This window comes from Nocardia sp. NPDC050710, from assembly GCF_040654375.1.
Classification (GTDB): domain Bacteria; phylum Actinomycetota; class Actinomycetes; order Mycobacteriales; family Mycobacteriaceae; genus Nocardia.
Window position 1 is genome coordinate 1 of record NZ_JBFAHV010000029.1, and the last position, 54,743, is coordinate 54,743.

61 protein-coding genes (1 of these 61 running past the window's edge) are annotated in these 54,743 nt (G+C 66.5%); 25 read left to right on the forward strand and 36 right to left on the reverse strand.

Annotated elements, in window-relative coordinates:
• Nucleotides 1-312 precede the first annotated feature (312 nt).
• Entirely contained in the window at nt 313-1,053 is a 741-nt protein-coding gene (locus AB0H61_RS33595; protein ID WP_357311880.1) for a helix-turn-helix domain-containing protein, read from the forward strand.
• Nucleotides 1,054-1,115: 62 nt separating this feature from the next.
• Here AB0H61_RS33595 and AB0H61_RS33600 read toward each other — a convergent pair whose 3' ends face one another.
• The gene (locus AB0H61_RS33600; protein WP_357311783.1) at nt 1,116-1,778 is read right to left on the reverse strand and encodes a DJ-1/PfpI family protein; all 663 of its coding nucleotides are present in this window, start codon (nt 1,776-1,778) and stop codon (nt 1,116-1,118) included.
• Between the two features lie 174 nt (nt 1,779-1,952).
• On the opposite strand from AB0H61_RS33600, the gene AB0H61_RS33605 reads away from it, so the two are divergent.
• Nucleotides 1,953-2,948, forward strand: a complete 996-nt coding sequence (locus AB0H61_RS33605) for a helix-turn-helix domain-containing protein (protein WP_357311784.1) — start codon at nt 1,953-1,955, stop codon at nt 2,946-2,948.
• 106 nt (nt 2,949-3,054) lie between these two features.
• On the opposite strand, the gene AB0H61_RS33610 is transcribed toward AB0H61_RS33605, so the two are convergent.
• The gene (locus AB0H61_RS33610) at nt 3,055-3,243 is read right to left on the reverse strand and encodes a hypothetical protein (protein WP_357311785.1); all 189 of its coding nucleotides are present in this window, start codon (nt 3,241-3,243) and stop codon (nt 3,055-3,057) included.
• A 32-nt stretch (nt 3,244-3,275) separates the two neighbouring features.
• On the reverse strand, nt 3,276-3,587 hold the full coding sequence (locus tag AB0H61_RS33615) for a hypothetical protein (protein ID WP_357311786.1): 312 nt from the start codon (nt 3,585-3,587) through the stop codon (nt 3,276-3,278).
• Between the two features lie 240 nt (nt 3,588-3,827).
• On the opposite strand from AB0H61_RS33615, the gene AB0H61_RS33620 reads away from it, so the two are divergent.
• The gene (locus AB0H61_RS33620) at nt 3,828-4,376 is read left to right on the forward strand and encodes a hypothetical protein (RefSeq protein WP_357311787.1); all 549 of its coding nucleotides are present in this window, start codon (nt 3,828-3,830) and stop codon (nt 4,374-4,376) included.
• Nucleotides 4,377-4,408: 32 nt separating this feature from the next.
• Here the strand turns inward: AB0H61_RS33620 and AB0H61_RS33625 are convergent, their stop codons facing one another.
• Nucleotides 4,409-6,718: an excinuclease ABC subunit UvrA gene (locus AB0H61_RS33625; protein WP_357311788.1), complete on the reverse strand. Its 2,310-nt coding sequence runs from the start codon at nt 6,716-6,718 to the stop codon at nt 4,409-4,411.
• Between the two features lie 151 nt (nt 6,719-6,869).
• Here AB0H61_RS33625 and AB0H61_RS33630 point away from each other — a divergent pair, with 151 nt between their 5' ends.
• Together AB0H61_RS33630 and AB0H61_RS33635 are read left to right on the forward strand one after the other, a co-directional pair.
• Nucleotides 6,870-7,454 (forward strand): class I SAM-dependent methyltransferase, encoded by a 585-nt coding sequence (locus AB0H61_RS33630; protein ID WP_357311789.1) that lies wholly within the window; start codon nt 6,870-6,872, stop codon nt 7,452-7,454.
• Between the two features lie 188 nt (nt 7,455-7,642).
• A complete protein-coding gene (locus tag AB0H61_RS33635) occupies nt 7,643-7,768 on the forward strand; it encodes a hypothetical protein (protein WP_357311790.1) in 126 nt (41 codons plus the stop codon).
• Nucleotides 7,769-9,475: 1,707 nt separating this feature from the next.
• On the opposite strand, the gene AB0H61_RS33640 is transcribed toward AB0H61_RS33635, so the two are convergent.
• The 3 genes from AB0H61_RS33640 to AB0H61_RS33650 form a co-directional block, all read right to left on the reverse strand.
• Nucleotides 9,476-9,715 (reverse strand): hypothetical protein, encoded by a 240-nt coding sequence (locus AB0H61_RS33640; protein WP_357311791.1) that lies wholly within the window; start codon nt 9,713-9,715, stop codon nt 9,476-9,478.
• Nucleotides 9,716-10,000: 285 nt separating this feature from the next.
• Nucleotides 10,001-10,462: a hypothetical protein gene (locus tag AB0H61_RS33645; RefSeq protein ID WP_357311792.1), complete on the reverse strand. Its 462-nt coding sequence runs from the start codon at nt 10,460-10,462 to the stop codon at nt 10,001-10,003.
• 55 nt (nt 10,463-10,517) lie between these two features.
• A complete protein-coding gene (locus AB0H61_RS33650) occupies nt 10,518-11,069 on the reverse strand; it encodes a MarR family transcriptional regulator (RefSeq protein ID WP_357311793.1) in 552 nt (183 codons plus the stop codon).
• A gap of 86 nt (nt 11,070-11,155) precedes the next feature.
• On the opposite strand from AB0H61_RS33650, the gene AB0H61_RS33655 reads away from it, so the two are divergent.
• Nucleotides 11,156-11,596, forward strand: a complete 441-nt coding sequence (locus AB0H61_RS33655) for a MarR family winged helix-turn-helix transcriptional regulator (RefSeq protein ID WP_357311794.1) — start codon at nt 11,156-11,158, stop codon at nt 11,594-11,596.
• Nucleotides 11,597-11,689: 93 nt separating this feature from the next.
• Here the strand turns inward: AB0H61_RS33655 and AB0H61_RS33660 are convergent, their stop codons facing one another.
• The 3 genes from AB0H61_RS33660 to AB0H61_RS33670 form a co-directional block, all read right to left on the reverse strand.
• Nucleotides 11,690-12,604 carry an LLM class F420-dependent oxidoreductase gene (locus tag AB0H61_RS33660; protein WP_357311795.1) on the reverse strand — a complete coding sequence of 305 codons (915 nt, stop codon included), beginning with the start codon at nt 12,602-12,604 and terminating at the stop codon, nt 11,690-11,692.
• Between the two features lie 116 nt (nt 12,605-12,720).
• Nucleotides 12,721-12,948 carry a hypothetical protein gene (locus tag AB0H61_RS33665; RefSeq protein WP_357311796.1) on the reverse strand — a complete coding sequence of 76 codons (228 nt, stop codon included), beginning with the start codon at nt 12,946-12,948 and terminating at the stop codon, nt 12,721-12,723.
• A 10-nt stretch (nt 12,949-12,958) separates the two neighbouring features.
• On the reverse strand, nt 12,959-14,041 hold the full coding sequence (locus AB0H61_RS33670) for an aldehyde reductase (RefSeq protein ID WP_357311797.1): 1,083 nt from the start codon (nt 14,039-14,041) through the stop codon (nt 12,959-12,961).
• Nucleotides 14,042-14,150: 109 nt separating this feature from the next.
• On the opposite strand from AB0H61_RS33670, the gene AB0H61_RS33675 reads away from it, so the two are divergent.
• The 4 genes from AB0H61_RS33675 to AB0H61_RS33690 all read left to right on the forward strand — a co-directional run bounded on the left by AB0H61_RS33675 (nt 14,151) and on the right by AB0H61_RS33690 (nt 16,828).
• On the forward strand, nt 14,151-14,771 hold the full coding sequence (locus AB0H61_RS33675; protein ID WP_357311798.1) for a TetR/AcrR family transcriptional regulator: 621 nt from the start codon (nt 14,151-14,153) through the stop codon (nt 14,769-14,771).
• 107 nt (nt 14,772-14,878) lie between these two features.
• Nucleotides 14,879-15,190 carry a nuclear transport factor 2 family protein gene (locus AB0H61_RS33680; RefSeq protein WP_357311799.1) on the forward strand — a complete coding sequence of 104 codons (312 nt, stop codon included), beginning with the start codon at nt 14,879-14,881 and terminating at the stop codon, nt 15,188-15,190.
• A 41-nt stretch (nt 15,191-15,231) separates the two neighbouring features.
• A complete protein-coding gene (locus tag AB0H61_RS33685) occupies nt 15,232-16,374 on the forward strand; it encodes an alkaline phosphatase family protein (RefSeq protein ID WP_357311800.1) in 1,143 nt (380 codons plus the stop codon).
• A 139-nt stretch (nt 16,375-16,513) separates the two neighbouring features.
• A complete protein-coding gene (locus AB0H61_RS33690) occupies nt 16,514-16,828 on the forward strand; it encodes a hypothetical protein (protein ID WP_357311801.1) in 315 nt (104 codons plus the stop codon).
• A gap of 59 nt (nt 16,829-16,887) precedes the next feature.
• Here AB0H61_RS33690 and AB0H61_RS33695 read toward each other — a convergent pair whose 3' ends face one another.
• Nucleotides 16,888-17,328 (reverse strand): hypothetical protein, encoded by a 441-nt coding sequence (locus tag AB0H61_RS33695; protein WP_357311802.1) that lies wholly within the window; start codon nt 17,326-17,328, stop codon nt 16,888-16,890.
• Nucleotides 17,329-17,526: 198 nt separating this feature from the next.
• On the opposite strand from AB0H61_RS33695, the gene AB0H61_RS33700 reads away from it, so the two are divergent.
• From AB0H61_RS33700 to AB0H61_RS33710, 3 genes are all read left to right on the forward strand, one after another.
• Nucleotides 17,527-18,747: a GAF domain-containing protein gene (locus AB0H61_RS33700; RefSeq protein ID WP_357311803.1), complete on the forward strand. Its 1,221-nt coding sequence runs from the start codon at nt 17,527-17,529 to the stop codon at nt 18,745-18,747.
• 83 nt (nt 18,748-18,830) lie between these two features.
• Complete coding sequence (locus AB0H61_RS33705) at nt 18,831-20,348, forward strand: aldehyde dehydrogenase family protein (protein ID WP_357311804.1); 1,518 nt, start codon at nt 18,831-18,833, stop codon at nt 20,346-20,348.
• 20 nt (nt 20,349-20,368) lie between these two features.
• A complete protein-coding gene (locus AB0H61_RS33710; RefSeq protein ID WP_357311805.1) occupies nt 20,369-20,773 on the forward strand; it encodes a DUF779 domain-containing protein in 405 nt (134 codons plus the stop codon).
• A gap of 162 nt (nt 20,774-20,935) precedes the next feature.
• Here AB0H61_RS33710 and AB0H61_RS33715 read toward each other — a convergent pair whose 3' ends face one another.
• The 4 genes from AB0H61_RS33715 to AB0H61_RS33730 all read right to left on the reverse strand — a co-directional run bounded on the left by AB0H61_RS33715 (nt 20,936) and on the right by AB0H61_RS33730 (nt 25,170).
• Nucleotides 20,936-22,489 (reverse strand): succinic semialdehyde dehydrogenase, encoded by a 1,554-nt coding sequence (locus AB0H61_RS33715; protein ID WP_357311806.1) that lies wholly within the window; start codon nt 22,487-22,489, stop codon nt 20,936-20,938.
• A gap of 337 nt (nt 22,490-22,826) precedes the next feature.
• Nucleotides 22,827-23,753 carry a sterol desaturase family protein gene (locus AB0H61_RS33720; RefSeq protein WP_357311807.1) on the reverse strand — a complete coding sequence of 309 codons (927 nt, stop codon included), beginning with the start codon at nt 23,751-23,753 and terminating at the stop codon, nt 22,827-22,829.
• A gap of 52 nt (nt 23,754-23,805) precedes the next feature.
• The gene (locus AB0H61_RS33725) at nt 23,806-24,546 is read right to left on the reverse strand and encodes an AraC family transcriptional regulator (protein WP_357311808.1); all 741 of its coding nucleotides are present in this window, start codon (nt 24,544-24,546) and stop codon (nt 23,806-23,808) included.
• A gap of 168 nt (nt 24,547-24,714) precedes the next feature.
• Entirely contained in the window at nt 24,715-25,170 is a 456-nt protein-coding gene (locus AB0H61_RS33730) for a hypothetical protein (RefSeq protein ID WP_357311809.1), read from the reverse strand.
• A gap of 336 nt (nt 25,171-25,506) precedes the next feature.
• Here AB0H61_RS33730 and AB0H61_RS33735 point away from each other — a divergent pair, with 336 nt between their 5' ends.
• Entirely contained in the window at nt 25,507-25,695 is a 189-nt protein-coding gene (locus AB0H61_RS33735) for a hypothetical protein (protein WP_357311881.1), read from the forward strand.
• Nucleotides 25,620-25,967 (forward strand): hypothetical protein, encoded by a 348-nt coding sequence (locus AB0H61_RS33740; RefSeq protein ID WP_357311810.1) that lies wholly within the window; start codon nt 25,620-25,622, stop codon nt 25,965-25,967. Before AB0H61_RS33735 ends, AB0H61_RS33740 begins: the two co-directional genes overlap by 76 nt.
• A 157-nt stretch (nt 25,968-26,124) precedes the next feature.
• Here the strand turns inward: AB0H61_RS33740 and AB0H61_RS33745 are convergent, their stop codons facing one another.
• Complete coding sequence (locus AB0H61_RS33745) at nt 26,125-26,754, reverse strand: LysE family translocator (RefSeq protein ID WP_357311811.1); 630 nt, start codon at nt 26,752-26,754, stop codon at nt 26,125-26,127.
• Nucleotides 26,755-26,869: 115 nt separating this feature from the next.
• On the opposite strand from AB0H61_RS33745, the gene AB0H61_RS33750 reads away from it, so the two are divergent.
• The 4 genes from AB0H61_RS33750 to AB0H61_RS33765 are packed head-to-tail and all read left to right on the forward strand — an operon-like array spanning nt 26,870 to nt 30,572.
• Nucleotides 26,870-29,233, forward strand: a complete 2,364-nt coding sequence (locus AB0H61_RS33750; protein ID WP_357311812.1) for a nitrate- and nitrite sensing domain-containing protein — start codon at nt 26,870-26,872, stop codon at nt 29,231-29,233.
• A complete protein-coding gene (locus tag AB0H61_RS33755) occupies nt 29,211-29,606 on the forward strand; it encodes a roadblock/LC7 domain-containing protein (RefSeq protein ID WP_357311813.1) in 396 nt (131 codons plus the stop codon). The genes AB0H61_RS33750 and AB0H61_RS33755 overlap by 23 nt, the downstream gene beginning before the upstream one ends.
• A complete protein-coding gene (locus AB0H61_RS33760; RefSeq protein ID WP_357311814.1) occupies nt 29,603-29,977 on the forward strand; it encodes a DUF742 domain-containing protein in 375 nt (124 codons plus the stop codon). Before AB0H61_RS33755 ends, AB0H61_RS33760 begins: the two co-directional genes overlap by 4 nt.
• Nucleotides 29,958-30,572 (forward strand): ATP/GTP-binding protein, encoded by a 615-nt coding sequence (locus AB0H61_RS33765; protein WP_357311815.1) that lies wholly within the window; start codon nt 29,958-29,960, stop codon nt 30,570-30,572. Before AB0H61_RS33760 ends, AB0H61_RS33765 begins: the two co-directional genes overlap by 20 nt.
• Before the next feature lie 7 nt (nt 30,573-30,579).
• Here the strand turns inward: AB0H61_RS33765 and AB0H61_RS33770 are convergent, their stop codons facing one another.
• The 4 genes from AB0H61_RS33770 to AB0H61_RS33785 form a co-directional block, all read right to left on the reverse strand.
• Nucleotides 30,580-30,951, reverse strand: coding sequence for a hypothetical protein (locus tag AB0H61_RS33770; RefSeq protein WP_357311816.1), 372 nt, complete (start codon nt 30,949-30,951; stop codon nt 30,580-30,582).
• 3 nt (nt 30,952-30,954) lie between these two features.
• Nucleotides 30,955-31,461 carry a hypothetical protein gene (locus tag AB0H61_RS33775; RefSeq protein WP_357311817.1) on the reverse strand — a complete coding sequence of 169 codons (507 nt, stop codon included), beginning with the start codon at nt 31,459-31,461 and terminating at the stop codon, nt 30,955-30,957.
• A 43-nt stretch (nt 31,462-31,504) separates the two neighbouring features.
• Nucleotides 31,505-33,535 carry a PEP/pyruvate-binding domain-containing protein gene (locus AB0H61_RS33780; protein WP_357311818.1) on the reverse strand — a complete coding sequence of 677 codons (2,031 nt, stop codon included), beginning with the start codon at nt 33,533-33,535 and terminating at the stop codon, nt 31,505-31,507.
• Nucleotides 33,536-34,437: 902 nt separating this feature from the next.
• Nucleotides 34,438-36,654, reverse strand: coding sequence for a glycoside hydrolase domain-containing protein (locus AB0H61_RS33785; protein ID WP_357311819.1), 2,217 nt, complete (start codon nt 36,652-36,654; stop codon nt 34,438-34,440).
• A gap of 273 nt (nt 36,655-36,927) precedes the next feature.
• Between AB0H61_RS33785 and AB0H61_RS33790 the strand changes: the two genes are divergently transcribed.
• A complete protein-coding gene (locus AB0H61_RS33790; RefSeq protein ID WP_357311820.1) occupies nt 36,928-38,103 on the forward strand; it encodes a LuxR C-terminal-related transcriptional regulator in 1,176 nt (391 codons plus the stop codon).
• Here AB0H61_RS33790 and AB0H61_RS33795 read toward each other — a convergent pair.
• The 6 genes from AB0H61_RS33795 to AB0H61_RS33820 form a co-directional block, all read right to left on the reverse strand.
• On the reverse strand, nt 38,021-38,653 hold the full coding sequence (locus tag AB0H61_RS33795) for a Tn3 family transposase (protein ID WP_357311882.1): 633 nt from the start codon (nt 38,651-38,653) through the stop codon (nt 38,021-38,023). The genes AB0H61_RS33790 and AB0H61_RS33795 overlap by 83 nt on opposite strands.
• A 95-nt stretch (nt 38,654-38,748) precedes the next feature.
• Complete coding sequence (locus AB0H61_RS33800; protein WP_357311821.1) at nt 38,749-39,564, reverse strand: DUF998 domain-containing protein; 816 nt, start codon at nt 39,562-39,564, stop codon at nt 38,749-38,751.
• Nucleotides 39,561-40,418, reverse strand: a complete 858-nt coding sequence (locus AB0H61_RS33805) for a helix-turn-helix domain-containing protein (protein ID WP_357311822.1) — start codon at nt 40,416-40,418, stop codon at nt 39,561-39,563. Before AB0H61_RS33805 ends, AB0H61_RS33800 begins: the two co-directional genes overlap by 4 nt.
• Before the next feature lie 161 nt (nt 40,419-40,579).
• Nucleotides 40,580-40,804, reverse strand: coding sequence for a TetR family transcriptional regulator C-terminal domain-containing protein (locus AB0H61_RS33810; protein WP_357311883.1), 225 nt, complete (start codon nt 40,802-40,804; stop codon nt 40,580-40,582).
• A complete protein-coding gene (locus AB0H61_RS33815; protein WP_357311823.1) occupies nt 40,738-40,950 on the reverse strand; it encodes a hypothetical protein in 213 nt (70 codons plus the stop codon). The genes AB0H61_RS33810 and AB0H61_RS33815 overlap by 67 nt, the downstream gene beginning before the upstream one ends.
• Nucleotides 40,947-41,783, reverse strand: coding sequence for an SGNH/GDSL hydrolase family protein (locus AB0H61_RS33820; RefSeq protein WP_357311824.1), 837 nt, complete (start codon nt 41,781-41,783; stop codon nt 40,947-40,949). The genes AB0H61_RS33815 and AB0H61_RS33820 overlap by 4 nt, the downstream gene beginning before the upstream one ends.
• A 189-nt stretch (nt 41,784-41,972) precedes the next feature.
• Between AB0H61_RS33820 and AB0H61_RS33825 the strand changes: the two genes are divergently transcribed.
• Nucleotides 41,973-42,128, forward strand: coding sequence for a hypothetical protein (locus AB0H61_RS33825; protein ID WP_357311825.1), 156 nt, complete (start codon nt 41,973-41,975; stop codon nt 42,126-42,128).
• 244 nt (nt 42,129-42,372) lie between these two features.
• On the opposite strand, the gene AB0H61_RS33830 is transcribed toward AB0H61_RS33825, so the two are convergent.
• The 3 genes from AB0H61_RS33830 to AB0H61_RS33840 form a co-directional block, all read right to left on the reverse strand.
• Nucleotides 42,373-43,017, reverse strand: a complete 645-nt coding sequence (locus AB0H61_RS33830) for a deaminase (RefSeq protein ID WP_357311826.1) — start codon at nt 43,015-43,017, stop codon at nt 42,373-42,375.
• Between the two features lie 166 nt (nt 43,018-43,183).
• On the reverse strand, nt 43,184-43,828 hold the full coding sequence (locus AB0H61_RS33835; RefSeq protein WP_357311827.1) for a recombinase family protein: 645 nt from the start codon (nt 43,826-43,828) through the stop codon (nt 43,184-43,186).
• A gap of 202 nt (nt 43,829-44,030) precedes the next feature.
• The gene (locus AB0H61_RS33840) at nt 44,031-44,879 is read right to left on the reverse strand and encodes a helix-turn-helix transcriptional regulator (RefSeq protein WP_357311828.1); all 849 of its coding nucleotides are present in this window, start codon (nt 44,877-44,879) and stop codon (nt 44,031-44,033) included.
• A gap of 138 nt (nt 44,880-45,017) precedes the next feature.
• Here AB0H61_RS33840 and AB0H61_RS33845 point away from each other — a divergent pair, with 138 nt between their 5' ends.
• A complete protein-coding gene (locus AB0H61_RS33845; protein ID WP_357311829.1) occupies nt 45,018-45,797 on the forward strand; it encodes an NAD(P)H-dependent oxidoreductase in 780 nt (259 codons plus the stop codon).
• A 15-nt stretch (nt 45,798-45,812) separates the two neighbouring features.
• Here the strand turns inward: AB0H61_RS33845 and AB0H61_RS33850 are convergent, their stop codons facing one another.
• The 4 genes from AB0H61_RS33850 to AB0H61_RS33865 form a co-directional block, all read right to left on the reverse strand.
• On the reverse strand, nt 45,813-46,940 hold the full coding sequence (locus tag AB0H61_RS33850; protein WP_357311884.1) for a transposase: 1,128 nt from the start codon (nt 46,938-46,940) through the stop codon (nt 45,813-45,815).
• A 239-nt stretch (nt 46,941-47,179) separates the two neighbouring features.
• Nucleotides 47,180-47,677 (reverse strand): hypothetical protein, encoded by a 498-nt coding sequence (locus tag AB0H61_RS33855; protein ID WP_357311830.1) that lies wholly within the window; start codon nt 47,675-47,677, stop codon nt 47,180-47,182.
• Nucleotides 47,678-47,751: 74 nt separating this feature from the next.
• Entirely contained in the window at nt 47,752-48,168 is a 417-nt protein-coding gene (locus tag AB0H61_RS33860) for an NUDIX domain-containing protein (RefSeq protein ID WP_357311831.1), read from the reverse strand.
• A gap of 9 nt (nt 48,169-48,177) precedes the next feature.
• Nucleotides 48,178-48,684, reverse strand: a complete 507-nt coding sequence (locus AB0H61_RS33865; RefSeq protein WP_357311832.1) for a helix-turn-helix domain-containing protein — start codon at nt 48,682-48,684, stop codon at nt 48,178-48,180.
• A 53-nt stretch (nt 48,685-48,737) separates the two neighbouring features.
• Here AB0H61_RS33865 and AB0H61_RS33870 point away from each other — a divergent pair, with 53 nt between their 5' ends.
• Together AB0H61_RS33870 and AB0H61_RS33875 are read left to right on the forward strand one after the other, a co-directional pair.
• Complete coding sequence (locus AB0H61_RS33870) at nt 48,738-49,541, forward strand: thioesterase family protein (protein WP_357311833.1); 804 nt, start codon at nt 48,738-48,740, stop codon at nt 49,539-49,541.
• Between the two features lie 14 nt (nt 49,542-49,555).
• Nucleotides 49,556-51,019, forward strand: a complete 1,464-nt coding sequence (locus tag AB0H61_RS33875; protein ID WP_357311834.1) for an MFS transporter — start codon at nt 49,556-49,558, stop codon at nt 51,017-51,019.
• A 52-nt stretch (nt 51,020-51,071) separates the two neighbouring features.
• Here the strand turns inward: AB0H61_RS33875 and AB0H61_RS33880 are convergent, their stop codons facing one another.
• Nucleotides 51,072-51,881, reverse strand: coding sequence for an ABC transporter permease (locus tag AB0H61_RS33880; RefSeq protein ID WP_357311835.1), 810 nt, complete (start codon nt 51,879-51,881; stop codon nt 51,072-51,074).
• On the reverse strand, nt 51,881-52,840 hold the full coding sequence (locus tag AB0H61_RS33885) for an ATP-binding cassette domain-containing protein (protein WP_357311836.1): 960 nt from the start codon (nt 52,838-52,840) through the stop codon (nt 51,881-51,883). The genes AB0H61_RS33880 and AB0H61_RS33885 overlap by 1 nt, the downstream gene beginning before the upstream one ends.
• A gap of 91 nt (nt 52,841-52,931) precedes the next feature.
• On the opposite strand from AB0H61_RS33885, the gene AB0H61_RS33890 reads away from it, so the two are divergent.
• Entirely contained in the window at nt 52,932-53,690 is a 759-nt protein-coding gene (locus AB0H61_RS33890; RefSeq protein WP_357311837.1) for a TetR/AcrR family transcriptional regulator, read from the forward strand.
• A 33-nt stretch (nt 53,691-53,723) separates the two neighbouring features.
• On the opposite strand, the gene AB0H61_RS33895 is transcribed toward AB0H61_RS33890, so the two are convergent.
• Nucleotides 53,724-54,743: the 3' portion of a winged helix DNA-binding domain-containing protein gene (locus AB0H61_RS33895; RefSeq protein ID WP_357311838.1), read on the reverse strand. It continues 90 nt past the right edge of the window; only the last 1,020 of its 1,110 coding nucleotides appear in the window; its start codon lies off the right edge, out of view — the gene reads right to left on this strand; it ends in the stop codon at nt 53,724-53,726.

The following is a 54,743-nucleotide window of genomic DNA, read 5'->3' on the forward strand; positions in this document are numbered from 1 at the left end:
TCTGCGGGAGATCCATTCCTCGCTCCACAACTCCAACCACAGTCTCCAGTTCATTCCGCGAACCCTACGACCAGCCACCGACAAGTTCGGCATGCGTGCGGGCCGAGAATTGGTGAGAGCAGCAACTACTCTGGCTCTGCTTCGACACGTCCGCTCATGCCGCCTATCGCGCGGTCGGACAGCCTGTCGGGCACTCGGAATGCCTCCTGGGCGCTGACTGAATCGGCCGACCCGGTGGTGGTGGAACTGAGAGAGGAATTCTGAGCAGTTCTTCGCGCTGCTCAGGCGACATGGAGTACGTAGTGCGCACATCTGGCCGGTGTCAGTGTCGACTATGTGGTCCGGCTCGAGCAGGGCCGCGGTCCGCGACCCTCCACCGCCGTGCTCGCGGCCCTGGCCCGTGCTCTGCGTCTCGGCGACGAGGAACGCGATCTGCTGTTCCACTTCGCCGGTGCCGCACCACCCCAGGCCGGTCGCATACCGATGGTCGTGCGCCCCAGCGTCCTGCGGTTGCTCGATCGTATGGTGGACCTGCCCGCGCTCGTCCTTTCCGCCAAAGCCGATGTGCTGGCGTGGAATTCGATGGCCGCCGCCCTACTCGGTGACCTGTCGGTCTGGCCGCCCGCCCAGCGCAACATCATCTGGCAGCGTTTCCTCGGCGCCGAGCCGAGCCGGGTCGCTATGAACCCCGCCGAAGCGGAGGCCGCCGCGGCATTCTCCGTGGGCAGCCTGCGCGCCACCAAGGCGCGCTACCCCGATGATCCCGCACTGTCCCGCTTGATCACCGAACTACGCTCCGGCAGCGCACATTTCGAGAAACTCTGGCGCGAAAGACCCGCGGCCCAATGGCGTAGCGCCACCAAGTCCATCGCCCACCCGGAAGTGGGCCTACTGACCCTCGATTGCGACGCCCTGCTGGTTCCGGACGCCGACCAAACCGTGATCGTGTACTCGGCCGCCCCCGGCACCCCGGAGTTCTCGGCCCTGGATCTGTTACGCATCACCGGCACCCAGCAATTCGGCCCCGGAATCCGGAACCCGGCTCGGCATTGACTCGATGCCGGTTGCCTGCCGGATCACCTGCAGGCCGGTCGGGCCGCTGGCGCTCAGCATCGTCAGAACTGTCGTATCGGCGTGGTTCCGGCATTGCGCCACACGGTGCCTCGGCGCTCGAATTCGAATAGCTTCTCCACCGACAGCGCGACCTGCGGCCCGAATTCGCGCTCCAGCAGATACAGCCCCAGATCCAGTCCGGATGTCACGCCCCCACCGGTCACCAGGTCACCGTCGTCGACGACGCGGGCGTCGATCGGGCATGCCCCGGTGGCCGCGAGCAGGTCGACCCCGAGGTGATTGGTTGTCGCGTAGCGCCCCTGGAGGAGCCCGGCCATCGCCAGGATCATCGAGCCGCCGCATACCGTCGCCACGGTCAGCCCGGGCTGGTCCAAAGCCTGCTTCAACAGGCCCGGTAACGGCGTTTCCAGACTGCGACCCAGGATCGCCGGAACACTGTCCGCGGTCGGCTCCGCTCCATCCTCCGGAATATCTCCCGCGGCCCCTGGGAGCAGGACAATGTCCGCGAGTGCCGGGGTCAACGTCGCGGTGGCACGCAGACTCAATGAGCCGAGCCCGCCGGGCACCTCGCGCGCACCTTCGGCGGCGACCAGTTCGACGTCCAGCAGTCCGCCGGTGACCATGGCCCCGGCACTGAACACCTCGTAGGGTCCGATGACATCCATCGGGCCGAAACCGTCGAACAACACAATCTGAACAAGCATTCAGGCACTCCTCCTCGTCCGGTTACCGATGAAGGTAAACAACATGGAAAGTGCGGAGAAGGAGCGGGATTGCCACGTTGGAACGGATTCTCGCCAAGCGATCTTCGTCGCAAGAGTGCCATGATCACTGTTCAATCTGTTGGCGCGATTCAGCTGGACACCTAGTCTCTTGCCATGCATACGGTGGCAATCCTCGCTCTCGACAAGGTCATTGCGTTCGACCTGGCTACTCCGATCGAGGTGTTCACCCGCGCCCGGCTACCCGACGGCGGCCCCGCTTACCGAGTCCGGGTCTGTGCGCCCACACCTGATGTGGACGCCGGACTGTTCACCCTGCACGCACCGTGGACTCTGGACGGCCTCACCGGGGCCGACACCATCGTCATCCCCGGGTGCGCCGATCCCACCGCACCGGTCTCCCCGGACGTACTCGATGCGGTGCGCCGTGCCGCGGCCGATGGCAGCCGGATCGCGTCGATCTGTGTGGGCGCGTTCATCCTCGCCGCGACCGGGATGCTCGACGGACGCCGTGCGACCACGCACTGGCTGGCCGCCGACGCATTCGCCGACCTGTACCCCGATATCGAGGTGGACCCGAAGGTCCTCTATGTGGACGACGGACAACTGCTCACCTCGGCCGGGGCGACGGCCGGACTGGACCTGTGCCTGCACATGATCCGACGCGACCACGGCTCTGCCGTCGCGGCCGACGCCGCCCGCCAGTCGGTGATGCCGTTGGAACGCGACGGCGGCCAAGCGCAATTCATCGTCCACGACCGTCCACCCACTCCACGCGGATCCGACTTCGAACCCCTCCTGCGATGGATCGAAGACAACTGCGCCACGGCTCTGACCCTCGATGACGTCGCCGCCCACGCGGGCATGAGCACCCGTAGCCTCAACCGCCGATTTCGCGAACAGACCGGCACCACACCCCTGCAATGGTTGCTCCGAGCCCGTATCCGGCAGGCGCAATACCTTCTCGAAGCGACCGACCACCCGGTCGAAAGAATCGCCACCCAGGTCGGCTTCGGCTCGCCAACGGCCTTCCGCGACCGCTTCAAGCGCGTCGTCGGTACAACCCCCCACGCGTACCGCAGCGCATTCGGCGGCTCAGATGCGGGAGTAATGGAGCATCCACTCGAGATCCGGCGACCATCACTGAAATAGTGACCGCCTGCCGGACCGCGGTGCTGCCTTCTTCGATCGCTGCCCCACTCCGGCACACGGGCCGATCACTACACCCGTGCTATTCGACGGTGAGGGATAACGGCATCTACGCCGATTGGCTGATGAAGCACCACAAGCCGATAGCGGGGTGGGCGTCACAAAGCCCCCCGGCGACGGACTCCGACGGCGCCGGAGTGAACGGTTCGAGCGGAAGTGGCTCGGCCGTGGCGGTGCCGCCGCCGAGGGCCGCGGCACCGATCAGGGCGCCGACCAGGATTCCACGCTGTGCGAACATCTGAAAATCCTCAAAAGTTGGGTGGTGGCGATTTATATCGACGGGGTCCATGTCGCCTTGGCGACACCGCCGGAGGACATCGCCTCGGCGAAGCCGCTGGGGCCCTGACCTTCCTCAAAGAAGAAGACCGGCTTGCTATCGTCGTCCACCGTCACGGTCACGGTGTAGGAGCAGGTCGTTCCATAGCGGTGCGTACCGAGGGCGAACGCGGGCGCGATCGCGATGCTGGTGACGGTCGCCGAGGCCGGCGGCGCGACCACAGCGGTCACGCTCGCGACGACCCCGGGTGCGGCAGCGCCCGCGGCGACACGGATCGCCTTGGGCGACCCGAGAGTTCGCGTCATGGTTATGGAGTTCCTCCAGTACGGTCCGGAGCCTCTTGTCCCGGACAGTGATCAGATATCGGTTCATGACCTTTCAACCTTGGCCGCGGGCCGGGTCCTGCGCCATCGGGCACATGCCCTATTCGGCGACGTCCGCACCCGATGCGCAACCGATCACGTCGGCTGTCGGCGGCTCGGCGCTAGGCATGCTCGTCGATACGGACTCGACAGCGGTCGGAAAGTTGGCTGTAGGTTGGCGGCATGAGCATCGGGGGAACGGTTCGGCGGGTGTCGCGGGGATGGATTGCGTGGGCGGCGGTTACGGCGGGGTTGGTCGCGCTGGACTGCGCGGCGCTGGTGTGGCAGCAGGCATCCGACGGGGATGGCATCGCCACCCTGGCGTTGCTCGCGGGCGCTGCCGGATGTGGCGTGATGTGGTTCGTGGTCATGTTGGTCGGAGCGATCAAGTACCGAGCGTTCGTGCTGAGCGCAATCGCACCGGTATTGGTCGTCGGGACCGTCCTGATGCTCTGGTCGGGAGTGGCGGAGCGGGCCGGTTGGCGGATCTCCAAAGGCGGCTTGGAGCGGGAGGCCGTGGCCTGCGTGGAGTCCGGCGGCCCGCACCGGGTGGGTATCTATACCGTCAGTCGCGTCCGGCGTGCGGACGGCGGCTGCCTATTCGAGACGTCCGAGGATTTGCTGAGCCAGGTGGGATTCGCGTACCTGCCGAATGGCGCACCCGCCGCGCAGCACGAGTACGACTACAACTATCGGCCGTACGACGGTCCCTGGTACCGGTATTCGTGGTAGTGGTCCGGCGACCACTACCACGACCGAGCGGCTCAGGCCGCCTTGTACTTGCGCAGGTACTCGCCGGTGAGGGAGGTCGGATGCGTCAGCAGGTCGGCGGGCGTCCCGGTGAAGACGATCTCGCCACCGTCCTTACCGCCGTCCGGCCCGAGATCGATGACCCAGTCGGAGTGGGCGACCACATCGAGATTGTGCTCGATCACGATGACGGTATTGCCACGGTCGACCAACCCGTCCATCAGTGCGAGCAGGGTGTCCACATCGGACATGTGCAGACCGGTGGTCGGCTCGTCGAGCACGTATACCGTTCCGGTGTTCTGCAATTGGGTGGCGAGTTTGATGCGCTGACGCTCACCCCCGGAGAGTGTGCTCATGGCCTGACCCAGGCTCAGATAGTCCAGGCCGACCTCGTTCATGGTGCGCAACTTCGCATGGAGCGCCTTCTCGGTGAAGAACTCGAGTGCCTCCTCGGCCGACATCTCGAGCACATCGGCGATCGACTTGCCGCGCAGTGTGTGCACCAGCACCTCGTCGGAGAAGCGCCGCCCGTCGCAGGCATCGCAGTGGGTGGTCACCGGATCCATGTACGCGACTTCGGTAATGATGACGCCGCGACCCTCGCACTGCTTGCAGGCGCCGTCGGAATTGAAGCTGAACAGGCCCGGCGACTCCCCCGTCGCCTTGGCGAACAGTTTGCGGATCGGGTCCATGAGCCCGAGGTATGTCGCGGGCGTTGATCGCGAGGAGGCCGCGATGGCCGACTGGTCGACGAAGATCGCCTCGGGGTGCCTGCGCACGAAGACATCCCGGATGAGACTGCTCTTACCGGAGCCGGCCACGCCGGTGATCGAGGTGAGGATGCCCGTCGGGATGGCGACGGATACATCCCTGAGGTTGTGCACGGTGGCATGTTCGATGAGCAACTCGCCGTGCGACTTCCGGAAGGTCTCCTTGACCCGGAACGGTCGGCGCAAACCCGCACCGGTAGGGGTGTCCGCCACGCGCAGGTCGGCGAAGCTCCCCTCGAAGACCACCTGTCCGCCGTGCACGCCCGCGCGCGGACCGACATCGACGATGTGGTCGGCGATCTGGATGACGTCGGGGTCGTGCTCGACCACGAGCACGGTATTTCCCTTATCCCGCAGGGCCATCAGCAGATTGTTCAGCCGACCGACATCGCGTGGGTGCAGCCCGACGCTCGGCTCGTCGAAGATGTAGGTGAGGCCGACCAGTGTGCTCGACAGGTGCTTGATCATCTTGAGCCGCTGGCCCTCACCGCCGGACAGGGTTGAGGTCGGCCGGTCGAGGCTCAGGTAGCCGAGTCCGATGTCGGCGACCCGCCGCAGCGCGGTGCGAATGGCATCGGCCAGGCCGAGTGCCGCCGGATCGGTGATCTCGTCCAATACGGCCATCAGATCGGTGATCTGCAACCGGGACCAGTCGGCGATATTGCGGCCGCCGATCTTCGTGGCCAGCGCGGCGGCGTTGAGCCGAGCACCGTCGCAGGTCGGACAGACGCCCTCGGTGAGGAATTTCTGCATCTGCTCGCGGGTCTTCTCGCTGAGCGTCGAGGTGTCGCGCTGCAACCGGGTGCGGGTGAATTTCGCCGCGAGCCCTTCGTAATTGGCCTTCCAAGTGCCCTTGGCGAAGGTCAACTCGACCTTTCCGCCGGAGCCGTACAGGAAGTCCTCGAATTCCGCTTCGGTGTAGTCGATCAGCTTCTTGTCCGGATCGAAGCGTCCGGACTTGCCGTACAGCTGCCAATCCCCGCTGCCGGGGGCGTAACCGGGCAGCAGGATCGCGCCCTCGTTCAACGATTTGCTCCGGTCGACGAGGCGGTCCGGATCGGCACGCACGGTGACCCCGAGTCCGTCGCAGTCCGGGCACATGCCCTGCGGCACATTGAACGAGTAGTTGTACACGAACCCGGCCGAGGGGGTTCCGAATCGGGCGAACATGGCCCGCACCATCGAGTAGATGTCGGTCATGGTGCCCACGGTCGAACGCGGTCCGCCGCCGACCGGCTGCTGGTCGATGATGACCGGCGCGTTCAGCCCTTCGATCGCCTCCGCGTGCGGCCGCTCGTAGCGCGGCAGGAAGTTGAGGATGAATGCGGGGAAGGTGGCATAGAGCTGACGTTGCGATTCCACGGCGATGGTGTCGAAGACAATGGAGGACTTGCCCGATCCGGACACCCCGGTGAATACCGTGATCTTGTTCTTCGGGATCTCCAGCGACACATTGCGGAGGTTGTGCTCGCGGGCGCCGAGCACTCGGATGACCGTGTCGGCCGGTAGGGGTTCGGGGGTGGTGATGGTGGTGACGGAATCGGAAAAAGACATACCGAACACCATGCCAGCAGGGACGGACAAAATGGCGAGTGTGATGTGACGTATATCACATTCAGATGCGTTCCGCATTTCGATCGATGGTGGGCGACGAGTGCCCGAATCGGGCCCGCGGCAACCACTTTCGAGTCCGTAGAGTCGTGGCGTGAACGACGACCCGTACTGGAACCACAACACGCACTATCACCGCTGGCTCGTCGACCGGATGCCAGCGTCGGCGGGCACCGCCCTCGATGTCGGCTGCGGCGATGGGTTACTCGCCACCAAGCTGGCCCGTCGGTGCGATTCGGTGCTGGGTATTGATGTCGACGCGGAGGTGCTCACCAGGACTATCGCGGCGCCGAACATCACCTACGAGCGGGCCGACTTCCGCGATCTCCCCGGCAGTTTCGACTTCGTGACCGCGGTCGCCATCCTGCATCATGTGCCGCTACGGGAGGGGCTCGCCGCGCTGCGGCGGCTGGTGGCGCCCGGCGGCACGCTGGCGATCCTCGGCCTGTGGAAGATGAGCCTGCGCGGCGATCCGCTGTACCTGCCGTTGATTCCGGCCATCCGGCTCGTCGACCTGGTACACCCCGCGAAGGCCGACCCGGCGCCCATGCGCGATCCGCAGGATACGTTGCACGAGATCCGGTGCGCCGCAGCCGAAATCCTGCCCGGCGCCCGGCTGCGACGCCGCCTCATGTGGCGCTATACGCTCATCTGGCGCAATGAGGCATCGGATGCATAACCGCACTCACCGCCGATCGGGCACGATATTCAGTCTCGCGCACGCAGGGGTTCCGGACTGGTGAGATCGCGTATACAACTGTCATCAGTTGTCGGAGGAGTCCAGCCGACAGGTGACCGGAACTGTGGCGGATCGGCAAGTCCCGCGCGAACTTCAACGTCGAGCGGCTTCAGCAGAAACCACCCGAGGTGCACGCGAAGTACCTCACCCTGCAGTTCAACGGCCCGAAGTTCAAGGCAGATCAGCCGAGGGAGTACGAGAAGTACATGGACACGACACCGGTGCGGGTATTCGAGCTGCTCGACGAATCCTGAAACTACACCCCGATTCCCGAAAGCTCGCCCCGGTCCAGCGCGGACCGGGGCGAGCTTTGCGTTCAGATCCGGGCCCGCTGATCAGTCCGTGGCCGCCGTCGGTCTCGGTGAACGGCCGATAAAGCTTGGAGCGGGGCGACTCCGTCAAATTATCTGCGGGGTCATTCTGGTGAAGTCCGCGAGGAGCCGAACACCGCCAAAGACCTCAAGCAAATCCTCGGGGTGCAGCACCTCACTTGCACGCACGGCCCCGACCCCGGGAAGCGCCTAAGTGCTCCGTTCGCCCCGCGGCATCCTCATTATCGTTGTAGCGCCTCTGGTCTGGAACCGAAGCAATACTCGACGCCGAAAAGCCACAAACAGAAAGGCATTGGTTCAGGGTCCGGTCGCGGAACGACCGGCAAGCCGTAATAGCTGACCACCACCGACCCCTTACCCTGTTGCGTGGTGGTGATTTGGGTTTTCTCGCCCAGTTTGTCCACTGACGACCCGGCCCCACCACCGGCGCCAGCACCCACGGTCACGTCGTTGGTACCGCGGGGGCCGCCGCAACCTCCGTGCCAGCCGCCGCCGCCACCGCCACCAGCTCCGAGTCTGGAATCACCGGCACTACCACCAGATCCACCCGAGCTCTCCCCCCGCCGCTGTCTCAACCCCACACTCCTGGTCTCACACGAATAAGCATCGTCAAAGGAGTGTTGGCCGCGCGCTCCAAAGGTTTCAGTGTTGTTGCAGATACCACGTGGTTCGCATGGCTGATCCCCGCCCAGGCCAGGATCATTTTGTTGGCCAACTGCCTCCCCGTGTCCGCCGCTGCTGCCACACGCGACACCGGGCTCGTCGGCTTCGCATTGCACGTCGATGCCGTCTCCGCCGTCTCCGCCCGGGCTATCTTTGTGGTCGCCGCCCCCGCCCCCGCCACCGCCGCCTCCGGCCACGATCGCCCTCGTAGAGTAGGGAGGGCCTACGTAGACTTCCGAGGCTCCGCCGCCCGCACCGCCATTCGCGCCAAGGCCATCAGGACTCCATGTCCCGGGCTCGCCGTTCTCCCCGACTATGATGTGCAGGACGTCGCCGGGTGTCACTCGCACTGTGGACCTGACTCGGACACCGAATCCGCCTTCCCCTCCCCTCGCCTTCGCGGTAGTTTCACCCTGTATTCCCCGGCTCACGACTCTGGGGTCAACGTCGCCGCCGGCGCCGCCTCTGCCGCCGGTCACTTCGACCCAGATCTCGGTGACGAAATCCCCGACGGTGTAGGAGAATTCACCCGGGGTGTCGTACGTGCACGTCGGATACAGGAAGAATTCGACGGAGAACTGTCCGGGCGCGCACACGGGAAACTGCGCCGACGCCGGAGGCGACACCCACGTCAAAGAAATTGCGACCAGCAACGCGGTGCATATGCCTCCGATCAAGCGATTCATCGCCCGCCTGACTGGATGTGGGCCGCCCGAGACGAATGGTTTCATCAGTCGTCACCCTTCCGCACAGAGTTAGCAAACGATCGAGCCGCCGAAAATCCATCGCGCGTGGCGCTTTGACCAGTCAAGCGAAGCAGAACCCTGCCTGACGGGATCGAAATACTCACCTTGTGGATTCGACGTGAATGACTCGACATCTTCGACCGGGCCGGCCGGGGTCGTTGACGTGTCGGGCACGGAATCCTGCCATCGTCGGCCCGTGAGAAGATTGGCAGGCGCGCAATCAACTGTCGCGAGTTGGTGCCCAACCTGACGGTCTGCGTGCCCGTGGGCCTGTGACGTGGCGGGTCAAGGTGGTGATCTGGGCGGCGGCCCGGGTCGTCGTGTGGTGGTGGTAGCCGAGCGCGTCGGCGACAACTGGGGCGGGCAGTTCGAGAACGTGCTGGTGCAGCGCGACGACACGGCCCGGGATGTTGGGGACGCCGAGGGCTCTGATCAGGGCACCGAGGGTTTCAGGGTGCATCGGCTGGCCGGCGCGGCGGCCTGGAAAGAGCCACCCTCCGCCAGTCGCATCAGATGCGAGATAGTCGCATCTGATGCGAGTAGCGGGCGGAATCGCAGGTCACCGCCCCGGATCGGCATGTCGCAACCCCGCCGCCGACGCCACGCCGACTTAAGATCGTGGCCCAGCGACGTGCTGGATTCCCTTGGTGGGCAGCGTCATTGCAGAGATCCCCAACCAGAATCGCAAACTGCAGCGAATTCGCATCCGATGCAATTGGCGGTGCTTGTAGTAACCGCCGAAACATCAACGGATATGGCGAAGCCGTTGTTCAGCGTCGGCTCTGGGGCCGAGTAGCGCGGTGAGATCGCGCATCGCCTGCGGGGACGGTTTGGAGTAGCGGCGCAGGTTCTCGGCCTTGCGGTGCCGTGACTTGGCCATCAGTTCCAGCAGGCCGGCCCCGGACTCCCCGAGATGCGTCAAACCGGAACGGCGCAGCTCGTGCTGATCCCAGCCGGTTCCGGGCGTGTCGACGGCGGTGGCGGCGTCGAGCAGATCGCGGGCCTGGTCGTGGGACAGCCGCGCCAATCCGGTGTCGGGGCAGACGTCGCGCTCGGCGAGGTACTTGCCGGGCCCGGGCCGGCGGTGGGTCACGAACACCGGCCCGCGGGTGCGGGCGCGGATCAGCCTGGGCAGCAGCCGGGCGGTGCCCGCGCCCCAGTACGCAGTCTCCGCGAACGAGATTCGGCCAGTGACCGCTGACGGCATGTGCCCGGGTTCGATGAAGGCCCAGGCCGCCGTCTCAACGAAGTCGGCCGGGTTGTCATCGGCCGGTGGCGTCCGCCTCGAGGTTGGCGGTCATGCGCTGCAGAACATCCATCATCAGCGAGAACTCGTCCTGGCTCACGCCTTTTGCAACGATTTGCCGGATTCGGCCGACCTCCTGATCAGCCGCAGCGTGCGCAGAGCTGCCTTCGCTCGTCAATGTGAGCATTCCGTCGGGCGAACTTCGGACCCATCCACGACTGACAAGATCGTTGGTCAGTTCGGTCAGGCTCTCGTTGTTCACCTCCCAGAACGGGCGGAGAGCATCCACTAGTTCGGCGTCGCTTCGAGGGGCACCGCTGAGCACGTTCATGGTCTGCCACTGCCGACGGGTGAGCCCTGCGTTGCCGAGTAGACGGTCGAAGGTCGCCTCGATCAATTGGTCCAGGCGCTTGAGTCGGTAGCCGATCATCCGCTCCTGGCTGTTATCGCCGGTGCCCTCGGTGGCCGCGGAGGTGGTGTGGGTCGAATCCCGACCGTCGGAACTGCACGCTGCCAGCGGAGCAGTGGCTATCAGCAACAGGGTGGCGGCGAGTGCGGGAAGCCTCATGGATAGTTCCCTTCGGGCTCAGGGTACATGAACTATTACATGTTTATGTTTAAGTACAATTAGTTGTCAAGCTGTATGATACGCCGATGGATGATGTGGATCTGGTCGAGCGGGCGATGGTGACGATCAGACGCAGGCAGAACCGCCGGACGCTGGCACCGTCGAGGGAACCGGCCGGTCAAGCGTTCGACGTCCTGGACGTCGTCGAATCGATGCCGGACGCAACGGTTTCAGCGGTGGCATCCGCTCTCGGTGCCGACCAGCCGCGTGTCAGCCGACTGATATCAACGGCCGTCGATATGGGGTACATCGAGCGTGTGGCCGATCAGCGCGACGGCCGGCGGTCCAAGCTCGTGTTGACCGATTCCGGGCAAGAGGTGGTGGCTGCCGCGCATCGCCGCCGCGCCCAGATATTCGCCGAGGCAATGGACGATTGGACCGCCGCCGAACGCGCCCAGTTCGCCACATTGCTCACCCGCTTCGTTGAACGGCTGCCGAACTCGCGAATGCCGTATTCAGAAGCCTGAGCCCGCCGATGAACAACTGCGGCAGCACGCCGGCCGTCCCCGCTGCGGCCTGGCCCGGTCTCGTCAACGCGAAAACCTACCCCCAACAGCCAACTACGCCATATCCGCCCGATCTTCGACGGCGACCCCACGCAGCAGTGCGAGAGCCGGGGCGAACGCCTCCATACTCGGCTCCAGCACGGTGATGTAGCTGAATCCGTAGCGGGTCCGCAGGTCGCGCACCCGATCGGCGATCTCCTCGGGCGAACCGATCAGCAGGATGGGCAGCTTCTCGGGCTCATCGCCGATCTCTGGGGGCAGCGCCGGACCGAACTCCTCCAGGAGTGCGGGTACGTCCTCTCGCGGCAGGACCCGCTGGATCAGCAGATTGAACTCGACCTGCTCGGCCCGGGAACCGAGCCGGTCGCGCGCGTAGGCGACTCGCTCCGACATCTGGTCGGGACTCGCGATCTGAAGCGAGCCGCCCGAGGTGGCCGCCGCGCCGGTGAAGGCGACGATATCGGCGTGCGCGGCCGCGACCGAAAGCAGTCGATCGCCCCAGCCCGCGATGAGCAGTGGCGGTCCGCCCGGCTGGACCGGCCGAGGCTGGTACTCCGGGTCGGCGAACAGCCGCGCCAGTGTGGTCACCGTGCGCTCGACATGTGCGACCCGCTTGCCGCCGCTTTCGAACGGAATACCCGCCGCGTCGAACTCCGCCTTCACGTACCCCGCGCCGAGGCCGAGTTCCACCCGGCCGTTGGTGAACTGATCCGCGCCCGCGACATCTCGGGCCAGCAACACCGGGTTGTAGAAAGGCGTGTTCAGCACGAAGGTGTTCAGCCGCACCCGCTCGGTGGCCTCGGCGGCGAGGATCATTGCGGGGAACGGCGCGGGCATCCCGAGATGATCCGCGACACCGATCACGTCGAACCCGAGTTCCTCGGCCCGACGACATTTCTCGACCCAGGCCGCCCTGGACTCGGGGACCACCATATTGACACCGAAACGAAATTCACGTTGCACGGTCATTTTCCCTGTCTACCCGAACCGTATTCGGTCCGGCCAATCCGCGAGCTCGGCGCATGGTCGCGGCGATGCCGTGGATCGGCGCGGTCGGGTTCGTCACGGCGAAGCCGATGGCCGAGTCAGCATTGCGCGAGCGTGCCTGCCGCCACGGCGACGCCGAACAGCACGACCGCGGCCGCGACCGGCACCGGACGTCGCAGCGCGCTTTCCGCGAACCGCCGAATCGACGGCCGAGCCGATCCGGCCGTCCTATTCGATTCGCCCGACTGATCAGATGCCTCGGTCCTGCCGCGTAGCTTGCGACGCAGCAGACCCAAGGTGGTGATTATCAGGGTCGCGATCAGCATGTCGAACTTCTCACGCGCCCAGCGGATTCCGCGCCGTGCCGCCCACGGGTACGGTCGATCGCCGGGGTGCGGGCACGACGCCGAACTGCACCAGACTTTCGGCGGTGTCGAGCACGGCATCCCGGACCGGTCGCATGGTCCAGCCGAGTTCGCGCCTCGCCTTGTCGGCGCTGACAGTCTCGGCGCGGCCGAGGGTGGGCACGACGAGGCGCACACCCTTGTCGAAGATCGCGACCGCCCGGACCATCAGATCCGGCACCACCCTGGTCGTCACCCGATAGCCGCGCGGGTTGTATTCGGCCGCAAGCAATTGCGCCATCTCCCCCATCCACATCGGCTTCCCCGCACAGATGTAGCGATTCCCCGCCGCTTCCGGCTTTTCCATGGCCAGCCGGTGCGCCACCGCAAGATCGCGTACGTCGACCGGCGCCCAGGCGGTGCGCGGGGAGCCGGGCGCATCACGGATCAGCAGGCGGCGCACCGGCTCATGCGACGTGCTGGTCGATGTCGTCGCCTGCAGTGGGCCGAGCACCATACCCGGGTTCACCACCGCGAGTTCGAGTGCGCGTCCGGCGGGCTGGGCCGCGATGAAGTCCCAGGCGGCCCGCTCGGCCAGCGTCTTGCTCTTGGGATAGGCCGCGACCCGTTCGACCACGGACCAATCGGCCTCGGTCCGGACATCATCGTGTTCGTGGCCGTAGGCGATGGCGGCCACCGAGGAGGTCAGCACCACCCGTCGCACCCCGGTGTTGTCCGCGGCGGCGCGCAGCACCCGCAACGTTCCCTCCACCGCGGGCCCGATCAGTTCTCGCTCGTCGGCGGGCGGCTGTGACGGGAAGGGCGACGCCACGTGCATGACGTACGTGCACCCGGAAACGGCTGCCGCCCAGCCGGTGTCGTTGTCGAGATCGGCCGCGGTGAACTCCAGTTCGCCGCCGAGGCGCTGGGCCAGCGCGACCAAATGTGCCCGTTTACCCGCATTTCCGAGATCGCGGACGGTTGCTCGCACGGCATAGCCGTGCTCGAGCAGTTCCGCAATGCAATGTCCGGCGATGAATCCTGTCGCGCCTGTGACGAGTACCCGTTCAGCCATGTGTATCTACCCGTTTCGGAAGTGTCCATGCGATGCTTGATCTGAGCGTCGCTCAGATAATCTAAGCATTGCATAGATTGGTTGTCCAGGGTTGTTCGCTTACCCTCGGATGGTGAAGCGGACCAGCTACCACCACGGCGCCCTGCGTGACGCGCTGATGGACGCCTGCCTGCGGCTCCTCGAGACCGAAGGCATCGCCGCGGTCAGCCTGCGTCGAGTCGCCCGCGAGGCCGGGGTCAGCACCGGCGCGCCATACCACCATTTCGCCGACCGAGCGGCCCTGCTCGCGGCCCTGTCCACCCAGGGCTTCGAGTTGCTCGCGGCCGAACTCGCCGCGACGCGTGAAGCGGCGACCGGGTCGCCACTCGACACGATCGCGGCATTGGTCGCCACCTACGTCCGTGTCGCGAGGGAACACCCGGCACATTTCCGGCTGATGTTCCGTCCCGAGCTCTCCCAGCCCGAGAAGCACCCGGACTCGATGGTCGCGGCCGATGCCGCCTTCGCGGTGCTCACCGACACCATCGCCGACTCGGTCGCCGCAGGCTTGCTGCCTGCCGACAAGGCGGAAATACTCGGCCTCGCCCTGTGGGGTTTGGGCCACGGACTCGCCTCACTATGGGTGGACGGTCACCTCATGGAACGCTGCGATCAACTCGGCACCACCCCCACTGAACTGGTCGATGACATTATGAGCACCTTGACGGCGCTCATTGCGCCGGGTAGCTGACGCGTCGCGCCGGGTCCGCGCGCCACTCGGCACCTAGAGTGGGTGCCAAATATTTGCTCACTCCGCTGCTCGCGCCGACCCATACCGCCTTCGAGAGGGACGACCGAATGACCGCACAGTTGGATCCCGTGATCGAGGAGTTCGTGGCCGCACTCAACGCCCACGACCGCGACCGCTTCTACGGCATGCTCACCGACGACGCGACCATGTCCGACGACGGCGTGGAACGCAATCTCATCCAGTGGACCGATTCGGAGGTCTTCGACAGCAACGGCCGGATGCAGGTCGAGACGGTCACTGACGGCGGCACCGAATTCGTGGCGGATTACACCAATTCGCGCTGGGGTTCGATGCGCACCAACTGGCGCTTCACCGTCCGCGACGGCAAGATCACCCGATTCGAAACCGGACAGGCCTGATTCCTTGCCATTGCAGTACCGACCTTGGCAGGCTGGGCCTCGTGTTCGACGCGCCCCGCTATGGCTCGGGTTCCCTTGCTGACCTGTTCCCCTCCGTACTGGCCTGTCTCGGGGTACCCGGCGAGGCCGACCGCCTCGGCCTCGGCCTGACCGCACGCCGCATCTGCGTACTACTGATCGACGGCCTGGGCGCCGACGCATTGGCGGCCAGGGCCGATGCGGCGCCGTTTCTGTCGACCCTGCCCCCGGTCGCACTCACGGCCGGATTTCCCAGCACCACCGCGACCAGCCTGAGCTCGCTCGGTGTCGGCGTGCCGCCCGGCCAGCACGGCATCGTCGGATATTTGATGAACGTGCCCGGCTACGACCGCCTGGTGAATTCACTGCGCTGGCGACTACACGGCGAAGGCCCCTCGATCGATCTGCTGCGCGAGCTGGTGCCCGAGCAATTCCAGCCCAGCGCAACAGTTTTCGAGCGGGCCGCAGCGGACGGTATCGCGGTGACCCAGGTCGCGCCCACTTATCAGGCCGCCTCGGGTCTGACCCGTGCGGTGTTGCGCGGCTGCGCATTCCGCCCCAGCCTCTCGGTCGGCGACATGGTCGACGGCGTCGCGACCGCGCTGCGCTCCGGCGATCGGTCGCTCGTCTACGCCTACCACGGCGATCTGGACACCACCGGCCACGTGCGCGGCCCCTCCTCCGACGCCTGGTTGCTGGAGCTGGCGCACGTCGACCGGCTGGCGGCCACCATCGCCGCGCATCTCCCGCCGGATGCCGCCCTGCTGGTCACCGCCGACCACGGCATGGTGGAGCTGGAGTCGACCGTCGATTTCGACCGTGCCGAGGAGCTCAGCGAAGGCGTCGCACAGCTCGGCGGCGAGCCACGGGCCCGCCATGTGTACACACGCAAGGGCGCCGCCGCCGATGTCGCCGACGCCTGGCGGGCGACGCTCGGCCCGGATTTCGAGGTGCTACCCCGCGCTGAGGTGATCGCCCGCGGCTGGTTCGGGCCGATCGTCACGCACGAAGTCGCCGACCGGATCGGTGATCTCGTGGTGGCGGCGCGCGGTCTGCGCGGGGTCGTCCGCTCCGGGGCCGAACCGCTGCAATCGGCCCTGATCGGCCATCACGGCTCGCTCACCTCCGCCGAAATCAACGTGCCGCTGCGCACCTTCGCGGCCTGAGCCGACCCGCGCGGGCAACACTCCGCGGGCCTCGGCTACCCGCGGACTATCCGTGGCCCTACGCTCGGGGGCGATCGTGGCGGCACATCCGCTCGAGTCAGCACCGGAATCGGTGCCCGCAGGAACGACAGGAGCGCAGATGAACGCCACGGTGGTACGGACCGGTCTCACGACGGCTGCGGCCGCGCTACTCCTCGCCGGGTGCACCGATATCGAGCGTGCCCTGAACCAGGGCGGTGACACCCCGTGCAGCGAATACGTCAAGCAGGATCCCGACACCAAGCGGATGACCATCACCAAGTTCGTCAAGCAGCAGACCGGTAGCGATCAGGAACCGGCGGGCACGGTGGTGGACGCGACGATCATTACCGTCGACGTGATGTGTGGGGCCCAGCGCAATGCCGAAACCCCGATCAAGAATGCCGACGTGGCAGGCATATTCATGACGAAGTGAGCGACACGCCGGGCGCCGCCCGTCAACCCCGCTGATCAGCGGCCGACTCGGCGCGACGATTATCCGGGGAGGTGGTGTGCGGCCAGCCAATCGGCCGCTCGCCTGCGTGATGCCCGCGCCAACCACGCATCCTGGATTACCTCGGTCAACTCGGCCAGCGTCAGCTCCCCGATCCGCGCACCGCGAACCAGCACCGACGGATGCCCGTCGAAATGCGAGGTGGTGAAGAAGGGTGAGTCCGGATCCTGTACCAGCGCTTGCTTATCCGCTTCCGACGGCACCCAGATGACGATCACGTCCGGGTAGCGCTCCCCCGTCACCGGATCCACCGCGTCCGGACGCGGATTGCGGAAGAAGACGAAGGACTTGCCCCCGACCTGGTAGATCGGGTTGCCCAGCGGCCCATCGACCCGGCTGACATGTGGCATTCCGTTCGCGAGCGCATGTACGTCGGCGAGCCGAGCGCGGCGCGCCGAACCCCGTCGAGTAGCGGTTGCCATGAAAGGCAGCCTAAGCCCGGAAACCTCCCCCACGGCACCGATGCGTACGCCATGATGAGACCACGAATTCGTGAGCTGGCGCGCAGCCGGCACTCGACACGGCAGCATTGCTCGCGGCGGAGCCGGATTCGGTGTGCCGCGGAGTGGGCCGACAACGAGCGAACCCAACTGGACAGCACTGACGATGGGGTTTACGAGGTGGCACTGTTCCGCACCCTCACCCAGCAGCGGGCAGAACTGGAAAAGGAATGGGCCCGGTGGGCGGCTGCCTCGCACGCCGCCACGAAGTTGACCCCGGGGACCCCGCTGCTACGCAATGAAGTAGCGCAATCGTGGCAGCGCTCGCTGCACACCGTCGATCCCGGCCGCACCGTCGCGCCCGGTCTGGACGATGTCTCCGATCGTTGGGCCGCATCCCCGCTGCGCGCACCGATCACCCAGCTCGGTGACCAGCTGCGCGATATCGCCGAGGATGCCGGTTTCGTCGCCGCGGTGGCCGACAATGACGGCGTCATTGTGTGGACCTGCGGCGATCGCACCATTCGCAAACAGGGCGAGGCGGTGAACTTCGCGCCCGGCGGCCGCTGGGACGAGAGCCATATGGGCACCAACGGCCTTTCTCTCGCACTGCATACCGACCGCCCGTTTACCGTCTTCTCCGCCGAACATCTGGTCGCGGCCCTGCACGGCTGGGTGTGCTATTCCGCGCCGGTGCACGGACCCGACGGCCGCCTGCTCGGCGTACTCGACCTGTCCAGCCGCTGGGAGCGTTCGCATCCGGCCCTCATGACCTCGGTGCGCGCGCTCGCCACCGCCGCCGAGACACTGCTGCGCGCCGCCGGGCCGGGGCCTACCCCCGGGATCCGGCTCGAATGCCTCGGCACCGCAAGGCTTTTGCGCGATGGCAGGCCGGTGCCGCTGCCGCCGCGGCAGCTGGAGATCCTGGCGTTGCTCGCACTCGAACCGGACGGTTACACCCCGGAGCAACTGCACGCGGCCGTGTACGGCGACCGGGCGGTTTCGACCAGCACCCTCAAAGCCGATGTCTCGCACCTGCGCCGGGCCACCGGCGGTGAGATCGCCAACCGCCGCTACACCCTGACCGGGCCATTGTCCTGCGACGCGGTCGATCTGCTCGCGGCGGTGGAGTCGGGCGACACCAGTTCCGCGGTCTGGCACTACCGCGGCCCGCTCCTGCCGGGCTCCGACACCCCGGGTGTCCAGGAGTGGCGCGACTACCTCGATGTCGGAGTGCGCAACGCGGTGCTCGCCAGCGACCGGCCCGAACACGCGGTAACCCTCGGCGAGAAGGCGCCCGACGATATCCAGGTGCACGAGCACGCACTGCGGTTGCTGGCGCCCGACGACACCCGGCGGGCGATGGTATCGGCACGGTTGCACGCCGCATTGCGCACCTGACTTCCACTCGCGCACACCAACCTCGCACCAACCTTCCCGGGTAATAGTGACCCGGTCAGCAGATTCCGCGAGGAGCGAGCGCCATGATCTACGCCAAACCAGGGTCCGATTCGGGCATCGTCGGCTACGCCACCCGGTACGACAATTTCATCGGTGGTGACTGGGCGGCCCCGATCGAGGGACGGTACTTCGACAATCCGTCCCCGGTCGACGGTGAAACCTTCTGCACGGTGGCGCGTTCCACCGCCGCCGATATCGATATGGCCTTGGAGGCCGCGCATCGGGCCGCCGACGCATGGGCTGCCACCTCACCCACCGTCCGCGCCGACATCCTCAACAAGATCGCCGACCGCATCGAGAACAGCCTCGAGCCACTGGCCGTCGCCGAGACCTGGGACAACGGCAAGCCTGTGCGCGAGACGTTGGCCGCGGATATCCCGTTGGCCGTCGATCACTTCCGCTATTTCGCCGGCGCCATCCGCGCCCAGGAAGGCAGCATCTCCGAGATCGACGCGGATACCGTCGCCTACCACTTCCAGGAGCCGCTCGGCGTCGTCGGCCAGATCATCCCGTGGAACTTCCCCATCCTGATGGCCGCGTGGAAGCTCGCCCCCGCGCTGGCGGCGGGCAATTGCGTAGTGCTCAAACCGGCCGAGCAGACTCCGGCCTCGATCCTGCTGGTGGTCGAATTGATCGCCGACCTGTTACCACCGGGAGTTCTCAACGTGGTCAACGGATTCGGCGTCGAGGCGGGAAAGCCCTTGGCGTCCAGCCCGCGGGTCGCCAAGGTCGCGTTCACCGGTGAAACCACCACCGGACGGCTGATCCTTCAGTACGCCAGCGAGAACATCATCCCGGTCAGTCTGGAATTGGGCGGTAAGAGCCCCAATATCTTCCTGCCGGATGTCATGGCCGACGACGACGAATTCCTGGATAAGGCCGTCGAAGGTTTCGTCATGTTCGCCCTGAACCAGGGTGAGGTGTGCACCTGCCCGTCGCGGGCGCTGATCCACTCGTCCATCTACGACGAGTTCCTGGCCCGGTGCATCGACCGGACCAGATCCATCAAGGGCGGAAATCCGCTCGACGACACAACCATGATCGGAGCGCAGGCCAGCAACGACCAATACGAAAAGATCCTGTCCTACATAGATATCGGCAGGCAGGAAGGCGCCCGCGTGCTCACCGGAGGGGAAGCACGCAAAGTGGACGGACTGCCCGGCGGGTACTACATCCAGCCGACGATCTTCGAGGGCAGCAACACCATGCGCATCTTCCAGGAGGAAATCTTCGGACCGGTGGTGTCGGTGACACGTTTCGACACCGTCGAGGAAGCGGTCCGGATTGCCAACGACACCCTCTACGGCCTCGGCGCCGGGGTATGGACAAGGGACGCCGGCATCGCCTACCGCATGGGCCGGGCGATCAAGGCGGGCCGGGTCTGGACGAACTGCTACCACGCTTATCCGGCTCACGCGGCCTTCGGCGGGTACAAGAAGTCCGGCATCGGCCGGGAGAACCACAAGATGATGCTCGACCACTACCAGCAGACCAAAAATCTGCTCGTCAGCTATTCCCCCACCAAACTCGGATTCTTCTGATGCAGAATCGGATCCTTCTGATGCAAAACAGAGTCCATCGCGTCGGCATGACCGACGCGGCGCGAGTGGTATTGCGCCGCTTGATCGAACAGCATGGCCCGGTGTTGTTCCACCAGTCCGGAGGATGTTGCGACGGCAGCTCACCGATGTGCTTCCCGACGCGGGAGTTCCGGATCGGCGCGGCCGATGTGTTGCTCGGACATCTGGCCTGGCACACCGAATTCTGGATGAGCGGCGATCAGTACGAGCTATGGAAGCACACCCATCTCACCGTGGATGTGGTCGAGGGCCGCGGTAGCGGATTCTCGCTGGAAGCGCCCGACGGCGTGCGCTTCCTCATACGGTCCCGCCTGCTGACCGACGAAGAGTCCGCTGCGCTCGAGTCCGGCCCGCCACCGCGAACCGGGGCGGAGCGGCTCACCTAGCGACCTGCCCGGAGGCGCAAGCACAGCGTAACCACGAAAGGCCCGAACACCGCCGATCGAACACAGACCCGGCGATGAAACCGAATCAGCTGCGTATTCGGATTCATCGTCTGCTGGCCGGCCGACTCGACGCAGACCGAGTCGGCCGGCCCCGGCGGGCCCTCAGCGGCCGGGTAGGAAGCGGATCGACCGCGCCACCGTCATCAGGAACCGTTGCCATTTATCCTGCGAGAGCATCGGCGGCGCATCCAGATTCAGGAACCGGGTGACCACAACCGTCCGCGGTTCGGTGAACTTCAGCAAACCGTCCGGACCGTGCCTGCGCCCGACGCCGGAGATGCCCATGCCGCCCATCGGGGCGGCGGTGCTACCCCACGCCGGCGCATAACCCTCATCGACGCAGACCGTGCCCGCATGCAGCCGCTGCGCGATCTTCTCGCCCTCGGACTTGCTCGCAGCCCAGACGCTGGCATTGAGGCCGTATTCGGTGTCGTTGGCCAGCCGGATCGCCTCCTCGGCATTTTCGACCGGATAGATCGAGACCAGCGGCCCGAAGGTCTCGTTGCGGCCGCACTCCATCTCGTCGGTGACGTCGGCGAGTACCGTCGGCTCGAAGAACAACGGGCCCAGATCCGGGCGCGCCTTGCCACCGGCCAGCACCTTCGCACCCTTCGAGGTGGCATCAGCGACATGCTTCGATACCGTTTCCAGCTGGGCCTCGGAAATGAGACTGCCGATATCGGCGGAGAAGTCGTAGGCGGCACCGAGTTTCGCGGCGTCGACCGCGGCTACGAACTTCTCGGTGAATTCGGCGGCGACCGACTTCTCCACATAGAGCCGTTCGATCGAAATGCACAGCTGGCCCGCATTGGAGAAGCACGCGCGCACTGCGGCCTTCGCCGCCTTGTCGAGTTTCGCGCCCGCCGTGATGATCATCGGGTTCTTACCGCCCAGTTCGGCGGAGAAGCCGATGAGCCTGCGGCCGCACTGTTCGGCCAGTGTCCGGCCGGTGGCCGAGGAGCCGGTGAACATCAGGTAGTCACAACTGTCCACGATGGCTGTGCCGACAATGGTGCCGGGGCCGGGGACCACCGCGAGCAGGTCGCGCGGCAGACCGGCCTGATACAGCAGTTCGGCGCCGGCGAGGGAGGAGAACGGCGTCTGGCTGTCCGGCTTCACTACCACGGCATTGCCCGCGATCAAGGCCGGGATCGAGTCGCCGATCGAGAGCAGCAACGGGTAGTTCCACGGTGCGATGACGCCGACCACGCCCTTGGGCTTGACGGACACCGCCGCCCGGTTCAGCACCGGGAATGCGCCGGGCACCCTATGGGATTCGAGCAATCCGGGCGCCGCCTTGGCGAAGTAGCGGGCCGCGAACATCAGGCCCATGATCTCTTCCTGGGCCGCCCAGCGGGCCTTGCCGGTTTCGGCCTGCACCACGTCCATCAGGAAGTCGCGATGCTCCACCACGAGAGCGCGGTACCGTTCGAGCACCGCGGCCCGTTCCGCCGCGGGCCGCGCGGCCCAGTGCGCCTGCGCCGCCCTCGCCTTGGTGAGGGCGGCGGTCACATCCTCGGCGGTACCGACCGGCACACTGCCCAGCGGCTTGCCGGTGAATGTCTCGGCAATGGACTTTCGCGAGCGTGCCTGGGGCTGGTCGATTGCGGCGAGCGCGCTCAGACGGTCGAAGACGCCGGCATCGGGGGCGGGCATCGTTGCCTCCTACTTGTGAGTAACCGCAGATTACACACAATGTACGCCGCCGAGCCGCCCGGCCGTACCCGCCGGAATCGATCGGGTGACTCCGGCGCGGATGCCGCCGGAACTGTCACGTCCGAACGCGTCGAGCGTTGACCGTTCGGCGGCGCCATGAGGCCTGGCGGTGGCTGCTGCCGATGGGCAATTCAGCGCCGGTGCTGTGGCCGCGGCCCGCACACCACTCGATCCGGGGATTTGTCGGCTCGTAGGCCGCGCCTGGAGCCCTGCCCATCAGATCGCAGAATCCGGTAGTCCGTCCGGCACATCGCCCCGGAATCCGTTGCGGGGTGGGCTATCGGAGCCGAACCCGATCGGACGGCAGTCCCCGCGTTACGGGAACGTCGATGGCTTTGAAGTCGCACGCACCCTTGGGGGTGAATGGTTCGGCAAGCTGGGCGAGGTAGCGGACCGGGTAATCGGGTTTGGCGGCCATCCCGAGGTCGGCGCTACTGAACCGGCGGGCCGGGTCGTAGCTGTAGGTGCGCAGCAGATGGTCCCAGATGAGAGTGAACAGGCCGAAGTTGACATCGCCGATGCCTGCCCATTTGAGGTGGTGGAATCGGTGGCCTTCATTGAGAGCGAGGATGTACTTGAACGGGCCGACGCGGTAGTCGGCGTTGGAGTGCTGCATCAGCAACTGCACCGCGACCGCAAGCGACAACGCCGCGGCGACAGGGACCGGCATGCCGACCAGCAACAGCGGCGTGACGCCCGCGGTCGTTTCGATCATTTGGTGCAGTGGATGTTTCATCAGCCCGTTGAACCCGTAGAACCGGGTCACGCTGTGGTGCACGGCATGAAATCGCCACAGGACGCCGATCTTGTGGCTCGCGTAATGGGTCAGAGTGATACCGAGGTCGGCGACCAGAATCGCGATCAGCACCTGGGCGGCGAAAGGCCAGCTACCGGGCCAGATCCCGTCGCCCGGGACGAAGGCGGCCAAGGCCGGGATGGCGGCGACACCGACGAGGATGAGGGTCTCGTTGACGAAGGTGTGAGCGGTGTCGCGGCCGGTGTCCCCGCTGGAAGTGTTCCAGGCCTCGTGATAGGGCAGGATGCGTTCGGCGGCGAATGAGAGCGCGATGGCAGTGATGAGCAGGACCAGCAGCCAGAGCTTATTGGCCCCACTGGCGGCCAGGGCGATGCCGAAGCCGTTGATGCCCAGCAGCATCAGCGGTGCATAGCCGTAGCGGATCAGGGGTTGCGTGAACGTGGACATAGGTTCAGCGTCGCCGCCACACCCCGGTGGGAGCTTGTAGAAATCAGCTGACCTACGCCGTGGGCGGGGGTCGCCAGCCGGTAGCGATGAGGGCTTCGGTGGGGGTGATGCCGAACAGGTCGCGGCAGGTGTTGGTGAGATGGGCGCTGTCCGCGAAGCCCGCGGCGTGCGCCGCTTCGGTGAGTGAGCCGCCCACACGGACGGTGCTCACGGCCAGTTGCAGCCGGGTCCAGCGCCGCCACGCCGCATACGGCAACCCGACCTGGGCGGCGAACAGATGCGACAGACGGCTCGGTGACATCGCCACCGCGGTGGCGAGCTCGCCCAGCGACGGCGGGCCACCCGGAGTCGCGGCGGCTACCCGCAGTGCCTCGGCCACCACCGGATGTGAGGACCGTCGCGGTGGTGGCGCTGCCGAATACTCTTGCAGGAGTGGCGGCGTGGATCGCGGTTCGGCGGCGGCGATCCAGCTGGATACTCGGCCGGGAGGCAGTCCGTACAGGCGAGCCAGGGCGGCACGGCCGGTAATGCTGCCCGAGTCGAGGTAGGCGAAGAAACCGGTGGTAGCCGGGGTGGCGCGGACTTCGTGGCGGGCCCCGGGTGGGATGATCGCCAGCTGGGCAGGGGCGGTGTGGCCGGTGGCGTCGGTGAGCGTCAGCTCGCCCGCGGTGACCAGCAGGACCTGAATGGCGGCGTGGGAATGTGCTGCGGTGTCACCGATTTCACCGGTGAACGCCATCAGCCCCGGGGTGAACACCACCCCGCCGAGCCACCGCGGCACGCTCACGGTCACCGCTGCTCACCGCGCGCGGGCAGCCGCGCGGCAAGGTTGGGAGCGACGGCGGCGCCGACCCAAAACACAGACGACATTGCGTGAGTGTAGGCATCGGCGAGCCGCTCAACGCACGGCGGGCGCAGCGATGTGGCCGGGTAGCGGCGGGCCCGAATGAACCGGCGTGCGTCAGGATAAGAAGGTCGCCGCGGTGACGGCGACATCGGCATAGCTGTAGTACCACCCGTTCCACGTGTTGGCGACAATGACGTGGAAGGCATGGCCACTGGCCGGACCATTGGTGATCCGCCACAAACCGTTTCCGTACCCGGTCGCCGTGCTGACACTGCCATCCGACCACGCGAAGGTGGCCGCACTGGTCGCGCCGGGCGCGTTCCACGGAATGGTCGCCCTGAACTGTCCGGCGTCGATACCTGGGAGCAGCGAGCTGACGCACTCGCGCAGAGTGGCCGCACGCTGGATGCTCTGCCCCGCGCTACCCGAGCCGAGGACCAATCGGCCGGTCATCAGGCTGCCTTGGTGGCAGCCGCCGTAGCCCGGCGGCTGGGTCTGCCCTTGGGGCGCACCCAGCACGGATACCGCACACAGAATCGCTGTCACGAGCACGCTTCGACGAACAGACACGGCACCACCTCCCTGCGACGGGGACAGCGAGAAGGATAATCCCGACCCGTCCTCATTTCTCGCTCATGCCGATTGCCCGGCGCTCGGCGCGGCGGGCGTGGGACTACCCGAACGGTGGCGACTGTCGCGTTCTTCTGGCGAAGTTCGGTCGGCCGATCAGGCGGGCCGATCAATGGTCGGCGCTGCCATTTTCCGGGCACCGGTGTGCTGCAGTTCGCGAACTGCTCGGCGCTTCAGCCGCGCGCAACGCAGTAGATACAGCGGGGTGGGCGGCAGCCATCCGAGTTGCCGGGCCATGCCGAGGTCGCCGATCGGGCAGGGGTGTCGGCGGAGAGCGTGTACAAGGCATTCGGCACAAAGGCGGCCCTGGCCAAGGCTGTGTTCGACTTCGTCATCGCCAGCGACGACGAACCCGTACCGGTATACGAACGGCCCGAGCAGAACCCGACGTGCGCCGCAAGATCGAGATGTTCGTCCACGGCCTTGCGCGGCGGCAGGCGCGGTCCGCCAAGGCACAGATCCTGATCCGGGACGGCAGGCACGTCGATGATTCGCTCACCGAGGTGTGGGACAAGCTGGCCGAGGAGGGCTTGGTCGGAATGACCATGCTGGGGCGACACCTCCTGGAGACCGGCCAACTGCGCGACGAGATCGATCTCGATGAGGTACGCGACGTCCTCTGGAACTACCTTGCCATCGACACCTACGAACGGCTGGTGCTCGCCAGGGGGTGGTCCCTGGACCGGTATGCGGACTGGGTCGCTCACGCGATCATCTCCGCGATCACCCGAGGGTGAACCACCGTTACCCGGCAAGGAGATCCATCACCGATTCCGCGTATTTGCGGTCCCTGGCCTCGGACTGGTCGCAACGGATTCAGGTGAGGCCGCGGCGGTCCTCAACTACCGAAACGGCAGACGATGATTCGCGCCGATCGCTGAGCAAGCCGGTAGGTCAGTTCGTTTGAACCGCAATGCGGATGCCGAGACCGACCATGACGCTACCCATCGCGGCGTCGAGGGTGCGGCGAACGCGGGTGCGGGTGAAGACGTGGCGCAGTGCGCCGATGCCGTTGGCTACCAGGGTGAACCAGATCAGGCTGACCAGGGTCGCGAGGATTCCCACCTCGATGGTGTCGAGCAGTGATGGTGCGGCGGGAACGAACTGGGGCACCAGTGCGATGAAGAAGACCGCGACCTTGGGGTTGAGCAGGTTGTTCAATAGGCCTTGACAGAACGCGGCGCGGATCCCGCGACGTTTGGGGCCGACGGCCTCGGAGAGCTCGTAATCGCCGCGGCGGGCGGCAAGCAACGCACGGATCCCGAGGAATGCCAAATACGTCGCGCCGACCAGCTTTACGGCCGTATATGCGACGGCGGAGGCGGCCAGCACGCTCGCGATGCCGATGGCAGTCACCAGCGACCAGGCGAACACGCCCAACGCCACCCCGGCTGCACTGGCCATACCCGCACGCCGTCCGGAGACCGCGGCATTCCGAATGACTATCAGGAAGTCGGGCCCGGGAGACATGGCTCCGAGCAGCATCACTCCCCCGAGCGCGAAAACCTGTGCGGTCGACATCATCCGATCAGCCTACGATTTCTGCGAGCAATGCACATCATCTTATCTATGTCAATTCCAGTCTCGTTCAACGGGACCCGGGCGACCGCCGGTTAGTGACGTGGATTACGTTGTCCCGATGTTCAGAGCGAGGCTTGGTGTCCGCGCCCGGATACTTGCGATCGCGCTCATCCCGAGCCTGACTCTGCTCGTGATCGGCGTCGGCGCGGCGGGCTACCTGGTCAATCGGGGAAACCACGCCAAAGAATGGGCCGCTGCGATGCAGCAGGTGATCGCACCGACGGCCGAGATGATGCAGGCGATACAGCTGGAACGGCAGCTGACGCTGACCCGCCTGGCCGGGGACGAATCGGTAACACCGAGTCTCACCGCGGCCCGCGTGCGCCTGGATAACGCACTGCGCGAGGTGAATACGGCCTCGGCACCGCTGATCGAACTCGACCCCGACAAGATCGACGGCAAGTTCGAGGACAGTTCGTCGCTGACCACGCACCTGACCGCCGCGCGGGCCGGCGTCGACGCGGGCGCACTCCCGGTCCTGGACGCGTACGGCTTCTACAACCGTCTGCTCGACATCGTCGCGATCGGCGGGCAGATCGCCCAGCAGACCGCGCCGGACTCCGAGACCGCGGTCGAGTTGGCCGAATCGATCCGGATGCTGTACGCGGCCGAATCGATGTCGCGCAGTAACGCGGTGGCGCTGGCGAACGTCGCGGGTGACGGTAACCTCCTCATCCCGATGGAAGAGTTCCTGCGCGAGGTCGGCTTCTATCACACCGAAATCAGCTATCTCAGTGGTGAGCTCGACACTCATCAGCGCGAAGCCGCCAAAGCACTGACCAGCAGTGCCGCCTGGCATCAGCTGACGACGATGGAAAACGCCATCGCGCAGCGCAATACGACTCCCCCCGCGAGCAGCACGAACTCCTCGATCGGTACCGGCGGTTCGAGCCGGGCGGCCGCCCCGGCGCCGCTGCCCATGGAAATACCGGAATGGCAGAACGCGGCCGCGCAAGTGAACAGCGGGCTCATCAATATGTGGGTGGTGCAGAACGAGCACGCCCACGGGCTCTCCGAGGAGGTCGGAAGGCGCAACGCGGCCAATTCGCTGTGGGCGGGTGGAATCGTGCTGGTGGTCAGCATCGCGGCCTTCTTCGTCGCCCTGGTATTGGCGAACCGGATCATCCGCAGGCTCAAGCGGCTGCGCGGCGAAACGCTGGCTCTCGCCGACGAACGGCTGCCCGATATGATGCGCAGGCTGCGCGCGGGCGAGGCGATCGACCCGGCAGCCGAATCACCGCAGCTGGACTACGGTCACGACGAGATCGGTCAAGTCGCCAAGGCATTCCAGCACGCGCACACCGCGGCCGTGGAGGGCGCCGTCGGCGAGGCCCGCACCCGTGAGGGCGTGAAGGCGGTATTCCTCAATATCGCCCATCGCAGCCAGATCGTGGTGCACCGGCAGCTGGAGATCCTCGACGAGGCCGAGAACCGGCAGGAGGATCCGGCTCTGCTGGAAACCCTTTTCCGGCTGGATCACCTGGCCACCCGAGAACGCCGCAATGCCGAGAATCTGATCATTCTCGGCGGCGGGCAGCCGGGACGACAGTGGCGCAACCCGGTGCCGCTGATCGATCTGGTGCGCTCGGCGGTCGGTGAAACCCTGGACTATGCGCGGGTTCGGGTGGCGCGGCTACCCGAGACGCACGTGGTGGGCTCGGTCGTCGCCGATATCGTGCATCTGCTCGCGGAGTTGGTCGACAATGCCACCTCGTTCTCGCCGCCTCAGTCGAAGGTCGAGCTCTTCGGCAACGTGGTCGGCAAGGGCGTGGTCGTCGAGATCAGCGACCAGGGTATGGGCATGCCGCAGGGCGAGCTGGACCGGATGAACGAGATGTTGCGCAACCCACCGGATTTCGGTGTCGCCGCGCTCTCGGTCGACTCCCGGCTCGGATTGTTCGTGGTCGCGCAGCTGGGTATCCGGCACGGCGTCACGGTGCGGCTCGCCGACTCCGACTACGGCGGCATCCGCGCGATCGTGCTGCTGCCGACGTCATTGCTGGCGGCCGAAACCGTCACGCGCCCGTCGGAACCGGAGCTGCCGGATGCGGCCCGGCGCCACCGGCACCCCGTGCCGTTCATCGAATCCGCGCAGGCCAGCGCGGGCGAGTCCGAATCGGCCGTGCTCACCGCACCGCCTGTGACGCCACCGACGGCGGCGCCCTCGGTCACCACGACCGGCCCGCAGCCGACCGGACCGGATGGCCGACCGCTGCTGCCGCGCCGTAATCGACAGGCCAACCTCGCGCCGGAACTGGCCAAGCCCGCCGTCGTGGAACCGGTTTCAGAACGCGAGCGTTCCGCCGAACAGGCCCGAGATCTCATGTCCGCCATCGAGAATGGAACCCGGCAGGGCCGCCGTGCGCAGCCCACCGACGAACAGGAACAGGAAGGCGACGGTGACCGCTCCCAAAACCGGTGATCTCAACTGGCTACTGGACGACTTGGTGGACCGCTTGGCCGGGGTGCGCCATGCGGTGGTGCTCTCCACCGACGGCCTGCTACTGGGCCGCTCTACCGCGATGAGCCGGGAAGACGCCGAACATTTCTCGGCCATGTCCTCGACACTGTACGGGTTGGCGCGTAGCGCGGGCAGCCGCTTCGACGGCGGCGGCGTGCGGCAAGCGGTGATCGAACTCGATCGCGCGGTGCTCTTCGTGACCTCGGCGGGCGATAACGCCTGCCTGGCGCTGCAGGCATCGGAGACAGCGAATCTCGGTATGGTGGCCTACGAAATGAACGTCACCGTCCAGCGTGTCGGCACTTATCTCTCCACCCCTGCGCGCCTGCCATGACACGCCGGGGTGAGCCATGGTTCGATGAGGCGGCCGGACCGCTGGTCCGGCCGTACGCGCTGACCCGGGGCCGCACCATGGGCGCCGGGCATGACCTGGACATCCTCACCGTGGTTGTCACCGCCGACCCCGCGCCAACACTGCGGCGCACCGAGCCGGAGTATGCGCGGATCGTTCGGCTGTGCGCGGCGCCCCAATCGGTCGCCGAGGTGGCCGCTAATCTGAAACTCCCTTTGGCAGTGACCAAGATCCTCGTCGGCGACTTGATCGGCGAGGGCCATTTGATCTTCCGGTCCCCGGTTCAGCCGGAGGCCGGACCCGGTGATCTCAACGTATTGCGAGCGGTACTGGATGGCATCCGAAAACTTTGACCCGGCCCGGCACGACCCGAGCACGGCTCCACACTTGGCCGCGTCGGTCAAGATTCTCATCGCCGGTGGCTTCGGCGTCGGCAAGACCACCATGGTGTCGGCGATCAGCGAGATCGCGCCATTACGCACCGAGGAGCTGATCACCGAGGTCAGTACCGGCGTCGACGATCTGTCCGGCGTCGAGCAGAAGCACACCACCACGGTGGCACTGGATTTCGGGCGCATCACCATCGACCGCGACCTGGTGCTCTACCTGTTCGGAACCCCCGGGCAGGACCGCTTCTGGTTCCTGTGGGACGAACTGGCGCGCGGCGCGCTGGGTGCGGTGGTGCTGGCCGACACCCGACGCCTGGGCAATTCTTTCGCCGCCGTGGACTTCTTCGAGCGGCGCGGCCTGCCGTTCATCGTCGGGGTGAACTGTTTCGACGGCGCACCGCGCTATACGGTCGACGAGGTGCGCGACGCCCTCGATCTCGATCCGCATACACCGGTGCTGCTCTGCGATGCCCGCGAACGGGAGTCGTGCAAGAACGTGCTGCTGGTGCTTGTGCAACACCTGATCGAGCTGGCCGGGCGCGAACCGGTCGCCACCTGAGCGCCGCTCACCGCGTTCGGCGGTCGGTGCCGAGATAGTGGCCGACCACGCCGTCGACGGTGAGGTCATTCAGGCAGCCGACGAGGCGGCGGTGGGTGTGTTCGCCGAGCGCGGGCTCCAGCGTCACGGTCCAACCGTCGCCCGCCGCCTCCGGGCCCGCGACGACGCGGACGTGGTTCACGTGGCTCGCGCACTGCTTCCACAGGCTCAGCGCCGGGTCGATATCCGGCGTGGCAGCGCGCGATTCGGCGTCGAAGTGCACGATCGCGCGCGATTCGGTACCACCGCTATCGGTCTCGAATTGCAGTTTCGCCGCCCCGGCGGCGACTGCCAGAACGGTGAGCACCGCGAGGACGGCCCACAGCAGCACCCGGCGCACGGCTCACCGCCGCGGTCGGGTGACGGGGCCACGCAATAGCTGTAGCCGATCCGTGCTCGGGGTGAGAAACCCATCGGCGGGTAGCCGCAGTCGGTCCAGGCCGTCGATGATGCGGCGTTCGGCGGCGGGGCCCGCGGTCGCCTTCGCGAGCCGCTCGACCAGCCAGGCCAACCCGGTCAGCAATACACCCCCGGCAAGCAGTACCGGCACGAATACACCGAGCCGATCCGGTCGGGCGAGCCAGCCGAAGGTGACCCGCGGCGCCGGGGTGGCCGCGTGCACGATGCGGGCCGTGCGTTCCCGCTCGTCGGTGCTGCCGAGGGTGTGTTCGAGGGCGCGCAGTCGACGCGTCACCAACATGCCGACCAGTGCCACCTCCGCGGCGATGAACAGCGTCGCGGTCATGATGGCGCGATTCCACTCCCACCGGTACAGGTAGACGAAAACATAGGCGCCGGTGGCGATCAGGGTGGTGATTGCCAGGAATACGCCCACGCCGCGCGCGTTCATCGGACCCACTTCCTCGGCGACGGGACGCCGTGCCGTTCGGTTCTCACTGTTCCGGTGATCCGGTCGTGGCGCGCACCTCACCGGTGCGCCCGTCCAGTTCGATCACCGCGCCGTCGGGTAGGCGCCGAGTGGCATCCGGATAGTCCACCACCACCGGAATCCCGTGTTCGCGCGCCAGAATCGCCAAATGGCTCAGCGGGCTGCCGGTTTCGGCGATGAGCCCGGCCAAGCGCGGGATCACCACCGCCAGACGCGGATCCAGATGCCGGATCACCAGTACGGATCCCTCCGGTGGCCGGTCGCCGATGTGCACCATGCCGCGGCCAACTCCCCCGCCCGCGCCGACGCCCTGCCCGGTGCGGCTGCGCCGACGGGTCACCGGGACCGGGAAGCCGTCGGTGGCGAGCCGGAATTCCGCGGGCAGGGACGCCTCGCCGCGGTGGTGGCGGGCGGCCAGATCCTCTGGCGGGCGTCGATGCTGGAGTGTCGGGGCGAGTTCGGTGAAACGCAGCAATGCGACCGCCGCTGGATCCGCGAGCGTCCCGGCCGCCGCCAGTCGGGCGCCCAGTTCCCACGCGGCGCGCGCGCCGAGCTCCTGAACCCAGCGCGCCCGCAGCCGCAACGCTTCGCGGGCCAAGGCCATGGCACCGACCTCGCAGCTGTGCGCCGGGATCGCACCGGTCGCGGCGGGTGGCTCGGGGGCAGGTCCGATCCGCGGCGGCACCAGCGCGAGAACGACCGGTAGCTCCTCGATCACCCGGTCCGGCGGGATGCCCTGGGCACGAGCCTGATCCAGGGCGGCCAGGGCCATGGCCGCCGCGGTGGGCGCGGCTTCCCGCGCGTCGCCGAGCATTCCGGCCAGCGCCTCGTGGCCGTGCACCGCGGTCAATGTGGTGCGGGCGTTGGCGAGAACGGCGAGCAGGTCGGCGTCGGTCAGGCCCGGCAACGGGGGTATCTCGGCAAGGTCGGTATCGATCCGCGCGCAGAGCCGGTCCGCGAGTTCGGGCAGCGCCGCGGCCAGCCTGCCGACCCGCGCGGCCGCGCCCAGTCTGCGGGCGCCCGGCCGGGGATCCAACAGCCGCAGCGGATTCCGCCGCGGTGTTGTGACGCCGAGCAGTTCGAGATCGGCGACCGCGACCCCGAGCACCGCGGTGGCGACCGGTGAGGTGCGCAGCTTCCGGGGCGGGGCGGCGCCGGTCAGATCGAGGGCGACCCGCAAGCCCTCGGACAGCGGGGTGAGCCAGAGGTCCTGCTCGAGCGGGCGCAATGGATCCGGGAAGGTCTCGGCCAGCGGCCCCGGCCCGAGCACGGGACCCGCGAGCGGGCCGTGCAACGCGGTGATCGGCCGCGCCTGCAACAGCAGTACGCGCCCCGCCGAATCGATCGCCCACTCGATGTCCAGCGCCGGGCCGAAGACCACCTCGGCGCGCCGCGCCAGTCGAACCACCTTGCGGCGCAAGAGCATCGGCAGCGGCACGGAATCCTGGGTGATGACCTCCCGCACCCGGCCGCGCCTGGTCAGCCGGGCGGTCCACCCGGCCTCGGTGCCACCGACCACCGTGCTCGGTCCGCCACGTACCGCGGTGATCAACATGCGGTCGGTGCGCCCGGTGACCGGGTCGGCGGTGAACACCACACCACCCCAGACCGCCGCGACGAACGGCTGCACCAGCACCGCCATCGGCGCCGTACCGTCGGCGCGGTCGACCGGCGCGGTCGCGCCGGAGGCGAGCACCTCGTCGACGGCATCCCGGAACCCCTGCCAGTCACGCACATCCAACACCGAGGTGAACAGTCCCGCCATGGACTGTTCCGCACCGTCCTCGGCGACCGAGGACGAACGCACCACCAAGGCGGTCTTCCCGCTATGGGACAGACGCCGCCACTGCTCCTGCGGCGGGTCGCCGCTCGGCGACCACGCTGTGGTCAGCACGAAACCTTTCAGTACGGGAAGGCCATTGGCGGCGGCTCGCGCGAGTGCGGCGGCCTTGGCCCCGGCGAGTTCGGCATTACGGGCCGCGGGATCGGAGAGCGCGAGGACGGCGGGGTGCATCGCCGTGGTGGTGAGGGTCATCGATCTGCCTTCGACGGGAAAACGACGTTGTTTCGCTCGAATGGACCGGTTCGCGGATCAGTGCCCGCGCCGGACCGAAGGCGGGACCGGGGGCGCCTGCGCGGCGAAGACGTTGCGCCGCAGTGGAATTGCTGACGCTACTACGGTCAGCGCCGCCGTTGATGCCGGGGTCGTCACTATGACCTCCTAAGAGGAGATGATTACTCCACTTACGTGTATTCCAGTGTTTCCCCGCGGATCGCGGCTGTCAAGGAATGGACGTTCGTCTTGAGAGTCGCGGAGTTCACTTCCCCGAGGCCTGTCGGACGCCTACTGTTCAAGGTACGATCTTCAGCTGCGTCCGAGTGACCCTGCCGGACAACGTTATTCATCAGAAACGGAGTCGGACACCGCTGGACCCGCTGAGCACTGTCGGATCGGGGTGTTTCCGGCGGACGCGTCTAAGCACCGGCATGCCCTGATCGACCGGGAGCTCTATATTCCCGAGTCGTGGACGGCCGATCCTGAGCGGCGCGGTGATGCCGGAATTCGGAACTCGCCGACCGCACCGCGCGTGCGCACGAACCGGGCGCGGAGTTCGGCGACTGAGCCTGGCGGCGGCTGTCGATCGGTGCCGGAGCGCGCGGAAGCCGGGAGTACGAGTGGGCGCGCCGCCGGATCGACGACACCCGGTCAGCCGGGCGGGCACTGGCCGCTGGCCCGGCGCGGCATCATCCGACCTACCGAGGTCGCCTACTACCGCTGCTACGGTCCGGCGCGGTTGGTCGACGTGGCCTGGACCGCCATCCGCCTCGATGACATGCGGTCTACGGAGACCGATTCGGTGGACTCGGTATCGACGGTTTGCGGTGCGGCGGCCGTCCCTCCATCGGTATGGTCGCCGCACCGCGGGGGTCGTGTTGTCAGCGTGGATCGGATAACGGCTCGTCCGATCCGCCACCGGTGCGGAGGGCGAGGGTTTGTTTCGGCGTCCAATAGATGCGGCCTTTGTCGAACTCCTGATAAGCACCGGTGTCGAACGGGATTTCATCGGAAGTCGGCCAGCCGAGAGGGCCGTTCTCGAATCCGCTGCGGTTCCAGCGTTCCCGGATTTCGCCGTGTACCACGTGCGCCGGGCGGCCATCGCGCCGGTAGAGCGCCCCGTACTGGAAGCCCTGCACCTCGCCCCATTCCGCGCCGTTCGGGTCGTGCAGCACGGTGTGATCGGTGACCGGATAGCCCAGGGGGCCTGCTTCCCATCCCGTTTCCGCGTACTTGTCGAACAGCGACCCCGGAATCGGATGCGCGCCGGTGGACGGGTGCCAATAGACATACCCGTTGGTGAATTGGACGAATCTGCCCACACCGTCGGCTGTCTTCATTTCTCCGTCGGCGCCCACCCGCGGTCCGAGCCACGGCGTCACCGCCGCCTTCTCGCCGATTGCCCCGGCCGCCGGTACGCCACTGGCGAATTCCTGAACGCGTCCGGCGAATACGTCCCACGGGAAGTTCGGGCCGACGTCGGTATGGTTGCCGATCCCGAGGCATTCGGTCACATATTTGTGGTCGGAGATCCCGTCCCGCTCCGTATACGGCGGAGCGATGACGTCAGTGGCGAAACCATATTTCCTCGCATCCTGAACGGCCAGCCAGGCGGCGATCCGAAGGTCGTTCTCGATGGCCAGCCATTCGTCCCGCGACCAGGACGCCCGGCTGCCCGCGAAGCAGAGATTGATCGTCCGGCTATTGGCATCGAGGACCGACCACGACGCGTAGTCGGTATCGACGACATCACAGACGATCCCGTCCCTGACCGTGTAGTGATAGGAGACACCGTTGGCCGGGTTGTTGAGATAATTCGCCAGCGATTCGGCCGAGCTGTTGCCTTCCTGAGTGTGTAGCAAGAAGTTGGTGACGCGAGTTCCCCAGCGCTCCGAGCGGGAGTTTCCCATCCTGTCGAGTTCGGTGAATTCCGGGGGTTTCACGGTGTGTTCTCCTCTCGCCGCAGCACGATCGATGGACCACTGCCCGAAATCGGCAGCCAGGATGTCGTTGACGTCGACGGAGCTACCGTCGATGAGCGGGCCCGGCTCGGACGGGGTGTCGATGACGCGCTGATACAGCACGGCCTCCGGAGTGTCGAGCCGGTTGCCGGACCATGCCCGCGTCTGCCAGGCCCAGGACCGGCCTTCGGGAGTCCGGCCGATCACGCCGTCTTCGATGGCCCAGGCGCACACCCTCGATGAGCCGTATATTCCGGTCCATTCCCAGCCGATCGCGTCGTTGACGCCGCGGAAGAAGTCGACGGCCCGGTCGTTCCAGTCTCTCAGTGAGATATCCTCGTCGACCGCGAAGAAGATTGGGCACGGGTCGGGACCACCGGCGGCGATATGGATCTGCCGGGCTTGACGGCCCATTCGGCGCCCACCGTCCTCGCCCGTCGTCCAGTCCGAGGGAGCCTGGGGGTTGCCTGGCTTGCCGTACTGCCATATCGAAACAATATCGAGTCCAGCGGCTTTGAGCTTATCGACATACGCCCTGGTCACCGGCTTGGCGCCGAAACTCGCCCCCGGCCTGCTCGGTGAGACATAGACCAGGACAGCGCTGTGACCGGCTGCCCTGATCGCCTGCGGGTCGATCAAACGCGCGGCGAAATCAACTGCCGTACCCATCGGGGAACCTCCATTCGTCGCGGGTGGCGGGTCCGCGGCTTCGGCGAGCAGCGGTAGCGGGTCGAGCCGGTCGGGTCCGGGCGGCGCCCAGAACAGCCGATGCCATTCGACGTGCACGTGCGGGGCGACACCGCCATTGGATGTGGGATCGGGGTTGATCCGGGCGATTCTCTGCCCGGCGCGCACCCGATCGCCGACCGTGACCTCGCGGATCACATGTCCGTATACGGTTGTGCCGCCCCCGTCTTCGGCGGGATGGTCGACGACGACCCAGCCCGCCGGGTCGGGTCCGCCGAATCCGGATGCCGGACCCGCGAATACCACCATGCCCGCTTGGGCCGCGTAGACGGGTAGTCCCCCGCTGCCGCCGCGCCGGCCGAGATCGATACCCCAATGGAAGCCGCTGTCGCGGGGACCGAAGGGGGAGGTGAGAATACGACCGCGCGCCAGGGGCCAATATCTGATCATGCCGACCTCGCACGGGATCGGTTCTCATATGCCTCGATCACGATGTTCTCCGGGAAGACACAGCCCCGATGTGGCTGTAGCGATACGGTTGCCTACCGAGTAGAGCAGGGCGCGGGATACGGATCCTCATCCGAACCGATGAGAACGCGCGCCCTGCCGATCACCTGAGGGAGTTACGGAACCGAGTATCGGAGTACTCGCGTGCACCGCCTGGCAAATACCTATAATCAGGCGAACAGTCCGCCGTTTCTCGTGTGCCACAGGTCATTTCACATGCCGATGACAGTCGAGAGCTTCTCCGGGATCGTCGCGCGAATCAACAGCGCGGCGCTACATCCTGATGGCTGGGCGGAGGCGGTGCAGGAAATCGTCACGGCGCTGGGCGCGGACCACGGCGGTCTGGTCGAGTCGGGATCCGGTAGCCGACAGATGACCGCCTGTTCGATCGGGGCAGACGAACTGCGCCACAGCTACAACACCCGATTCTGGCGTATCGATCCGATCGCGAGCGCGCTCGAGCACGCACCCGCCGGTGTCATCACGACCTATGACGAGCTGCTGGAGCCGGATTACCTGCGCCGGCATCCCTTCTTCAGCGACTGGATGATGCCGCACGGGCTAGGCAACGGGATGCTCGCGCTGCTCACCAGCGGCAGCCGGACATCGTGGATCGGGGTGTATCCCGAACGCGGCCGCAACCTCGACCGGTCCCAGGCGACTTCCTCGATGCGCCTGCTGCTCCCGCATCTGCGGCACGCGCTGACCGTGCAGTCGTGCTTGACCGACGTCAAGGCAGAGCGCAATCAGGCTGTCGCCGTGCTCGACCGGCATCGGCACGGGCTGGTGATCGTGTCGCGTTGCGGGGCGATCAACTACGCGAACCCCGCGGCATTGTTGATCCTGGAATCGCGAGACGGCCTCGGCATGGGGCGCGGCGGCAACCTCGAATCGTCGGACAGCCGAGCCACTGTCGGGCTGCGCGCCATGATCGAATCGGCGGTGCGCAAGGATGGGCCGTACGTCGGCGGGCGCACCCTGATCTCCCGGCACAGTGGCGGCAGCTCGTACGCACTGCTGGTGGTGCCGCTGGACCCGGGGTCGGGTCGCCTCGACGAGGACAGGTCGGCGGCCCTCGTCGTCATCGTCGACCCGGATCAGCAAACACCGGGGTGGCCCCAGGCGCTTCGGCAACTGTACGGCTTGACCGGGGCGGAAGCCCGCGTCGCGGCGGCGGCACTACGCGGCGAGGGTCTGCGTTCGATCGCGGAGGAACTGGCCGTCGCGGTGAACACCGCGCGCACACATCTGCAACACGTCTTCGACAAAACCGGAACACATCGTCAGGCCGAACTGGTTCGAGTGCTGACTACCGTGCTGTGCGGAACCGGCCAGTTCGAGGGGACCGCGAGTCACGGCACCTGCCGCAGCGGCACCGATCTGCCGCCATAACCCCAACGGAGTTCGGGATGCGCACCGGTAGAGGGGTTCCGGTAGAAACGGCGCGAAAACAACGGGTCGACCGGCCAAGCCCTGGAGCGTCGTGACCCGCAGCGCCGGTATCCGATCTTTGGCCGCTGACCTCACCGAAATGGATCGACACCACGACCTGGCACACGTCCTCCCAATGGGTAGTGATCTCGTCGATGTCGATACGACCCCGGGCGGCCTGATCCAGCGGCCCGTAGTCGGCCCGAATATCGAACCGCCACAGACGCTGATCGGGCAGGTTCGCCAACTGCGGCCGGTACCGATATCCGGCCGGATGCAGGAGCCCGAAGACAATATCGCTGTACGACCCGGTGTCGGTGATGATCGAATCGGGCACCCGGCCGCCGCGCTGGCTCTGCCACACGTCAACCATGTGCAGCGAGTCGCGCGGCGTGCCCGACACGACCTCGGCGGCCAGGCCCGCGGCCTGATCGTTGAGCATGTTCAGCCAGGTGATCCCTCGTCGGCGTCCGAAGAATCGTGGGCTCGGCCGTGCGTGGATCGTGCGGATCGGGGTGACCTAACAGCCAGCCCCGTTCACCGAATCAACTCACTAGCTAGATAACTGGTGTCATGAACGACGCCCCCGAGTAGGAGAAGGCCAGGTCATTCGACAGACACGCATGGGACTGGTCTGCTCATCAGGCGGATCGCCAACAGGGCAACCCAAATGCCGCCGGCAATGATCCCAATCCGTTCAATGAGCCCTGCTGGTCCCCCGTCTACCAATTTGGCGGTGAGGACGAAGGCGACATAAGAGGTGACGACCAGCAGGCCAGTGGCAACCGAATACCAGGACCAGCCCCGACTTTCGAGCGCCTCATCGCGCCTTGCCAACACGAAGCAAGCCGCAGTCAGCGAAGTGAATTGAACCAGACCTAAGAGACTATGAATGGCGCCGTGAATGGTTAGCGCTTCCGACGCTCCTGGTGGGTAGCCCAGCGACGGGTCGGGAAGGATAGGCCCGATGGCGACGAAGGTGAAGCCATAGATGCCGAGCAGGATGGGCCCCCAGGTGGAACCACGTCCTGTACGCAGAAGCATCCTCATCCCGATGGCAAAAGCGAGCAGGAGCGCTCCGGTGACGATGTAGTTGGTTATTTGCATCCACCCGCCAGGCCCCAGTTCGAGGTTGCTGTCGGGGACTACCCAGGCGTTGTAGTCAGGGCGTATGGCCCCAAGGACGAGAATGACAACAATGTTGAGCAGCGGAGCAATGACACCGCAAGCCAGCAGCAGTCTCATCGTCGCTGACTGCTCTCCAGGACGTTGTGCTGAGGTTTGGGCGGTCTGTGGCTTCGCAGGGCTGAGGTTGTCGGTCACGACACGTGTCCTCTCGTCGTCGATCGGGGTGAGGGTTCGAGTTGCGTTCGGCTCGCCGACCGCACCCGAGGTGAACACCACTATCGACCGATCAGTCACCCCGGAGATTGGAAAAATGTTCCCCAGGCCCGGTACCGATCCAGGGCGATGGCAGGCAGATTGTCCGCGTGCAGCGCCCCCGGTGTGCGGTCCGCGAAGATCGCCACATCCCGGCACAGATGAGCCTGATCGGTGTACCCACACACCGCAGCGACGTCGGCGGCGGGCCGGCCCGCCAGCAAACCGACGACCGCGCACCGGAATCGGACCAGCATCGCCGCCCGCTTGGGTGTCAGACCGATCTGGGATTCGAACCTCGCCCACAGCCGTTTACGGCTCCATCCGAGGGATTCGGCGAGCTCGCCGACCTTCACCTGGCCACCGGAGGCGAGTATGCGATGCCAGGCAGCGATCACCTCGGGATCCGGCGTCCGCATCGGCCTGTCACACTGCGCCAGAAACAATTTCGTCAGTGCGAACCGTTCCTCCCAGGTCCCGGCGTCCGCGAGTTGCTCCCGCAATCGCCGAACCTCGGATCCCCACAACTCCTCCAACGGGACAACGCCACGGCCCAGATTGGTTGCGGCAATACCCAACAGGGAGTGCGCCCGGATCGGCGACAAGCGAACCTCCACGCACTCGGCATGTCTGCTACGAATGCGCATGGCCGCCATGGGAAGTCCCACGACGAAACCGCCCAATTCCTGCCGACCACCAGCGTCGTCGACAATCAGCTCGCGACCCCCGAACTCGATCACCACGGCAACCGCCGTCGTCGCGGCAACCCGCAAGTCCAACCCAACGCCACCCACATCGCGGTATCCGATGATCGCGGCACCCGATGGCGCGGCAGCGGACGGACCCGCGAAATCCCAACCCACACCAGGCCCGCAGCCGACATCCGCAACTCCCACCTCGTCCAGGCTACGGAAACGTGAAAACCCTGTGCAGCACCCACACGCAACATTGCGATGGGAGTCGGGCCATGGTCCGCATCAACACTCATGCTCCAGGACGTCTGGCCGATCCCGACTGGGACGACGTCATGAATGTTGATGCGGACGGCGCTCGGCGGTCATTGCTGGGTTGTGGCGCCGAGTTCGATGGTGATCGCGTCGACCAGCAGGTGGCGGGCGCGGTCGAGGGGTATCGATCCGCTGTGCCAGCGTTCGGACAGTCCCTCGACCAGGGCGGTGAGACGTTCCGCGGCCGCGGCGTCGTCGACGTCGGCGGCTACGGTGCCGACATCTCGAGCTTGCCGGATGAGGTTTCGATGTCGGTATTCCAGGAGTGGGTCGATGCCGCTAGCCGTTCACGCAGATCGGTGTGGAACACGGCGCTGGCGCGCAGTTCGCCCCAGGCGATGGACCTGGCCACGATCGCCAACACGATCGCCGCGTTCGAACCGGTGTCTATGCCCGGCTTGGGAACCCCCGTCGGATTCAACCGCGGTGGATCGCCGCGAGAACGGCCTCGGCTTGGAAATCCGCACCGGCAGCATTCGGATGCAGCGGAAACGCGATCAGCGCCGGATTCCTGATCGAGAACGGGACAAACCCTTCGACGTAGCGCACCGTAGGCGCCTGGCACACGTCGTGGCCGACGCTCGGGGTGTAGACGTCGACCAACTCTGCGTTCGAAGCCGCCGCCTCGCGCGCCAGCATGTCGTTCAGCCGCGCCAATGTGTCGCGCAGGTAGACGATGTCGATGTCGGCCATAGGAATGAACGGCCGGCATCCCGTGCCGTCCACCGGCGCGACCGTGAGGTAGTTGACCACCAGAATCCTGGCCTTCGGCGATCGTTGCCCGATCTCGGCTAGCACGGCGGCGATCTTCGGCGCGACCGCGGCGATGTTGTCCGCCATCCGGTCGACTCCGCCCCTGGTGTATTCGGCGACACAGCTGTCCTCCGGCGGCAGCACCGCGGCGGGATCGAGCGCCTTCGGATTCACGCACTCCGCCAGCAGCTCCTCCAATCCGATGTCGTTGCCGCCGATGCCGATCGTCACCAGGTCGGTGGTCGCGGTCAGCCGATCGAACTGGGGCGCGTTGACCCCGAACGGCACTGCCTGCGGACCGGCCATATCCACGGTCCGTGCCCCGCCGCAGCTCGCGTCACGGAACGTCTCGATCGCCAGCGCCGCCGCGACCTGATGCGGATAGTCCGTCGGCGACTGGTCGCACCTGACCGGCGTCGATTCCGTGTTGGGCGGTAGCCCGGTGAGGACATCGGCGGTGTGCGAATCACCCAGCGCGACATACTCGCGATAAGTGGTCATGTCCGCTCCGGCGGACGGTTCGCCGGTTATGCAGGCGGCGACGAACAGAGCAACGATTGCGGGGGTCGATCTGATTCTGATCACGGATGTTTAATAACCACACCACCCCCGGTCGTTACCGATGCAAATCAGCTGTCGAACCCGACACAGGTGAACTGAATATCAAGCCGCACAATCGATTCGGAACTTGTGTATGTGGAAGGTATCGCCGGAGAAGATCTGATCGAAGGCCACGACGCGATCCGCCACTTCCGCGTCATGTTCGACCAACTGCGGGTCATGGCTCCGAGTCCGCGTGATTCGACCACCCTCATCCCGGAAGTCGCTGCGGCACTGGGCAAGTGACGGATCCGGCGTGCGCTGGTACTGCGGGCTCTGAAAGAACTCGGTTCGAACGGCCTCCGTCAGTCCGTGGTCGTGGATCGGGCAGGCGCAACCGGGCGCGAATCCGCGACAGATGAATAGGCGGCCTCACCAGTCCACGACCCGAGTCGCGGTGCGGCGGGCAGGAGATCATCAAGCCCTGCCCCCGACCCTGCGCAACTTCGGGACACCGTCCGTCAGGCTACCTTCCTCGATGCCGCCACCCTCACCGCCTCCAGAAGAAGTGATGCACCACCCCGCTCGGGCTGGGGATCTGCTCCAGATGGAAACGGTCGACAAGCTCGTCGGGACCCGTCCACAACCTTTCGCCGCGACCGAGTTCGGCCCGCGAAACGGCGATATGCATCGTGTCGATGAGATCGGCGTCGATGAACTCCCGGACCGTGGCGACACCGCCACCGATCCGCACGTCCTTACCCTCGGCGGCGTCGAATGCCTGCGCCAGGGCCTCCTTCGGAGAGGCGTCGAGGAAGTGGAATGTGGTGTCCCCCAGTGTGATCGAGGGCCGAACGTAGTGGGTGAGGACAAATACAGGGGTGTGGAACGGGGGTTCGTCCCCCCACCATCCCTGCCAGTCGTAGTTCTCCCACGGTCCGCGTTGCGGACCGAACTTATTGCGCCCCATGATCTCGGCGCCGATGTTGTTGGTGAAGTCGCGAGTGCAGTAGTCGTCGAGGCCGTAGGTTCCCCCGGGGTCGGTCCGGGTGGGCCAGTGGGCGGTGGCGCCCGCCCAGGAGAAGAGCGCGCCCGGATCGGCATGGCCGAACGGGCGCTCGAGGCTTTGCCCCTCCCCGGAGCCGTATCCATCGCTGGAGACGTTGAAGTTCTGAACGCGGACCAACTGTTTCATCGGAACCCTTTCTGGTTGCAATATGCAATCGGTTGGTAACCTACCAGACTGATTCCAAAATGCAATCAGTTGCGCCCGACGCTTCACACCGCAGTGCCGACGCGGGTCGTCGTCATCGCGCGCCGGCGAATCCATCCTCCAGATAGGGGTATTGGTAAGGAACGTGTCACCAGGTACATGAGCGCCGTGGGTGATAGACCCGTGGCACGGTGCCGCTGATGATGCGGTGGATGGTGGAACGGCCGACGCTGTATTCGTCGGCGAGGTCGGCCAGGCTGGCGTTGTCGTCGGGGTCGTGGTAGCGGCGGTGGATCGTTTTGCGTGCTGCGAGAGGCAGTTTCGGCTGCTTGCCCTTGAGGCGGCCTTTCGCGCGGGCTTTGGCCATTCCCTCGCGGGTGCGCATGTGGTTGAGGTTGGCTTCGAACTCGGCGACCATCGCGAGGGTTTGCAGGAACAGCTTCCCGAAGGGGTCTGCCCAGTCGTGGATCTGATGGCCGACACCGAACAGCACGCCGCGTTCACGTAGCCCGGTCAGGATTTCTCCGGCTTCGGCCATGTTGCGGGCGAAGCGGTCGAACTTCGTCGTGGTCAGAACCACTTGCCGGTCGGTGACCGCGGCGGCCGCGGAAGTGACGGCGGTGAGGGCGTTGTCGAGGCCGGTGCGGTTGGTTCGGGTGGTTCCGGAGAATCCTTTGTCGATGAAGATCCGCTCGCCGGGGACGCCGAGGGCGTGGAGTTGGTCGGTTTGGATCTCGACGTCTTGTTCGTCGGTGGAGCAGCGTACGTATCCGACGCGGAAGGGTTCGATCACCCGTTCGATTGTTCCTGATAGCGGGGGTTGACCGGGACGGCACCCGGAACACCTATACGGAACACCGGTTATCAGGGCTGGAGCCGGTCGGGTGGGGTGTTCCGTTTGCCGATCGGCTTACGGAACACCTGATGGGCCTTCGCCGCGGCCCGGGATGCCGTCAGTGTTGAGGCGTTCCCGTCGGCGGGGTGGCGTCGGTGAGTTACTCGTGGACCTGAGCCTTCATTGTGGGATGCGCGTCGCCATTGTCCGCGCCGAGGCCCGCGAGCAGGCGCAGCCCGTCTTCGGCGGGGCTGCCGGGGGTCGCGGACAGCACGATCAGCTCCATACCTGTTTCGTCCGGGAGTGCGAAGTTCTCCTGGTGCAGTTCCAGCAGTCCGACCAGGGGATGCCGGTACGCCTTGCGTCCATGTGTGCGGGCGCGCACGTCCGCGCGAGCCCAGAGGCGGCGGAAGCGCTCGCTGCCCATCGCCAACTCGCCGATGAGCGAGGCCAGGCGGGGGTCCTCGGGGTAGTGGCCGGCAGCCAGCCGCAGATGCCCGACCACGTCGAGGGTGCATGTCTCCCAGTCCGCGTACAGGCCGTGCTCGGCCTCCTCGAGGAAGATGTGCCGGGCAGTGTTCAGGCCCGGCATCGACCGGCCATAGAGGAGCCCGGCGAGGCGGTTCCCGGCGAGCACGTCCAGGCGGTGGTCCATGATCAGTGCGGGTGCGTCGGCGACTAGATCGAGGACGCGCAGCAGCTCCGGCCGGACGCGCCCGCCCGGTGCCTTCGCGCGCCGACGGCGCTGCCGGGCGAGCCGGTAGAGGTGCTCGCGTTCGGTCTCGTCGAGGCCGAGGACGCGGGCGAGTGCGTCGAGGACCTGCTCGGAGGGCTGGGTCGCGCGGCCCTGTTCCAGGCGTACGTAGTAGTCGACGCTGACTCCGGAAAGGTGCGCGATCTCTTCGCGGCGCAGCCCTTCGACCCGGCGGTGCCTGTCGGTGGGTATGCCGATGGCCGCAGGGGCGACCCGGGAACGCCGGGTCCGCAGAAAGCCCGCGAGGTCGTCCATACCCTCAGTATGGCCGAGGTGGTGCCCGTGAAGGTGGTCCTGCCGTTACCAGGAAGTCCAGTCCGATGGAAGAGGCGTCCCTGAACGCCGGGGTGCTGCGACGCCCAGGATCGAAAGCACTGATTCGAAGGAGTTCTGATGAAAACGCTGATCGTCTATGCCCACCCGGAGCCGAAGTCGCTGAACAGCTCGCTGAAGGACCTCGCTGTGTCCACGCTGGAGGCCGCCAGGCATCAGGTACGGGTGAGCGATCTGTACGCGATGAACTGGAAGGCGGTCGTGGACGCCGCGGACTACGGCCCCGACGCTTCGAGTCCGCTGAAGGTTGCCCTGGACTCGGGCCGGGCCTTCGACGCCGGGACGCTCACCCCGGACGTCCGCGCCGAGCAGGAGAAGCTGCTGTGGGCCGACACGATCATCTTCCAGTTCCCACTGTGGTGGTACGCGATGCCCGCGATCCTCAAAGGCTGGGTGGACCGGGTGTTCACCTACCACTTCGCGTACGGGGTCGGCGAGCACAACGACACCAAGTATGGCGAGCGCTTCGGCGAAGGCACCCTCGCGGGCCGCAAGGCGCTGCTGTCGGTGACCGCCGGCGGCCCGGAGTCGCATTACGCGGCCCGCGGTATCAACGGCCCCATCGAGGATCTGCTGTTCCCGATCCAGCACGGCATCCTCTACTACCCGGGTATCGAGGTGCTGCCGCCGTTCGTGCTGTACGGCACCGACCGGATGACCGACGATGCCTACCCGGACGTGGCCAACGCATGGGAGCAGCGCCTGCTCACCCTGGAATCGACCGAACCGATCGCGTTCCGGCAGCAGAACTTCGGTGACTACGAGATCCCCTCGCTGCACCTGAAGGAAGGACTGGAGCCCGCGGGCCGCGCGGGTTTCGGACTACACGTGCGCGGCTAACCGTAGGAAGCCGGTTCACAGATCTCCGAGGTTGAGCCGGGTGTTCATGTTGAGTTTGACCTCGCCGTATGGGAGCACGTGCGACCAGAACAGCGGGGTCAGGCCGCGCTCGTCCTCGGCGGTGAGCACACCGTCCCATTCCGAGTCGGACAGAATGTCCTGGATCATCAAGACATTCACATAGACGAGGGCGGCCTGGCAGATCCGCAGGCACAGCACGCTCATCTCCTGTTCGTCGCGGCGGTTGGAAGCGATTTCGGAGGTCTTGCCGTAGTAGATGACCTGGTTGGCTCCGTTCCAGGACTCGACCACGTTCAGGCCGCTGTTGATCTCTCTCTGCAATTCACGACTTCGCAGGTAACGGCACAGAAAGATCGTCTTCTGAACCCGGCCGAGTTCGATCATCGCCTGGTAGGTGGGGTGGGCGGCGTTGGCTTTCATGAACCGGCGCAGGATCGCCTCGGTGGAGGCGGTGTGGGTGCGGATCGCGGTGGCGTACTTCATCATCTGGTCGTATTGCTCGGCGATCAACTCCCATCGGATGGGCCCGGTCACGGCCGGTTTCAGCCCAGGCCACAGGTCTGGTTCCCCGGCTGCGGGCCGGTAGAGCCGGCACTTGTTGATGCGCTTGATCCGGGGTAATAGATCGAATCCCAGGAGCCTGGTCACGCCGAATCCGATTTCCGACTGGCCGTGGGTATCGACATAGCTGGATTCCACGTCCATCTCGGTGCCGTGGTGCATGGCGCCGTCGACCATGGCGTGGACCTCGGAGGCGGAGCAGTTGAGCAGCTGGGAGTGGATGACCACCGATCCGTTGCGCTCGACACTCCAGTAGATGAGCACGCCGCGGCGGCCGTAGCGGGAGTGGTGCTCGGTGAAGATGTTCTGGTCGTACGCGCCGAAATGCGTTGAGTCGCTGGCGATGGCCGTGGACGACTCGCCCCAGATCGAAGGCTTGCGGGTGGCGAAGGTGGCGTTGGCGATCTCGATAGCGATCCGCCGCGCCGCCTCGGTGTTCAAGTAGCGGCGGCGCACGTAGCGGATATCGTCCTCGGTGTGGCGGTCGGTGCCGCCGGCCACCGACTTTATCCCGGTGTTCGTGCCGTAGGCATACATCGCCAGCACAAGCCGCTCCGCCAGTGAAGGACTATCTCCGCCGTCCGATCAGCGCTCAGCACTCCACCGTCGAAGACCAGCATCACCCCATCGCTGGGATAGCGACCGGGTGGAACTCAATAGTCTTCGGCTCGCTCGAACTCCATGAGGCACAACACTATCCACCGCAGAGCGCCTCGGTGCCCGACCGAGGAACACCGAGTCCACGGACCGGCGATCCCGGGCGCATCGCTTCGAGGAAATCACCGGACACACGCTTGTCGTCAGATCTGATCGAGCCACGCAATGAACAGCACCACCCCGCCCGCGGCCAACAGCACCGATACGGGCACCGGCCACGGCGGCCCGGCCCGACCGAGCAGACGCCCCGCCAGCCGCACCTGAATCGCGCCGAGTCCGGCCAGCACGGCCGTCCACGCGGGCAGCAGCCCCACCCCGAGCAGTGCGTGCACCACCCACGCGCCTGCCAATGTCGGCCCGCCCCAGGAATTCTCGTAGTCGTTCGCGGCCACCAGCGGATAAGCGATGCCGCGGACGGCGGCCACCACCGCCAGGAAGGCGAGGAACCAGGCAACCAGACCCGACGCCGCGCCCAGCCCGGAATGCGCGGTCACCCGGCCGGGCGTCAGTTCCCGGGGTGTGATGCGTACACCGAGCAGTCGCCGCGGCACCCGCAAGCGCACGGCTACCGGCGCCAGCGAGATAGGCAACGCCGCCAGTGCGTAGGCGGCCCAGCGCAGCAACCAGCGAACCGACTTCATGGACATGACGGTATCGCGGCGCACGGTTCGCACGGCGACTATCGATTCCGCCGTGTCGGTGGGCGCACGGACGCCTAGGTCAGCTTGCCTGCTTCGACCAGATCGTCGAACAGCAGCTGATCGACCGGCGGCACCAGCGACCGGTCGGCATAACCGAACCAGGCGACCTCTTCGATTTCGCTGCTGGCCGCGAGGGTGCCCGAATAGTCGCCGGTGTAGCAGCTCATTCGCACCACCACGCCATTGGCCGGTTCGTGTGCGGCCGCCTCGTAGGTGCCGACATGGGCGACCGTCTCGGGCAATAGCGCGACCGTGAGTTCTTCTTCGATCTCGCGCAGCAAGGTCTGCAGATCGGTCTCCGCGCCCTCGCGTTTACCACCCGGGATGTAGAAGATGTCCTTACCTCGCGGGCGGGCGCACAGAATGCGACCGTCCTCGATGCGCACCCATGCGACGGTGTCGATCAATCGGTGCGCTCGCTCCTCCGCCATCGCCGCAGCTTATCGCGGAGGCTGTCCGGTGGCGGTATCGAGGAGTTCACTCGGGATCAGCGAGGCATCCTTGGCTCCCGGGCCGTAGACCGGTCGCAAATCGCGCCCGTGCACGAGTTCACCGCATTCGGAGCACATCGGCTCGATCCGTGCGGTGTGGCCGCAGGTCTGGTGCAGGGATTCGAGCGGGGGCCCATCCGGGGCCGCCCAGTCGTCGCCCCACTGCCGCATGGCGGTGACCACCAGCCACAGCGAGCGACCCTTCGGGGTGAGCCGGTAGTCGTGGCGGACCGGGTTGTCCTGGTACGGCTCCTTGGTCATGACGCCCTGGGCGACAAGGTGTTCCAAGCGCTGGGTGAGCACATTGCGGGCAATGCCGAGGCGGGCGCGGAAGTCGTCGAATCGGGTCACCCCGAAAAGTGCGTCACGCACGATCAGCAGCGTCCACCATTCCCCGACTACCTCCAGGCACTGGGCCAGGGAGCAGTTCATGTCCTCGAAGCTCGTCCGTCGCATGACCCCAGCGTAGTCGGTTGCTTGAAGAAACTCACTGATTTAGAGTGCGTTGCATGATGCAACTCACTACGTCACTCGCGGACGTATTCGACCTCCGCGAGTTGGACTACCGCGTGTGGCAGGCGCAGGTCGACGAAACATGGCGCGGATGGACCGGGCCGCACGGCGGGGTGGTCGCGGCGCTACTGATCGAGGTGGCCCGCCGGGCGACCGGCATCGAGTTGTCGGTGCGGGCGGTGGACCTGCGGTTCCTCGGACGGCCGAGGGACGGGATCTTCACATTTCGGGCCATCGAACACGCCGTCGGACGCAGCACCGTCGTCGTCGACGTGACGACCGACCAGGAGGGCGTCTCCGTGGCCGCGGCGTCGATCACCTTCGGTCGCGGAGGTGTGACGGGCGTACCGGAACGCCCCGGCCCTGCCGCACCCGAGGTCCCCGCGTCCGCGGCATGCCCGCTGTTCCAGTTGCCACCTGAGATCGTCCCGGTCGGAGCACATTTCGAGATCCGCCCTGCGGCGGGCCCGCTGCCACTGAGCGGTGCGGACGACGCGTGGATGTGCGCGTGGATCGCATTGGCGCCCGAGTTGCCGACCGACGCCGCCACGCTCGCGATCCTCGCTGATGCCCTGCCGCCCGCCCTCTTCCCCACCCTCACCCAGCCCGTCGCGGTGCCGACCGTCGCGCTGTCGATGCACCTGCATACCGACCTCGCCGCGGCACCGCCACAACCGGTCCTGGTGCGCGCGACGAATATCAGTACCGGCGGTGGCTGGTCGGTCGACGACACCTCCCTCTGGGATGCGGACGGGCGACTGCTCGCCACGGCCCGCCAGACCCGCCGAGTTCTCGGCTGAATCGGAGTATCTACGTGAATACCCCTGTCGCGGCCCGAACCGCCGGGTCCGAAGTCCGGTCCGCCGTCGATCACCGGGTGGTTCTCGCCATCGTTTCGGTGGGCGTGCTGCTGTCGAGTCTGGACCTGTTCATCGTCAATGTCGCGATACCGGAGGTGGCGCGCGATTTCGGGACCACCCAACTGTCCGAGCTTTCCTGGGTGCTCAATGCCTACGCGATCGTGTTCGCCGCGCTGCTGGTGCCCGCGGGGCGGCTCGGCGATCGCGCCAGCAACCGCACCATGTTCCTGGTCGGGCTCGGCGTGTTCGTCCTCGGCTCGACATTGTGCGCTATGGCGTGGAATGTGGGCGCGCTGGTCGGTTTCCGCGTCACGCAGGCCGTCGGCGCGGCCATGCTGACGCCGTCGTCGCTCGGTCTGGTGCTAGCGGCTACGCCCGCGGAACGTCGGGCGACAGCGGTGCGGCTCTGGGTCGCGTTCGGCGGGCTCGGCGCGGCCCTCGGTCCGGTGATCGGCGGGCTGCTGGTCGAGATCGACTGGCGCTGGGTGTTCTTGGTGAATGTGCCGATCGGATTGGTGGCGATCGTGGTGGGCCTGCGGCGGCTGCCCGATCCGCGCGGCGATTGCGGACCATTCCCGGACGCGGTCGGCACGCTCATGCTCATCGGCGGGATCGGCGCATTGATCCTCGGCCTGGTCAAGGGTGAGGAGTGGGGCTGGACCTCGGCCGGTGTGCTGATCTCCTTCGCCGCCGCCGTCGTGCTCGGTGCGGGCTTCGCGATCTCGTCGGCCCGGCACCGGAGTCCCGTCGTCGATCCCATACTGCTGCGCGCCCCGAATTTCGCGCTGATGGCCGGTAATTCGGTGTTCTTCCAGATCGCGTTCGCGGGGATGCTGCTGACGGCGGTGCTCTGGACGCAGAACGTGTGGGGTTGGTCGGCGCTGCGCACCGGCCTGGCCATTTCGCCCGGGCCGCTGATCGTGCCGATCGTGGCGGTGCTGGCGGGGCGGCTCATCGGCAGGTTCGGCGCGGGACCTGTTATCGCCGCGGGCGGCGTGGCATTCGGCGGTGGCCTGCTCTGGTGGGCGCAGGCGGTCACCGTGACACCCGACTACGTGGGCGGGCTGCTCGGCGGCATGCTCATCACCGGTCTCGGTGTCGGCCTGACCCTGCCGACCGCATTCGCGGCCGGCAGCAGTGGGTTACCGCCGCAGCGCTTCGCCACCGGCTCCGCGGTTCTGAGCATGTCACGTCAGGTCGGCCTGGCCATCGGCGTCGCGATCGTGGTCGCCACGCTCGGCTCCCCCAGCGGTCCGCAGGAAACCCTCGACGCATTCCAGAGGACCTGGTACGTGACCGCCGCGGTCGCGGTCCTCGCCGGGCTGATCGGACTCGGCGCCCGAATGCCGCATGCCGCTGTGCCGCAATCGGTATCGGCCGCGCAACCGGCGGGCGGATCGGCCGCCGACGCGCAATAATCTCCCGGCCGTCCGGTGCCCGGCATATGCCGGGCACCGGACAACCGTCCGTTCATCGACTCAGCCGCTGGAACCGGCGCACCGCGAGCGGTAGGAAGATCGCGGTGATCAGCAGTGGCCACACCATCGCCATCAGCACCGCGTGCTGCTCGATCCACGAATCACCGCTGCCCACCGGGGTACCGAACAGTTCCCGGCTGGCCGCGACGGTGGAGGAGATCGGATTCCATGCCGCGACGAACCCCAGCCAGTCCGGCATCAGCTGTGGCGCAACAAAAATGCTGGAGATCATGGTCAGCGGGAAGGCGACCGCGAACAACCCGCCGGCCGCCTCCGGATTCGGCACGATCAGCCCGAGCCAGACCCCGACCCAGATCAGCGCGAACCGCAGCCACAGCAGCAATCCGAATGAAGCGATGGCGCCGAGGAATCCGCCGTCCGGACGCCACCCGATGATCAGTGCGGTGAGCATCAGGATGGTCAGTTCGGCGCACGCGACCAGCAGGTCGGTGACGCCACGTCCGGAGACGACCGCCGAAGAGGCCATCGGCATGGAACGGAACCGGTCGATCACGCCGTTGGTGGCGTCGTAGACGACCACTGTCGCGGTATTGATGAATCCGAAGGCCATCGTCATCGCGAACATGCCCGGCATCAGGAAGTCCCGGTAGTCCCCGCCTCCCGGAACGCTCATCGCGCTGCCGAAGACGTAGCCGTACAACAGTACCGAGAGGATCGGGAAGCCCAGCTGCCAGGCGATGTTCACCGGCTGACGCTGATAGTGGGTCAGGCCGCGCCGCACCACATTCCAGCAGTCGGCGACGGCCCAATAGGCCCGGGAGTGCGGCAATGCGGCGGTCATCAGGCTGCCTCCTCGGCGGTGGTGCGGTGTCCGGTCAGTTGCAGGAAGACATCATCCAGACTCGGTCTGCGCAATCCGATGTCCTCGACGACGATGCCCTCGTCCCGCAGCGTGCGCGCCACCTCGGTGAGCGCGGCGACCCGGTCGACGACCGCTGCGTGCACCCGCCGCTCGACATCGTCGGTCTCCGGTTCCCCTTCACTGACCCGCGCCACCAGCTTCGCGACCGCGGGTAGATCGGCGGCCTCCGCGGCGACCACCTCGATGAGATCGCCGCCCACCGTGTTCTTCAGGCCGTCCGGGGTGTCGTCGGCGATGGCCCGGCCCTGGTCGATGACCGTGATACGGGAGGCGAGTTTGTCCGCCTCTTCGAGATATTGGGTGGTGAGCAGCACGGTAGTGCCGTCGGCTACCAGTGCCCGCACCGAATCCCAGACCTCGCCGCGACTGCGCGGATCCAGACCGGTGGTCGGCTCGTCCAGGAAGAGCACATCCGGCGCCAGGATCATCGATGCCGCCAAGTCCAGCCTGCGTCGCATGCCGCCGCTGTACTTGCCGACACCTTTGTCCGCGGCATCGGTGAGATCGAAGCGCTCCAATAATTCGGTGGCCCGCTGCCGGGCCCGCCGCCCACCGAGATGGAAGAGCCTGCCGAACATTTCGAGATTCTGCCGCCCGGTGAGTACCTCGTCGACGGCGGCGTATTGGCCGGTGAGTCCGATCCGGGCGCGTACCTCCCGCGGTTGCCGCGCGATGTCGAGCCCCGCCACCGTGGCCGACCCGCCGTCGAGGCGAATCAGCGTGGACAGAATCCGCACGGCCGTGGTTTTGCCCGCACCATTCGGTCCGAGCAGGCCGTGCACCGTGCCGCGGCGCACGGTCAGATCGAAGCCACCCAGGGCGCGCTTTTCTCCATATCTCTTCTCCAGACCTTCGGCTTGGACCGCGAAATCGTTCACCCTCATCCTCCTGTTCGAGCCGAACTGGGTACAGCGTACCCTATTGTGGGTACAATGTACCCAGTTTTTTTGGACGGCTAGGCTGACGACCATGACGAGCACGGAGACCAGCGGCAGCGGTGATATCGCGCGCACCCTCGACCTGCTCTGGAACGCCGGTCCCCGCCCGACCCGCGGCCCCAAACCCGGTCTCACCCTGGACCGCATCGTCGAGGCCGCGGTACACGTCGCCGATACCGAAGGGCTGGATGCGGTCACCATGCGTCGCGTCGCCACCGAACTCGGCACCGGAACCATGTCGCTCTACCGATATCTTCCCGGCAAGGGCGAACTTCTCGATCTGATGCTCGACCGCGTGCAGCGCCCGTCCGCGGGCGAGGGCAAGACGACCGACTGGCGGACGGCGTTGCACACCCTCGCGTACGAAACACTGGCCCTGTACCGACGGCATCCGTGGCTGCTCCAGGTGAACCAGACCCGGCCGGTGCTCGGGCCGAGCGCGATCGAGGGCATGGAGCTGGTGCTGGCGCAGATCCGGCCGATGGGATTGACCGACCCCGAACTGGTTTCGGTCATCATCATGATCGACGGATACGTCGTCGGCGCCGCCCGGACCCAGGTCCACCAGCAAGAGGCCGAACGTAAGACCGGGCTCACCGATGCGGAATTCTGGCAGGCGCAGATCCCCGTACTGGAGCAGGCACTGGCCAGCGGCCGCTATCCCGTGATGGCCTCGATGTCGCAGGATTCCTTCGATCCGGGCTTCGATCACTTCGGCTTCGGACTGGAACGCATCCTGGACGGGCTGGAGGCTCTGGTCACACGACGCGCCGCGATTCCGCCAGGCTGATCCGCGCCGCCGCGGAACTCCCCGGCGCGGGCACTAGGCGGCGCGGACCACCAGCTCTTCCACACCCAGGGCGCTCGCCACCCGGGCGGCGGTTGCCTCCAACTGTTTACGAGGCAGCGGCGCACCATCGAACATCGAGACGACAAGATCCGCGTCGGAGATTTCCCAGGTGCCAGCGATGCGGCCGTTCACCACGACAATCGGGGCGATCCAGCCCGCGGCGCGGCTCACCTTTGCCCGGTGGGCGGCGGCTAGCAGCGCGGTGTCCGCCGTACCGGGCCCGAGGATGTACTGATCGAATGCGCCCAGTAGGTACACCGATTGCCCGGTTGTCGCGGCTGCCAATTCTTCGGCGTACTCGCTCAGGACGTAGGCCCGGCGGCCCTCGATGTCCACCTCGGTGAGTGCATCGCCGAGTTCCGAGAACCACCGGCGCACCGTGGTTTTGCGCAGACTGTTGCGGCTCAACCAGGCATCGAAAGCCTCGGGCGTCGCCGGCCCGTAGGCGCCCAGGTAGGCGGCAATGGCGGCGGGTGCGGCGACGTCGGGTTCGGGCAGGCCGCGCCAGCCGGGGATCAGGTGCGCCGGACTGGTGAACGTCACCCGATTGCCTTGCGCCGGACCGTGACACAGTGCGCCCTGCCACGCCAACGGTTTGAGCAGCGCGCCCCACCCCGAGCGCAGTTCCTCGCCCATTCGGTGGAACGCCGGATCGGACAGCAGCGCGTCGACCAATTCCTCCCGGGTGAGCACCGCACCGTCGAGGATGTGCGAGACCGCCTCGGTGAGCGCCGCGACCTCGGCCGGAGTCGCGCCGAAATTGCGCTGCCACACGGGCTTTTCCCAGGTACGCGCGGAGGCGATGAGCGGAAGGAAGGCGGCTGCCGCGTCCGGGGTGATGGCATGCAATGTGCCCCGCATGGACCAGGTCTTCACCACGGTTCCGGCGGCCAGTTCACGCACAAGCGCGCCGGGCTCCGGCTTACTGCTGCGCAGCGCCACCGCAGTCTCCGCCGAGGACGTCACCTGCGCCTGCACACCACACAGCCGTCC

Bases quoted from the DNA above. Each gene is read 5' to 3' on its own strand.
- AB0H61_RS33650 (WP_357311793.1), bottom strand. From the start codon at position 11,069: ATGAGGCTTCCCGCACTCGCCGCCACCCTGTTGCTGATAGCCACTGCT.
- AB0H61_RS33675 (WP_357311798.1), top strand. From the start codon at position 14,151: ATGGTGAAGCGGACCAGCTACCACCACGGCGCCCTGCGTGACGCGCTG.
- AB0H61_RS33765 (WP_357311815.1), top strand. From the start codon at position 29,958: ATGGCATCCGAAAACTTTGACCCGGCCCGGCACGACCCGAGCACGGCT.
- AB0H61_RS33605 (WP_357311784.1), top strand. From the start codon at position 1,953: ATGCATACGGTGGCAATCCTCGCTCTCGACAAGGTCATTGCGTTCGAC.
- AB0H61_RS33640 (WP_357311791.1), bottom strand. From the start codon at position 9,715: ATGCACCCTGAAACCCTCGGTGCCCTGATCAGAGCCCTCGGCGTCCCC.
- AB0H61_RS33705 (WP_357311804.1), top strand. From the start codon at position 18,831: ATGATCTACGCCAAACCAGGGTCCGATTCGGGCATCGTCGGCTACGCC.
- AB0H61_RS33780 (WP_357311818.1), bottom strand. From the start codon at position 33,535: ATGACCCTCACCACCACGGCGATGCACCCCGCCGTCCTCGCGCTCTCC.
- AB0H61_RS33625 (WP_357311788.1), bottom strand. From the start codon at position 6,718: ATGTCTTTTTCCGATTCCGTCACCACCATCACCACCCCCGAACCCCTA.
- AB0H61_RS33750 (WP_357311812.1), top strand. From the start codon at position 26,870: ATGTTCAGAGCGAGGCTTGGTGTCCGCGCCCGGATACTTGCGATCGCG.
- AB0H61_RS33880 (WP_357311835.1), bottom strand. From the start codon at position 51,881: ATGACCGCCGCATTGCCGCACTCCCGGGCCTATTGGGCCGTCGCCGAC.
- AB0H61_RS33870 (WP_357311833.1), top strand. From the start codon at position 48,738: ATGATGCAACTCACTACGTCACTCGCGGACGTATTCGACCTCCGCGAG.
- AB0H61_RS33680 (WP_357311799.1), top strand. From the start codon at position 14,879: ATGACCGCACAGTTGGATCCCGTGATCGAGGAGTTCGTGGCCGCACTC.
- AB0H61_RS33745 (WP_357311811.1), bottom strand. From the start codon at position 26,754: ATGATGTCGACCGCACAGGTTTTCGCGCTCGGGGGAGTGATGCTGCTC.
- AB0H61_RS33715 (WP_357311806.1), bottom strand. From the start codon at position 22,489: ATGCCCGCCCCCGATGCCGGCGTCTTCGACCGTCTGAGCGCGCTCGCC.
- AB0H61_RS33775 (WP_357311817.1), bottom strand. From the start codon at position 31,461: ATGAACGCGCGCGGCGTGGGCGTATTCCTGGCAATCACCACCCTGATC.
- AB0H61_RS33600 (WP_357311783.1), bottom strand. From the start codon at position 1,778: ATGCTTGTTCAGATTGTGTTGTTCGACGGTTTCGGCCCGATGGATGTC.
- AB0H61_RS33660 (WP_357311795.1), bottom strand. From the start codon at position 12,604: ATGACCGTGCAACGTGAATTTCGTTTCGGTGTCAATATGGTGGTCCCC.
- AB0H61_RS33645 (WP_357311792.1), bottom strand. From the start codon at position 10,462: ATGCCGTCAGCGGTCACTGGCCGAATCTCGTTCGCGGAGACTGCGTAC.
- AB0H61_RS33890 (WP_357311837.1), top strand. From the start codon at position 52,932: ATGACGAGCACGGAGACCAGCGGCAGCGGTGATATCGCGCGCACCCTC.
- AB0H61_RS33840 (WP_357311828.1), bottom strand. From the start codon at position 44,879: ATGGACGACCTCGCGGGCTTTCTGCGGACCCGGCGTTCCCGGGTCGCC.
- AB0H61_RS33690 (WP_357311801.1), top strand. From the start codon at position 16,514: ATGAACGCCACGGTGGTACGGACCGGTCTCACGACGGCTGCGGCCGCG.
- AB0H61_RS33865 (WP_357311832.1), bottom strand. From the start codon at position 48,684: ATGCGACGGACGAGCTTCGAGGACATGAACTGCTCCCTGGCCCAGTGC.
- AB0H61_RS33760 (WP_357311814.1), top strand. From the start codon at position 29,603: ATGACACGCCGGGGTGAGCCATGGTTCGATGAGGCGGCCGGACCGCTG.
- AB0H61_RS33860 (WP_357311831.1), bottom strand. From the start codon at position 48,168: ATGGCGGAGGAGCGAGCGCACCGATTGATCGACACCGTCGCATGGGTG.
- AB0H61_RS33710 (WP_357311805.1), top strand. From the start codon at position 20,369: ATGCAAAACAGAGTCCATCGCGTCGGCATGACCGACGCGGCGCGAGTG.
- AB0H61_RS33785 (WP_357311819.1), bottom strand. From the start codon at position 36,654: ATGATCAGATATTGGCCCCTGGCGCGCGGTCGTATTCTCACCTCCCCC.
- AB0H61_RS33610 (WP_357311785.1), bottom strand. From the start codon at position 3,243: ATGTTCGCACAGCGTGGAATCCTGGTCGGCGCCCTGATCGGTGCCGCG.
- AB0H61_RS33670 (WP_357311797.1), bottom strand. From the start codon at position 14,041: ATGGCTGAACGGGTACTCGTCACAGGCGCGACAGGATTCATCGCCGGA.
- AB0H61_RS33820 (WP_357311824.1), bottom strand. From the start codon at position 41,783: ATGACCACTTATCGCGAGTATGTCGCGCTGGGTGATTCGCACACCGCC.
- AB0H61_RS33855 (WP_357311830.1), bottom strand. From the start codon at position 47,677: ATGAAGTCGGTTCGCTGGTTGCTGCGCTGGGCCGCCTACGCACTGGCG.
- AB0H61_RS33655 (WP_357311794.1), top strand. From the start codon at position 11,156: ATGGATGATGTGGATCTGGTCGAGCGGGCGATGGTGACGATCAGACGC.
- AB0H61_RS33845 (WP_357311829.1), top strand. From the start codon at position 45,018: ATGAAAACGCTGATCGTCTATGCCCACCCGGAGCCGAAGTCGCTGAAC.
- AB0H61_RS33665 (WP_357311796.1), bottom strand. From the start codon at position 12,948: ATGCTGATCGCGACCCTGATAATCACCACCTTGGGTCTGCTGCGTCGC.
- AB0H61_RS33790 (WP_357311820.1), top strand. From the start codon at position 36,928: ATGCCGATGACAGTCGAGAGCTTCTCCGGGATCGTCGCGCGAATCAAC.
- AB0H61_RS33720 (WP_357311807.1), bottom strand. From the start codon at position 23,753: ATGTCCACGTTCACGCAACCCCTGATCCGCTACGGCTATGCACCGCTG.
- AB0H61_RS33830 (WP_357311826.1), bottom strand. From the start codon at position 43,017: ATGAAACAGTTGGTCCGCGTTCAGAACTTCAACGTCTCCAGCGATGGA.
- AB0H61_RS33695 (WP_357311802.1), bottom strand. From the start codon at position 17,328: ATGGCAACCGCTACTCGACGGGGTTCGGCGCGCCGCGCTCGGCTCGCC.
- AB0H61_RS33615 (WP_357311786.1), bottom strand. From the start codon at position 3,587: ATGACGCGAACTCTCGGGTCGCCCAAGGCGATCCGTGTCGCCGCGGGC.
- AB0H61_RS33620 (WP_357311787.1), top strand. From the start codon at position 3,828: ATGAGCATCGGGGGAACGGTTCGGCGGGTGTCGCGGGGATGGATTGCG.